At 42.4% G+C, this 57,671-nt stretch carries 52 protein-coding genes and 3 pseudogenes (1 of these 55 running past the window's edge); 33 read left to right on the top strand and 22 right to left on the bottom strand.

The window, feature by feature from the left end; translation table 11 throughout:
• On the top strand, nt 1-513 hold the end of the coding sequence (locus V7K38_RS19080) for a PstS family phosphate ABC transporter substrate-binding protein (protein ID WP_334859962.1). It extends 564 nt beyond the left edge of the window; 513 of the gene's 1,077 nt are visible here — the last part of the coding sequence; the start codon falls outside the window, past its left edge; the stop codon is at nt 511-513.
• Between the two features lie 79 nt (nt 514-592).
• On the opposite strand, the pseudogene V7K38_RS19075 reads toward V7K38_RS19080, so the two are convergent.
• The 5 genes and pseudogenes from V7K38_RS19075 to V7K38_RS19055 all read right to left on the bottom strand — a co-directional run.
• Nucleotides 593-697 (bottom strand): annotated as a pseudogene (locus V7K38_RS19075) (element excision factor XisI family protein); the annotation flags it as partial.
• A 231-nt stretch (nt 698-928) separates the two neighbouring features.
• Nucleotides 929-1,018: pseudogene (locus V7K38_RS19070) on the bottom strand (element excision factor XisH family protein); the annotation flags it as partial.
• Nucleotides 1,019-1,067: 49 nt separating this feature from the next.
• The gene (locus V7K38_RS19065; protein ID WP_334859961.1) at nt 1,068-2,864 is read right to left on the bottom strand and encodes a tetratricopeptide repeat protein; all 1,797 of its coding nucleotides are present in this window, start codon (nt 2,862-2,864) and stop codon (nt 1,068-1,070) included.
• The gene (locus V7K38_RS19060) at nt 2,854-4,146 is read right to left on the bottom strand and encodes an ATP-binding protein (protein WP_334859960.1); all 1,293 of its coding nucleotides are present in this window, start codon (nt 4,144-4,146) and stop codon (nt 2,854-2,856) included. The genes V7K38_RS19065 and V7K38_RS19060 overlap by 11 nt, the downstream gene beginning before the upstream one ends.
• 852 nt (nt 4,147-4,998) lie before the next feature.
• Nucleotides 4,999-5,211 (bottom strand): hypothetical protein, encoded by a 213-nt coding sequence (locus V7K38_RS19055; RefSeq protein ID WP_334859959.1) that lies wholly within the window; start codon nt 5,209-5,211, stop codon nt 4,999-5,001.
• A 177-nt stretch (nt 5,212-5,388) separates the two neighbouring features.
• Between V7K38_RS19055 and V7K38_RS19050 the strand changes: the two genes are divergently transcribed.
• Nucleotides 5,389-5,754: a hypothetical protein gene (locus tag V7K38_RS19050; RefSeq protein ID WP_334859958.1), complete on the top strand. Its 366-nt coding sequence runs from the start codon at nt 5,389-5,391 to the stop codon at nt 5,752-5,754.
• A 377-nt stretch (nt 5,755-6,131) separates the two neighbouring features.
• On the opposite strand, the gene V7K38_RS19045 is transcribed toward V7K38_RS19050, so the two are convergent.
• Complete coding sequence (locus V7K38_RS19045) at nt 6,132-6,959, bottom strand: carbohydrate ABC transporter permease (RefSeq protein WP_334859957.1); 828 nt, start codon at nt 6,957-6,959, stop codon at nt 6,132-6,134.
• A 180-nt stretch (nt 6,960-7,139) separates the two neighbouring features.
• On the opposite strand from V7K38_RS19045, the gene V7K38_RS19040 reads away from it, so the two are divergent.
• From V7K38_RS19040 to folE, 5 genes are all read left to right on the top strand, one after another.
• A complete protein-coding gene (locus V7K38_RS19040; RefSeq protein ID WP_334859956.1) occupies nt 7,140-7,838 on the top strand; it encodes an aldehyde oxygenase (deformylating) in 699 nt (232 codons plus the stop codon).
• Between the two features lie 117 nt (nt 7,839-7,955).
• Nucleotides 7,956-8,975 (top strand): long-chain acyl-[acyl-carrier-protein] reductase, encoded by a 1,020-nt coding sequence (locus V7K38_RS19035; protein ID WP_334859955.1) that lies wholly within the window; start codon nt 7,956-7,958, stop codon nt 8,973-8,975.
• A gap of 114 nt (nt 8,976-9,089) precedes the next feature.
• Nucleotides 9,090-10,070: an acetyl-CoA carboxylase carboxyltransferase subunit alpha gene (locus V7K38_RS19030; protein ID WP_322643926.1), complete on the top strand. Its 981-nt coding sequence runs from the start codon at nt 9,090-9,092 to the stop codon at nt 10,068-10,070.
• A gap of 591 nt (nt 10,071-10,661) precedes the next feature.
• Entirely contained in the window at nt 10,662-11,387 is a 726-nt protein-coding gene (locus V7K38_RS19025) for an SDR family oxidoreductase (protein WP_334859954.1), read from the top strand.
• 78 nt (nt 11,388-11,465) lie between these two features.
• Nucleotides 11,466-12,173 (top strand): GTP cyclohydrolase I FolE, encoded by a 708-nt coding sequence (gene folE / locus V7K38_RS19020; RefSeq protein WP_334859953.1) that lies wholly within the window; start codon nt 11,466-11,468, stop codon nt 12,171-12,173.
• A gap of 126 nt (nt 12,174-12,299) precedes the next feature.
• Here folE and V7K38_RS19015 read toward each other — a convergent pair.
• Nucleotides 12,300-12,926 (bottom strand): annotated as a pseudogene (locus V7K38_RS19015) (phosphoribosylanthranilate isomerase); the annotation flags it as partial.
• Nucleotides 12,927-13,038: 112 nt separating this feature from the next.
• On the opposite strand from V7K38_RS19015, the gene psaK reads away from it, so the two are divergent.
• The 3 genes from psaK to V7K38_RS19000 all read left to right on the top strand — a co-directional run bounded on the left by psaK (nt 13,039) and on the right by V7K38_RS19000 (nt 15,282).
• Nucleotides 13,039-13,293 (top strand): photosystem I reaction center subunit PsaK, encoded by a 255-nt coding sequence (gene psaK, locus V7K38_RS19010; protein WP_334859952.1) that lies wholly within the window; start codon nt 13,039-13,041, stop codon nt 13,291-13,293.
• Nucleotides 13,294-13,541: 248 nt separating this feature from the next.
• On the top strand, nt 13,542-14,738 hold the full coding sequence (locus V7K38_RS19005; protein ID WP_334859951.1) for a site-2 protease family protein: 1,197 nt from the start codon (nt 13,542-13,544) through the stop codon (nt 14,736-14,738).
• 325 nt (nt 14,739-15,063) lie between these two features.
• A complete protein-coding gene (locus V7K38_RS19000) occupies nt 15,064-15,282 on the top strand; it encodes a WD40 repeat domain-containing protein (RefSeq protein ID WP_334859950.1) in 219 nt (72 codons plus the stop codon).
• A gap of 133 nt (nt 15,283-15,415) precedes the next feature.
• On the opposite strand, the gene V7K38_RS18995 is transcribed toward V7K38_RS19000, so the two are convergent.
• A complete protein-coding gene (locus V7K38_RS18995; RefSeq protein ID WP_334859949.1) occupies nt 15,416-15,646 on the bottom strand; it encodes a hypothetical protein in 231 nt (76 codons plus the stop codon).
• 136 nt (nt 15,647-15,782) lie between these two features.
• Between V7K38_RS18995 and der the strand changes: the two genes are divergently transcribed.
• From der to V7K38_RS18980, 3 genes are all read left to right on the top strand, one after another.
• Nucleotides 15,783-17,153, top strand: coding sequence for a ribosome biogenesis GTPase Der (der, locus tag V7K38_RS18990; RefSeq protein WP_334859948.1), 1,371 nt, complete (start codon nt 15,783-15,785; stop codon nt 17,151-17,153).
• Between the two features lie 87 nt (nt 17,154-17,240).
• Nucleotides 17,241-18,161 carry an energy-coupling factor transporter transmembrane component T family protein gene (locus V7K38_RS18985; RefSeq protein ID WP_334859947.1) on the top strand — a complete coding sequence of 307 codons (921 nt, stop codon included), beginning with the start codon at nt 17,241-17,243 and terminating at the stop codon, nt 18,159-18,161.
• A 104-nt stretch (nt 18,162-18,265) separates the two neighbouring features.
• Nucleotides 18,266-19,771 (top strand): anthranilate synthase component I, encoded by a 1,506-nt coding sequence (locus tag V7K38_RS18980; protein WP_334859946.1) that lies wholly within the window; start codon nt 18,266-18,268, stop codon nt 19,769-19,771.
• Between the two features lie 52 nt (nt 19,772-19,823).
• Here the strand turns inward: V7K38_RS18980 and V7K38_RS18975 are convergent, their stop codons facing one another.
• Both V7K38_RS18975 and V7K38_RS18970 read right to left on the bottom strand, forming a co-directional pair.
• Nucleotides 19,824-20,189, bottom strand: a complete 366-nt coding sequence (locus V7K38_RS18975) for a four helix bundle protein (RefSeq protein WP_334859945.1) — start codon at nt 20,187-20,189, stop codon at nt 19,824-19,826.
• A gap of 157 nt (nt 20,190-20,346) precedes the next feature.
• Complete coding sequence (locus V7K38_RS18970) at nt 20,347-20,493, bottom strand: hypothetical protein (protein ID WP_334859944.1); 147 nt, start codon at nt 20,491-20,493, stop codon at nt 20,347-20,349.
• 166 nt (nt 20,494-20,659) lie between these two features.
• Here V7K38_RS18970 and pipX point away from each other — a divergent pair, with 166 nt between their 5' ends.
• The 5 genes from pipX (at nt 20,660) to V7K38_RS18945 (ending at nt 26,315) form a co-directional block, all read left to right on the top strand.
• A complete protein-coding gene (gene pipX, locus V7K38_RS18965; RefSeq protein WP_094332438.1) occupies nt 20,660-20,938 on the top strand; it encodes a transcriptional coactivator PipX in 279 nt (92 codons plus the stop codon).
• Nucleotides 20,935-21,603, top strand: a complete 669-nt coding sequence (locus V7K38_RS18960; protein ID WP_334859943.1) for a YggS family pyridoxal phosphate-dependent enzyme — start codon at nt 20,935-20,937, stop codon at nt 21,601-21,603. The genes pipX and V7K38_RS18960 overlap by 4 nt, the downstream gene beginning before the upstream one ends.
• Before the next feature lie 365 nt (nt 21,604-21,968).
• The gene (locus V7K38_RS18955) at nt 21,969-22,574 is read left to right on the top strand and encodes a cell division protein SepF (RefSeq protein ID WP_334859942.1); all 606 of its coding nucleotides are present in this window, start codon (nt 21,969-21,971) and stop codon (nt 22,572-22,574) included.
• 112 nt (nt 22,575-22,686) lie between these two features.
• Complete coding sequence (gene proC, locus V7K38_RS18950) at nt 22,687-23,505, top strand: pyrroline-5-carboxylate reductase (RefSeq protein ID WP_334859941.1); 819 nt, start codon at nt 22,687-22,689, stop codon at nt 23,503-23,505.
• 131 nt (nt 23,506-23,636) lie between these two features.
• Nucleotides 23,637-26,315, top strand: coding sequence for a DEAD/DEAH box helicase (locus V7K38_RS18945; RefSeq protein ID WP_334859940.1), 2,679 nt, complete (start codon nt 23,637-23,639; stop codon nt 26,313-26,315).
• A 247-nt stretch (nt 26,316-26,562) separates the two neighbouring features.
• Here the strand turns inward: V7K38_RS18945 and V7K38_RS18940 are convergent, their stop codons facing one another.
• Nucleotides 26,563-26,946: a hypothetical protein gene (locus V7K38_RS18940; protein ID WP_334859938.1), complete on the bottom strand. Its 384-nt coding sequence runs from the start codon at nt 26,944-26,946 to the stop codon at nt 26,563-26,565.
• An 833-nt stretch (nt 26,947-27,779) separates the two neighbouring features.
• Between V7K38_RS18940 and V7K38_RS18935 the strand changes: the two genes are divergently transcribed.
• The 3 genes from V7K38_RS18935 to V7K38_RS18925 all read left to right on the top strand — a co-directional run bounded on the left by V7K38_RS18935 (nt 27,780) and on the right by V7K38_RS18925 (nt 32,033).
• Nucleotides 27,780-29,765, top strand: coding sequence for a heavy metal translocating P-type ATPase (locus tag V7K38_RS18935; RefSeq protein ID WP_334859937.1), 1,986 nt, complete (start codon nt 27,780-27,782; stop codon nt 29,763-29,765).
• A gap of 111 nt (nt 29,766-29,876) precedes the next feature.
• The gene (locus tag V7K38_RS18930; RefSeq protein WP_334859936.1) at nt 29,877-30,581 is read left to right on the top strand and encodes a hypothetical protein; all 705 of its coding nucleotides are present in this window, start codon (nt 29,877-29,879) and stop codon (nt 30,579-30,581) included.
• Between the two features lie 573 nt (nt 30,582-31,154).
• Nucleotides 31,155-32,033 carry an N-acetylmuramoyl-L-alanine amidase gene (locus V7K38_RS18925; protein ID WP_334859935.1) on the top strand — a complete coding sequence of 293 codons (879 nt, stop codon included), beginning with the start codon at nt 31,155-31,157 and terminating at the stop codon, nt 32,031-32,033.
• Nucleotides 32,034-32,148: 115 nt separating this feature from the next.
• Here the strand turns inward: V7K38_RS18925 and ribBA are convergent, their stop codons facing one another.
• Nucleotides 32,149-33,822: a bifunctional 3,4-dihydroxy-2-butanone-4-phosphate synthase/GTP cyclohydrolase II gene (gene ribBA / locus V7K38_RS18920; protein WP_334859934.1), complete on the bottom strand. Its 1,674-nt coding sequence runs from the start codon at nt 33,820-33,822 to the stop codon at nt 32,149-32,151.
• A 458-nt stretch (nt 33,823-34,280) separates the two neighbouring features.
• Between ribBA and argC the strand changes: the two genes are divergently transcribed.
• On the top strand, nt 34,281-35,339 hold the full coding sequence (gene argC / locus V7K38_RS18915) for an N-acetyl-gamma-glutamyl-phosphate reductase (protein ID WP_334859933.1): 1,059 nt from the start codon (nt 34,281-34,283) through the stop codon (nt 35,337-35,339).
• Nucleotides 35,340-35,435: 96 nt separating this feature from the next.
• Here argC and eno read toward each other — a convergent pair whose 3' ends face one another.
• Entirely contained in the window at nt 35,436-36,725 is a 1,290-nt protein-coding gene (gene eno, locus V7K38_RS18910) for a phosphopyruvate hydratase (protein WP_094333599.1), read from the bottom strand.
• A 257-nt stretch (nt 36,726-36,982) separates the two neighbouring features.
• Here eno and gloA point away from each other — a divergent pair, with 257 nt between their 5' ends.
• From gloA to V7K38_RS18895, 3 genes are all read left to right on the top strand, one after another.
• Complete coding sequence (gene gloA, locus V7K38_RS18905) at nt 36,983-37,375, top strand: lactoylglutathione lyase (RefSeq protein ID WP_334859932.1); 393 nt, start codon at nt 36,983-36,985, stop codon at nt 37,373-37,375.
• Between the two features lie 682 nt (nt 37,376-38,057).
• Nucleotides 38,058-40,700, top strand: a complete 2,643-nt coding sequence (gene clpB / locus V7K38_RS18900) for an ATP-dependent chaperone ClpB (protein WP_334859931.1) — start codon at nt 38,058-38,060, stop codon at nt 40,698-40,700.
• A gap of 77 nt (nt 40,701-40,777) precedes the next feature.
• The gene (locus tag V7K38_RS18895; RefSeq protein ID WP_334859930.1) at nt 40,778-40,975 is read left to right on the top strand and encodes a hypothetical protein; all 198 of its coding nucleotides are present in this window, start codon (nt 40,778-40,780) and stop codon (nt 40,973-40,975) included.
• 43 nt (nt 40,976-41,018) lie between these two features.
• On the opposite strand, the gene V7K38_RS18890 is transcribed toward V7K38_RS18895, so the two are convergent.
• The 3 genes from V7K38_RS18890 to V7K38_RS18880 form a co-directional block, all read right to left on the bottom strand.
• Entirely contained in the window at nt 41,019-41,321 is a 303-nt protein-coding gene (locus V7K38_RS18890; RefSeq protein ID WP_334859929.1) for a hypothetical protein, read from the bottom strand.
• 140 nt (nt 41,322-41,461) lie between these two features.
• On the bottom strand, nt 41,462-42,922 hold the full coding sequence (locus V7K38_RS18885; protein WP_334859928.1) for a tetratricopeptide repeat protein: 1,461 nt from the start codon (nt 42,920-42,922) through the stop codon (nt 41,462-41,464).
• Nucleotides 42,919-44,244: an ATP-binding protein gene (locus V7K38_RS18880; protein ID WP_334859927.1), complete on the bottom strand. Its 1,326-nt coding sequence runs from the start codon at nt 44,242-44,244 to the stop codon at nt 42,919-42,921. Before V7K38_RS18880 ends, V7K38_RS18885 begins: the two co-directional genes overlap by 4 nt.
• A 483-nt stretch (nt 44,245-44,727) precedes the next feature.
• On the opposite strand from V7K38_RS18880, the gene V7K38_RS18875 reads away from it, so the two are divergent.
• The 4 genes from V7K38_RS18875 to rpmB all read left to right on the top strand — a co-directional run bounded on the left by V7K38_RS18875 (nt 44,728) and on the right by rpmB (nt 48,019).
• Nucleotides 44,728-45,003, top strand: coding sequence for a hypothetical protein (locus V7K38_RS18875; protein WP_334859926.1), 276 nt, complete (start codon nt 44,728-44,730; stop codon nt 45,001-45,003).
• 192 nt (nt 45,004-45,195) lie between these two features.
• Nucleotides 45,196-45,366 carry a hypothetical protein gene (locus V7K38_RS18870; RefSeq protein WP_334859925.1) on the top strand — a complete coding sequence of 57 codons (171 nt, stop codon included), beginning with the start codon at nt 45,196-45,198 and terminating at the stop codon, nt 45,364-45,366.
• Nucleotides 45,367-45,620: 254 nt separating this feature from the next.
• Entirely contained in the window at nt 45,621-47,612 is a 1,992-nt protein-coding gene (htpG, locus tag V7K38_RS18865; protein ID WP_334859924.1) for a molecular chaperone HtpG, read from the top strand.
• Between the two features lie 170 nt (nt 47,613-47,782).
• Nucleotides 47,783-48,019 (top strand): 50S ribosomal protein L28, encoded by a 237-nt coding sequence (rpmB, locus tag V7K38_RS18860; RefSeq protein WP_334859922.1) that lies wholly within the window; start codon nt 47,783-47,785, stop codon nt 48,017-48,019.
• A gap of 229 nt (nt 48,020-48,248) precedes the next feature.
• On the opposite strand, the gene V7K38_RS18855 is transcribed toward rpmB, so the two are convergent.
• From V7K38_RS18855 to V7K38_RS18845, 3 genes are all read right to left on the bottom strand, one after another.
• Nucleotides 48,249-48,899 (bottom strand): Uma2 family endonuclease, encoded by a 651-nt coding sequence (locus V7K38_RS18855; protein WP_334859996.1) that lies wholly within the window; start codon nt 48,897-48,899, stop codon nt 48,249-48,251.
• Nucleotides 48,900-49,157: 258 nt separating this feature from the next.
• Nucleotides 49,158-50,675, bottom strand: coding sequence for a M16 family metallopeptidase (locus V7K38_RS18850; protein WP_334859921.1), 1,518 nt, complete (start codon nt 50,673-50,675; stop codon nt 49,158-49,160).
• A 46-nt stretch (nt 50,676-50,721) separates the two neighbouring features.
• A complete protein-coding gene (locus tag V7K38_RS18845; protein WP_334859920.1) occupies nt 50,722-52,320 on the bottom strand; it encodes a M16 family metallopeptidase in 1,599 nt (532 codons plus the stop codon).
• Nucleotides 52,321-52,469: 149 nt separating this feature from the next.
• Here V7K38_RS18845 and V7K38_RS18840 point away from each other — a divergent pair, with 149 nt between their 5' ends.
• Nucleotides 52,470-53,084, top strand: coding sequence for a TetR/AcrR family transcriptional regulator (locus V7K38_RS18840; protein ID WP_334859918.1), 615 nt, complete (start codon nt 52,470-52,472; stop codon nt 53,082-53,084).
• 55 nt (nt 53,085-53,139) lie between these two features.
• On the opposite strand, the gene V7K38_RS18835 is transcribed toward V7K38_RS18840, so the two are convergent.
• Together V7K38_RS18835 and V7K38_RS18830 are read right to left on the bottom strand one after the other, a co-directional pair.
• Nucleotides 53,140-53,577 carry a DUF4332 domain-containing protein gene (locus V7K38_RS18835; protein WP_334859917.1) on the bottom strand — a complete coding sequence of 146 codons (438 nt, stop codon included), beginning with the start codon at nt 53,575-53,577 and terminating at the stop codon, nt 53,140-53,142.
• 417 nt (nt 53,578-53,994) lie between these two features.
• Nucleotides 53,995-54,195 carry a hypothetical protein gene (locus tag V7K38_RS18830; protein WP_334859916.1) on the bottom strand — a complete coding sequence of 67 codons (201 nt, stop codon included), beginning with the start codon at nt 54,193-54,195 and terminating at the stop codon, nt 53,995-53,997.
• A gap of 75 nt (nt 54,196-54,270) precedes the next feature.
• Here V7K38_RS18830 and V7K38_RS18825 point away from each other — a divergent pair, with 75 nt between their 5' ends.
• Nucleotides 54,271-54,735 (top strand): DUF29 domain-containing protein, encoded by a 465-nt coding sequence (locus V7K38_RS18825; protein ID WP_334859915.1) that lies wholly within the window; start codon nt 54,271-54,273, stop codon nt 54,733-54,735.
• Nucleotides 54,736-54,742: 7 nt separating this feature from the next.
• Here V7K38_RS18825 and V7K38_RS18820 read toward each other — a convergent pair whose 3' ends face one another.
• Entirely contained in the window at nt 54,743-55,543 is an 801-nt protein-coding gene (locus V7K38_RS18820) for a PhzF family phenazine biosynthesis protein (protein WP_334859914.1), read from the bottom strand.
• A gap of 354 nt (nt 55,544-55,897) precedes the next feature.
• On the opposite strand from V7K38_RS18820, the gene V7K38_RS18815 reads away from it, so the two are divergent.
• Together V7K38_RS18815 and V7K38_RS18810 are read left to right on the top strand one after the other, a co-directional pair.
• Nucleotides 55,898-56,137 (top strand): hypothetical protein, encoded by a 240-nt coding sequence (locus V7K38_RS18815; protein ID WP_334859913.1) that lies wholly within the window; start codon nt 55,898-55,900, stop codon nt 56,135-56,137.
• Between the two features lie 34 nt (nt 56,138-56,171).
• The gene (locus V7K38_RS18810; protein WP_334859912.1) at nt 56,172-57,554 is read left to right on the top strand and encodes an aminopeptidase P family protein; all 1,383 of its coding nucleotides are present in this window, start codon (nt 56,172-56,174) and stop codon (nt 57,552-57,554) included.
• Nucleotides 57,555-57,671 lie beyond the last annotated feature (117 nt).

Here is a 57,671-nt window from a genome sequence, read left to right as displayed (position 1 = left end):
TCGGGGCGAGTTACTAACTGGAATCAAGTAGGTGGCCCAAACCTACCCATCACACCTTTGTCTCAAAGACCAGAGGACGCAGATACAGTAATATTATCTAGTAACAACGACTTGAAAGGACAATTACTTGGCTCTAATGTGCAATATGTCTACTCTACAACAGAGGCAGTACGCCAACTCAGTAAAATACCTGGTGCTATATATTATGCTTCTGCCCGTTCAGTAGTGCCTCAATGTAGTGTGAAGGCTTTGCCATTGCGTGGAACTTCTGGTCAGCTAATTCCCCCCTACCGTAAACCGATGGTATCGCCTGAGCAATGTCCACGTCAGCGCAACCAGCTAAATACTCAAGCTATCAAAGATAGCAGCTATCCAATAATTGCTAATTTGTTTGTGATTATTAAGCAGAATAAAGGTAGGGAACAGCAGATTGGAGATGCGTACACCCAACTTTTATTAACTGACCAGGGACAAAGGGCAATTGAGCAAGCTGGTTTCGTCAGCGTTCGCTAGTAGATTTGGATAACAATTAACCCCCTTCCCATAGATAGATCCCCGACTTCTTTAAGAAGTCGGGGATCTAATCGCACCATCACTCGACAGCATAAGAAGTAAATTGCCGTTTAAAAGGAGAATGAAACCCAATCACAATATTAGAAGGTGGTACACCTAACTCAACCAATCGTTCAGCAACAGACTCGTTTAATTGCTTCACTAAGAGGTTGTTTGAAAAGTCCTCTTGTCGGTATCAAAAAGTTCTAGATCCCCCTAAATCCCCCTTAAGAAGGGGGACTTTGATTCCGTTTCCCCCCTTTTTAAGGGGAGCCACTGCGGTCTTGGGGTCTCCCCAAGTAGAGCAAGTGGCGTGGGTTAGGGGGGATCGCTAAGTGCCTAAAATCACAGCGAAATACTTGTTCATTCAACCTCTAATACGAATTGTAAAAGGATCGTGAGTAATTATCCACCCATCTTTAATTAATGCTTTTTTTACCTGTTGATGAAAAACATCTTTAGCCATGTTGCTATATTTAGATTAGGCCAAATTAACCTGAAATGATCTTGTTGCTCTATGTAATGCGTTCCCCGAAGGGGTTGTCGGAGACATCGCACTCTCCATTATTCTCGATTGCTGCGGCAAGTTTTTCGAGATTTTGGCGAATAGTTACACTACGCAGATGATTCACACCCCAGACTCGCTCACAAATATCTAAAGCTTGCAAATATAGCGGTTCCGCCTCACCATAACGTCCAGTTTCACGATAAATTTCTGCCAAATTATTGAGACTTTCAGCAACATTAGGATGATTTTTTCCCAATAGGTGCTTATCAAGTTCTAAGGCTTTTATACATAAGGTTTCCGCCTCATTATAGCGTCCCTGCTCCCTATACATATAACCAAGAGCATAGATAGTATCTGCTAAAAGTGGATGCGCCTTTTGCAATAGACGCTGCTTGAGTTCTAATGATTGTAAAAATACTGTTTCAGCTTGATCGTAGCGTCCTTGAGCGCGGTATATCAATCCCAAATTGTGCAAATCTGTAGCAACATCAGGATTCTCTTCTCCCAAAAATCGCTTATCTAATTCTATTGCTTGTAGCGACAAAGGTTCAGCTTCACTGTAACGTCTTTGATGATAATAAAGTAGCGCTAAATTATTCAGTATAAGAGCGAAAGAAAGATGATTTTCGCCAACTAAACGTTTTTCAAGTTCTAATGATTGCAGATAGAGGGGTTCTGCTTCCTCATAACGTCCTTGTTCATCATATAGTAATGCTAAATTGTTTAGGCTAACAGCGACATCTGCATGGTTTTCTCCCCACAGGCGTTTCCTCAATTCTAAAGCTTGTTGATATAAAATTTCCGCTTTACTATATTGCCCAGTAGATTTGTAGAGTCCCGCCAAGTTATTCAGGCTAGTAGCAAAAGAAGGATGGTTGTCTCCCAAAAGACGTTTTCTCAGTTCTAAAGCTTGTTTATATAAGGGTTCGGCTTCGCTGTAGTGTCCTGTCGCACGATATATTCCGGCTAAATTGTTAAGGCTATTAGCTAAGTCTATCTGCAAACCTAATTCATTTTGTAGCTCACTCGCCTGTCGCCAATATTTAATTGCTAATTCCTGTTCTTCTTGATAATTTTGAGATTCACCCCGATCTAATCTGCTACGGTAAATATCGCCCAATCTTGAGTATAAAGTAGCCAACATGGGGTCTTTAGTCCCCCGTTCCTGTTCTATTTTCTCAATCAGTCTTTGTAAATCTTGAATGGGCAAGAAAAAGGGGTTATTTTCATTAGTATCTGTGCTGGCTAATTCTGTGTCTCGAAAAACAAAGCGTATAGATTCTAATTCTTTACCAGGAATAGCATTTGTCTTTTGAGATTCAAATCGAAATACACCATTACGCCAACTCCAAAAATCAGGAGCTTTTTTAATCAAGTTGACTAAAATTTGGTTAGTTACCCAAAGCACAATCGCAAAGGGAAACTCGCGCAATCCTTCCCTTGTCCACTGTAAGTAACCAAAAAATTTCTCCTGTTCTGATTGCTCTTTTCCCAATCTGAGAAAATAAAGTTGTTCAGCACCCGTGACAGTAATCACCGCACGCTTTTGCTGACGGCGATATTCTTCTTGTTGCACCAGTTGGTTAAGAGCAGCTTTCAGGCTCGGTTCCTGACGTGCTAAAGTCACTCGATATGGATGGAAAGCGGATTGTAGTTCAACTTCATATTGGGCAATAATCTCATCACGAAAGCTAGCATCATCACAAACTGCAATCAGTAGATTTAATCCCCGTTTTTGAGCTTCAATAGAAACAATTAAATCGTCATACGCATCTTGATTTTCTAATGATTCTTCATTGAACATTAATAGCTCCCTGTCTTCTCAAACTTTCGATAATAATTGGATGAACATCGTACCAAGTTTCATCAGTGCGATATTCTAGAACGTATAGCCCGTGTAGCAAATCCAAAAACTCTGCTTGTTTGGGGTCATTGGGCATAAATTGTTCATAAACACTCTGCAAAATATCTATATCAACTTTTCCTAAACGTATAGAAAAATCATTGCGAATTTTATTGATTGCTTGCAGGAGAATTTTATCGTCAATGATAACTTCGGCTGAGGGATTTTGCCGGATCATCCGTAGACAAATGCGGCAACATTCTTTAGAAATCCGAATTAACTCTCGCAACACGCCACCACTGTAAATCACGATTTTATCAGCAGTTTCAGCCGCGATTAATTCACTAGGAATCCGCTTTTGTAAAACTTCACCGAGAATCTTTGTTGCTTCTGGGCGAGGTTTGGCATTAGGAAACCGATTTTTACCTTTATTAAATATTTTTAAGACAGGCATTGCCACAACTTGATCGTTAGTTTCAGTGGCAATTATTGTACTGATAAATGTTTCCCGCAGTACTGCGATTGGGATAGTGTAAATAATTTGAAAGTTAGGTTGACAGAGAGCTTTAATATTATCTCGATAAATTTCGTTGACTCTGCCTAAGTCAAGTTTATCTAAATCATCAATAATTACTAAAACGTTTTGTTTAGTTGCAGCTTGAATTAGAGCAGCAATTTCATTAATTCTGGCAACTAAATCTGATAACTTGCGTTCAAATTCTTGTTTGATTTCATCCCGAACGCTGGCATCAGCTTTTAATTTAGAGCTAATCAATTTTAAGAGGTCAAAACCTATACTAGCTTCTGCTTGCAAATTTGATTCTTCAGTGCGAGTGCGAGTAGCAAACCACTTATAAAGAGCTTCTTTAGTAGAGTGTGGGATATCAACTTTGCGGGCTTCTGCCTCGGTCATCAAATTAACTGCGATCGCAAACAATATATTAATATGATTAACAGCCGACATTTCAATTTTGTCAGCAATAGAAAAGAGAACTACAAAATATTTATCTTGGATTTGTCGGCTAAATTCAGCCAATAAAGTAGACTTACCACATCCCCGATGTCCTGTAAAGACAATTTTGCCATCTCCGTTAGGACTATCTTCCACTAATTGGTTCAGGTCTGCAATCAAATCATCACCATATTCGACTCTAAATCTTTCCATTTCGTTCCGTTCCATCAACGGAAACAGTTCGAGATTACTGTAGGCTTCTTGAAAGGAGTTTAATAAATCCTGAGACATCGGATAGTGCCGTAAACGTGCTAACTATTCATATAATGGCTCATGATTTATGTAGCAAAAGTTCAAGCAATGTCTAGGATCGAGTATGCCTACATAACTTCTAAAATTACGTTAATAAATAACTACTAGGTGAGTGGTATGTTATGTCTTAAAAAGAGATCCCCTAATACCAAAATTTCAACCTATCAATGAGTAATAGAGGTCAATAATCAATCAGACTGAATGATAGATTATACATTCGATAATTTAAACTGAATGATAGATTATACAGATAAAATACTGGAAGCTACTTAACACATAAATAAAATAAAATTTTCAGTTATAAAAATAAATTTTTAGTGTGCTTCGTCTCATCCCCCTCTAGCCGATGCGATGGTAGCTGTTATTACTATTGGTTTACTAGGCAGTGCCTCACTTTTATAAATATACCTAGTATCGCAAGGCGGAAATCAAAAGTTAACACTGAGCAAAGTCGTTCGCGTAGCGTCTCCGATAGGAAAAGTATCAAAAGTCAAAAAGCTTAGAAAACAGGCTTTTGAACGATTTGAAATAGTTGCTTTATTTATGCCATGCTCTTTTACCCTCCCCTTGGAAAGGCTACGGTGTACACACATCTCTGTACAAACCCAAAATCGTTGGAGATCCCCCTAAATCCCCCGATAAATTGGGGGACTTTAAGAGACTTTTGCCCCCCTTTTTAAGGGGGGTTGGGGGGATCAAAAGCCTATGAGGCCACTCTCAAAGACTTGTGTGTACACCGTAGCCTTGCAAAGGGGAGGGAACTAGATTTCTTGTTTCCCTCCTTGGAAAGGGGGGATTAAGGCGGGTAATTCGACTTGAGCTAATTAAGCGTTATGGAATTATTTGAACGATTTTCATCAAACCAGCTTTTGCGATTTCAAAACTAGCTTTTGTGATTTCAAAACCAGCTTTTGCGACTTCAAAACTAGCTTTTGTGATTTCAAAACCAGCTTTTGTGACTTTAAAACCTGCTTCTGCGACTTCAAAACTAGCTTTTGTGATTTCAAAACTAGCTTTTGCGACTTCAAAACCTGCTTTTCTCAACAAATTTCAGCAAATATACCCGCATCTATCTAGTTGGCTAATGCCATCCAATGCTTTTATAATTCTGTAACTTCACTGTGGCTAGTGCATCGGCTTATTGCGTATCTTAATGATATATAAATAACTCAGTGTATAAGTTCGGGGTTATTTATAAATTAATCCAAATAGGAAAACTATATGCAACGGAAACGAAACTCCATCTCACTAACCAAAGCTGAACGACGGATTGAAGGAATGCAGACAATTAACTCTAAGTTAGACTTTACTAATGGGTTTTCAATTGCTACTTACAACACTAAAGTAATTGAGTTACGAGAAAAGCTAGCCGCTTATAATCAAGCACAAACAATAGTAGATAAGACACACAATGCGTTAATAGAATACGAACGTGAGTTAAATACTTATTCTGAGCAAATGCTGTTAAATGTTGCATCTCGCTATGGCAAAAATAGTGATGAGTATGAGATGGCTGGTGGAACGCGCAGATCAAACCGTAAAAAAGCACGTCCAGTAGTAAACCAAACAGTGACATCTGTGAAGTGATTATTTCGACTCGCTGTTTCTTTAGATATGGTGCGTTGACCTTTGTGACAACGCACTACTCTTTTACATTCTACCGCTTAACTTCTGAAGCGTCTCCAGAGACTTTTGACATCCAAAAATCGAATGCTGAGTGCGATCGCAAATGGTCTAGAAGATTGTTGCCGAATTGTAGGTTGGGTTGAACGAAGTGAAACCCAACATCAGCCTTCGGTATTGTGATCGGTAATGTTGGGTTTCGCAAAGCCTCAACCCAACCTACGAATAATTCTTAACCTAGCAATATTGCACCAAGTCCAATAGAGATGATTTTGGATTATTGGTAAGAATTGTTACTATATTGCTGTTGAATTTCCTTACCTCGCGCTCCGCTTCTTTTGTTAATTCTTAATCCCTGTAGTAGCAATACCCTGAATAAACTGGCGCTGACCAATCAGAAATAATACCATCACTGGAACTGTTGCTATTGTCACCGCCGCCATCATCAAAGGCCAATTATTCGTAAACTGTTCTTGAAATTCAGCCAAAGCCAGTTGCACCGTTCTTAATTCGGGACGGGTTGTGAACACCAAAGGTTTAAACAAATCATTCCATTCGCCGATGAAGGTGAATAAAAACAGCGTCACCAAGGCTGGACGGGCTAAAGGTAACATCACCCGCCACAATATTTGCAGTCTGTTCGCCCCATCGAGGGCTGCGGCTTCCTCTAACTCCACGGGAATTGTCTGGAAATATTGACGTAGTAAGAAAATTCCAAACCCGTTGACAGCAGTGGGTAAAATAAGCGCCCAGTATGTATTTATCAGGTGTCCCCATTTCAAAACCAAAAAGATGGGAATCACCAATAACTGAAAGGGAATCACCAAAGTTGCTAAAACAACCAATAGCAGGGCTTGGCGGCCTCGAAACTTCAATCGCGCTAAGGCGTAACCAGCCAAAGCAGAAGTCACAATCTGAAACGCCGTCACAGCGATCGCTACCAGGGTAGAATTAGCAAACGCCAGTAAAAATTTACCCTGTTGCCATGCAATCCGGTAATTAATTAAAGACCAGTTATTTTTGGAAACATTTTCTGGGGTTGCTCCCGTCAGTATAAAAGAGGTGAGAAAAACAATAAACAGAGGTAGTAAAACTATAAATGCCCCTACCAGTAAGATTACTAGGCTCAAAAAATCGCCAGATTTCAGATTCCACTTTGGTTCGGACATAAATTTATTATCTACAAAGCATTTATTTTGCTACTACTAGAGCATCGCCCCCAGCAAAAGTTAATCTATAAACATAGTTACTTGTTAAGTTAAATTAAACCACAGAGATTGCTACCCTCAGTTCATAGGGTAAATTCAATTTTGGTGTCAAATAATCAAATTTACAGGAGTAAACATACCATGCAGCAGCTAACAGACCAATTTAAAGAATTAGATTTCAAAAGCGAAACATACAAAGATGCTTATAGCCGGATTAATGCGATCGTGATTGAAGGGGAACAAGAAGCTCATGAGAATTACATCACACTAGGCGGACTGCTGCCAGAATCTCATGATGAATTGATTCGCCTATCCAAGATGGAAAGTCGCCATAAGAAAGGATTTGAGGCTTGTGGGCGCAATTTGCAAGTAACCCCAGATTTGCAATTTGCTAAGGAATTTTTCTCCGGGCTACACCAAAATTTCCAAACAGCCGCAGCAGAAGGAAAAGTGGTTACATGCCTGTTGATTCAGTCTTTAATTATTGAATGTTTTGCGATCGCAGCATATAACATTTACATCCCCGTCGCCGACGATTTCGCCCGTAAAATCACCGAAGGAGTAGTCAAAGAAGAATATAGCCACCTCAACTTCGGAGAAGTTTGGTTGAAAGAACACTTTACAGAATCCAAAGCTGAACTTGAACTTGCAAACCGCCAAAACCTCCCCATCGTCTGGAGAATGCTCAACCAAGTAGAGGGTGATGCCCACACAATGGCAATGGAAAAAGATGCTTTGGTAGAAGACTTTATGATTCAGTATGGTGAAGCACTGAGTAATATTGGTTTCACGACACGTGATATTATGCGCCTGTCAGCCTACGGACTCATCGGTGCTTAAAAAAGTCAGGAGTGAGGAATGATTAGTGAGAAATTATGAATCGTACTCCTAACTCCTAACTTTTAACTCTACAAAATTTCCCCGCCCTCAAGACAGCATAAGCCTAATAATCACTACATGTTTGGTCTAATTGGACATCTGACTAGTTTAGAACACGCTCAAGCGGTAGCTCAAGAATTGGGATACCCAGAATATGCCGATCAAGGGCTAGACTTCTGGTGCAGCGCCCCGCCGCAAATTGTCGATAGCATTATTGTCACCAGTGTAACTGGGCAACAAATTGAAGGACGGTATGTAGAATCTTGCTTTTTGCCGGAAATGTTAGCTAGTCGCCGCATCAAAGCCGCAACGCGAAAAATCCTCAACGCTATGGCTCATGCACAGAAGCACGGCATTAACATCACAGCTTTAGGCGGATTTTCTTCGATTATTTTTGAAAACTTTAAGTTAGAGCAGTTTAGCCAAGTCCGCAATATCAAACTAGAGTTTGAACGCTTCACCACAGGAAACACTCATACTGCTTACATTATTTGTAAGCAGGTAGAAGAAGCCTCGAAACAACTGGGAATTAATCTATCAAACGCAACTGTTGCTATCTGTGGAGCAACTGGGGATATTGGTAGTGCAGTTACACGCTGGCTAGATGCGAGAACAGATGTCAAAGAACTTCTGCTAATCGCCCGCGATCAAGAACGTCTCAAAGAGTTACAAGGCGAACTAGGACGCGGGAAAATCATGGGTTTGACAGAAGCACTGCCATTAGCTGATGTTGTAGTTTGGGTTGCTAGTATGCCCAGAGGCGTGGAAATTGACCCCACCACTTTGAAACAACCCTGTTTGTTGATTGATGGTGGCTATCCTAAAAACTTAGCGACGAAAATTCAGTATCCCGGTGTACACGTGTTAAATGGTGGAATTGTAGAGCATTCCCTGGATATTGACTGGAAAATTATGAAAATAGTCAATATGGACGTGCCAGCCCGCCAGTTGTTTGCTTGTTTTGCCGAATCAATGCTGCTGGAATTTGAGAAGTTATACACGAACTTTTCGTGGGGACGGAATCAGATTACCGTAGATAAAATGGAGCAGATTGGCCGGGTGTCAGTAAAACATGGATTTAGACCACTCTTGGTTTAGTCATTGGTCATTCGTTATTTGCAAATGATAAAGGACAAATGACAACTGACAAAGGACAAAAGACAAATGACTAATGACAAAAAAATAGATAACTCGTAACTTATAAACCCTACGATGGCAACTACCGAGCGTAAACCGCTACTGTTAGATTTTGAAAAGCCCTTAGCAGAACTCGCAACTCGAATCGATCAAATTCGGCAACTTGCAGAAGAAAATGGTGTCGATGTTTCTGGTCAAATTCGGCAACTAGAAGCACGTGCCATGCAACTGCGTGAGGAAATTTTCACGAGTCTATCCCCGTCCCAGCGATTACAAGTCGCTCGTCATCCGCGTCGCCCCAGTACTCTCGATTACATTCAGGCTATTAGTGATGAATGGATGGAATTGCATGGCGATCGCTGTGGTGGTGACGATCCGGCTTTAGTTGGTGGTGTTGGTCGTCTAAGTGGGCAACCTGTGGTGATGTTAGGTCATCAAAAAGGCCGAGATACCAAAGACAATATTGCCCGTAACTTTGGAATGCCTTACCCTGGCGGCTACCGCAAAGCGATGCGGTTGATGGAACACGCCAACAAGTTTAGTATGCCGATACTAACTTTTATCGACACACCAGGAGCTTGGTCTGGGGTAGAAGCAGAACACCAAGGTCAAGGAGAAGCGATCGCTTACAACTTGCGGGAAATGTTTTGTCTAGATGTGCCAATTATCTGCACAGTTATCGGTGAAGGTGGTTCTGGTGGCGCACTCGGTATTGGTGTAGGCGATCGCCTACTCATGTTTGAACACTCCGTTTATACCGTCGCCACTCCCGAAGCCTGCGCCGCCATTCTCTGGAAAGATGCTGGTAAGGCTCCCCAAGCCGCCGTTGCTCTGAAAATTATTTCTCACGACCTGAAAAAGTTGGGAATTATTGACCAAATACTCCCTGAACCAACTGGTGGCGCTCATTCCGACCCTTTACAAGCCGCTACCACTCTCAAACAAGTGCTGCTAGAAAATTTAGACGAACTCAATCGTTTAACCGCTCCAGAACGCCGCCAACTGCGTTATGAAAAATTCCGCAAAATTGGTGTCTTTACAGAAGTTGCCCACTAAAACCATTGCACAATGATGGATTAGTCAAGGAGCAATGCTATAATTGCCTATGTGCTTAAAGATTTTTAACAATCTAGCCATAGGCATTTGCATGTTTGGTAAATCTACTCAACTCGATTGAGTGGGTTTTGTTTTTTTCATGGCAGGCTACTGCCCTAAACTAAACACCAAACTGTATTTGTAAGAGTAAAAATTAAACTGCCTGTTAACGCTGAGTAAGACCATAATCGGGTTTAGTCCCGAACAACCTTGTGGTGTATAACTGACGTGGCATTGGCGGTTGAAATGGGAAACTCTAAAGACGAATAAGACCGTCCCTGAGTTCAATGATGTTGGAAGCTCCAAGGTCAACGAAGCAGGTTGGAGTACTTCACATAATTTAATTTGAGTGAGCGGCGTGGTTTTCCAGGCGACGATTTGTTGTCTTCACTGGTAAAATTCAGAATATGCCACTATTGCATGGCAATATAGCATTTACTTAATGGAAATCATCAGATTTTTAGATTCCTTTAATATATCCAAACCAACAAGTGTAAATAATTGGATGGAAATAGATTTTGGGAACTGCCAAAAAATTGGGAGACACCATCCATGAGTGTTGAGCAAAAACGACGCGCCCTAATTACTGGGGCAAGTAGTGGAATTGGGAAAGCAACAGCTTTAGCATTTGCGAAAGCCGGAATAGATGTCGCTTTAGTCAGCCGTTCTTTGAATAAGTTGGAAGCGGTAAGAGAAGCTGTACACCATACTGGGGTACAAGCTAAAGCTTACGCTGTAGATTTAGCGCGGCTCTCTGAAGTAAAAGAAAAGATCCAAGCGATCGCCCTTGACTTTGGTGATATAGACATTCTGGTAAACAGTGCGGGTCTTGCCTACACAGGCACTTTGAGCGAAACTCCCTTAGAGGGCTGGCAGCAGGTAATTGACTTGAATCTTACCAGCGTATTTCAGTGCATTGTGGGGATTTTACCTTCAATGCGCGATCGCGGCACAGGGACAATTATTAATGTCACCTCAATAGCCGCCAAGCAACCCTTTCCCGGTTGGGGAGCATACAGCGTCAGCAAAGCTGGTTTGATAGCCCTCTCTCAGACTCTGGCACAAGAAGAACGCGCCCACGGCATTCGTGTCACAGCTATTTGTCCTGGTGCAGTCAATACCGAACTTTGGGACACAGAGACAGTCCATGTCAACTTAGACCGTTCCAAAATGTTAACCCCGGAAATTGTTGCTCAGTCAATTCTCTATACAGTTCTGTTACCACAACAGGCAGTTATTGACGAATTGACCCTCATGCCCAGCGCCGGCGCACTCTAAATTAGTCCTTAGTCCTTTGTCTTTTGCAAATGACTAATGACTAATGACTAATGACAAAACTATAACCACGACTGAATCATGACTATTGCTAGTTCCAACGGTTCCAATTCCTCTCAATCGCCTCTGATTCCCGATTTGGCAGAAGCCATAACTCCCAGACCCGATCGCAATACTCATAATGGGCGACCAGCAGATGTGTTCCCGCCAACAGAGGAACAGATGGAGGAAATGAAGGACGCGGTACGGGCAATAATATTGGGCGTTGGCGAAGATCCCGAACGCGAAGGACTCCTCAAAACACCTAAACGAGTGGCCGAAGCAATGCGGTTTCTTACCAGTGGCTATAACCAATCCCTTGAAGACCTCGTTAACGATGCCATCTTTGATGAAGGACATAGCGAGATGGTACTAGTTAGAGATATTAATTTCTTTAGTCTGTGCGAACACCACATGCTGCCATTTATGGGTAGAGCGCACGTTGCTTACATCCCCAACCAAAAAGTTGTCGGACTGAGTAAACTAGCCCGCATTGTTGAGATGTATTCTCGTCGCTTGCAAGTGCAGGAAAGGTTAACCCGCCAAATTGCCGAAGCAATTCAGACCATTCTGGAACCTCAAGGCGTAGCCGTTGTAATGGAAGCTAGCCACATGTGTATGGTGATGCGGGGTGTGCAGAAACCTGGTTCTTGGACTGTTACTAGTGCAATGGTTGGTGTATTTCAAGAGGATCACAAAACCCGCGAAGAATTTTTTAACTTGATTCGCCACCAACCAGCGTTATTTTAAAAAGTTGGGAATTGGGAATTGGGCATTGGGCATTGGGCATTGGAATTGATTATTTCCCCCTGCTCCCTTGCTTCTTACCCATTCCCCATTCCCCATTCCCCATTCCCCATTCCCCATTCCCCATTCCCTATTCCCTAATTTCTGAAACAACTTGGTTACTTTATCTAAATCCTTATCTCCAGGTGCGTGTTCCACACCACTAGATAAATCAACGCCACTAGGATTAACCTGACTTAAAGCTTCAACGATATTATCTGCTGTTAATCCCCCAGCTAAAAACCAAGGGCAATCGGGGTTAAATTGCTCTAGCATTTTCCAATCTAAGGTTTTGCCTGTACCACCAAGTTGTTCGGGATGGTAGGCATCAAGTAGTAAAGTATCTACGTATTTTGTGTAGTTAGTCGTCGTGTCCAGATGCTCAAGACTACGAATCCTAAGTGCTTTAATAATTTCGACATTGGGTAACTTTTGACGTAATTGGTAGCAAAAATCGGGTGATTCATCTCCGTGTAACTGTACACCTGTTAACCCAGAATCAACAACTATCTGACTGATTTCAGAAATACTAGCGTTGGCAAAAACACCAATCGTATCAATATTTACCGCCAGTTCTGCCACGGCTGCCCGAATTTGAGATGTAGTCACATAACGAGGTGAGTTTGGCACACAAATAAATCCTAGTGCCGTTGCGCCCAAGGAGGCGATCGCTATAGACTGCTGTGGTTGAGTAATGCCGCAAATTTTAACGCGCATAAAAAATTAACAAATCTAATAATAATTATCGAAAAAGTCTAGATTATCCGAAAAACTTTTGTGCCTTGGTAATTTTATAATTTTGTAGGTCTAGATTTTAGGAGACAAAAGCTTGATTTCATCTATTTTACTAGCAGCAGCTGCAAATGTTCCCGCAACACCTGCGTGGAATCCTACAGTAGGCATCATCATCAGCATCAGTAGCTTAGTAATGGTTTTACTAAGTACTAGGATCGAAAAACCCCTAGTTGGCCCCAAGTTCCCCATCCTGCCGATTAGTATTCCAACATTCGTTGGAGCGATGGCTTTTGGTCATATTGTTGGCATTGGCATCGTTTTAGGACTGACTAACATCGGTCGTCTATAACTTTGCATTTATCGCGGCGTTACCTGTAACGCCGCGATAAATACAAATTTAGATAAACAATTCCTAATTCCCAATTCTCAATTCCCAATTTCAGAGTTTTGCTCACAGACATTAATTGTTTATCCTAGAAATAAGAGCATTTCATAACTCAGCAGTATCGAATTAATGCTCAGAAATATACGTATAAGTATATACGCAAATATTGCAGTATAGAAACTACTGGCAATATCTAGTTTTAGGACAATGTAATGCAAACAAATTGGAAAATTGGTTCTTTATTTGGAATTCCTCTATTTTTAGACCCGTTATGGTTTGTGATTTTAGGGTTGACAACCCTAAACTTTGGGGTAGCTTACCAAGAATGGGGAACTGTTATAGCTTGGAGTGCTGGCATAGTTATGGCACTGCTGCTATTTAGTTCGGTATTGTTACATGAATTAGGTCACAGCTTGGTAGCCCGATCGCAAGGCATTAAGGTTAATTCAATTACTCTGTTTCTATTTGGCGGGATTGCTGCTATTGAAGAAGAATCTAAAACTCCTTTCAAAGCCTTTCAAGTAGCGATCGCAGGGCCATTGGTGAGCATCATACTATTTTTCCTGCTCCGCCTAGGAGTTACCGTAATTCCCGATACCAGTCCCCTCAGTGTTATGGTCGGAGATTTGGCGAGAATTAACTTGGTGGTGGGGCTATTTAACATGATTCCTGGCTTGCCTCTAGATGGAGGACAAGTATTAAAAGCAGCACTGTGGCAAGTAACAGGTAATCGTTTCCAAGCCGTACATTGGGCAGCAAAAGCTGGGCAAATTTTGGGTTATGGTGCGATCGCTTTAGGATTTGTTGTAGATTTCTTGACAAGAGAATTAGTACTTGGTTTGTGGATTGCGATGTTAGGTTGGTTTGCTGTCCGCAACGCCAGCAGTTATGACAACGTGACCACATTGCAAGAAAGCCTACTCAAAATAGTGGCTGCTGATGCCATGACTCGTGACTTTCGGGTTATCGATGCTGACCAGACACTGCGCTCCTTTGCCGATTTATACTTGTTGGAAACCAAACCCTCACAGGTCTATTTTGCTGCTTCTGATGGACGTTACCGGGGTCTAGTTTCCATTGACGATTTTCGTCTAACCCAAAGAAGTGAATGGGAAACCCAAACCTTACACAGCCTTGTGCATCCCCTGACAGAAATACCCACTGTTACGGAAGCAACAACCATAGCTGAGGTAATTAACAAGCTGGAAAATGAGCAGTTACCTCGAATTACCGTCCTTTCTCCGGCTGGTGCTGTAGCTGGTTTAATTGACCGGGGTGATATTGTGCGAACATTAGCACAAAAGTTAAATTTGCGGCTCACAGACACTGAAATTAAGCGGGTAAAAGAAGAAGGTAGTTATCCGCCTGGGTTGCAACTGGGAGCAATAGCGAAGTCGATTGCAAATTAACTGTCATACGCTTGTCATAGTTTTGCAATAGATTCGTCAAAAACTTGTGTGATATTGAATTTGGTATTTGGTTACAAAATGCTTTTTTTGGGTAAAAGGTAGGGTTTCCTACCTTTTTTATTTTTTAAACTTGAGTTTGACTTAAGAAAATGTCCCAAAACATTAGACATAAAGCTCTGAATAGGTTTGCTCTGCTTGCAGCCCAGAATCGAAGCGATCGCCAATTATCTAACTTCCCAGACTTTAATAGTACCCTTGCTACCAATACTGACAAGTGTTGTTCGATCAGAACTAAAGCCCAAAAAACTGATTTTTTCTTGACTGTGTGCATGTGCGTTCAGAATTATCACGAAAGCTTTGGGACACTACCACAGGAAAATATCTGAAAACCCTGTATGGACACATGAGCATCGTCATAGCCCTGGCTTTTAGTCCTGATGGACAATTTCTGGCCAGTGCTAGCGACGATCGCACTGTTAAACTCTGGGATCTGACAACAGCAGAATGTGTGCAAACTCTAGAAGAACATGACAAGTCTGTGTGAAGTGTCGCGTTTCATCCCACAGGAAAAACCCTAGCAACAGATGGTGAAGATCGTACAATCAAGTTATTGATGCAGCACTACAATACATGTTTTAACCTCCAAAATCAAAATGCATGATTTTTTGGGTATTCCTCTATTCAACTTGTTGCCTAAGCGATGGTGTTAGAATCATTAGTCCTCTAACAATTTCTTCAGGAGTAGCCGTACCATTGATTACCTTTGGTACAATTGCCATAACTTCCAGAGCCAGGTTTGTTGGAATTCCCTTTGCTTCTAACCGCTTCAATTCCAAAATATCAATACCTTTTGCCAATCCATCCAAATACTCTTCTACAGTCACTCCTAAGTTTTCAATCTCCAACATAAGTATAATTTCCTGTTTTTTTGTTCGATTCTTAGCTAGAGAAGCCTACCAGGTTGGAAAATTATTAAAACTTCCAGTTTAAAGTGAGTAAAATGTAAGTACATGATATACTACGTCTCTCACTCACCCTGGTTTTATGGCACTGCCAATTGTTGCAATTATCGGACGCCCAAATGTGGGCAAATCCACCCTGGTTAATCGACTCGCCGGGGAACAAACGGCGATTGTCCATGATGAACCGGGAGTGACACGCGATCGCACTTATCTACCAGCTTTCTGGAATGGCCGCGAATTTTTAGTCGTAGACACTGGTGGTTTAGTTTTTAATGATGATACCGAATTTTTACCACTAATTCGCCAGCAGGCAATGACAGCCCTTGCAGAAGCCTGTGCTGCTATTTTTGTCGTGGATGGTCAAACAGGCCCCACATCGGCAGACCAAGAAATCGCCGAATGGATGCGCCAACAACCTTTACCTGTGCTACTAGCTGTAAATAAATGTGAATCACCAGACCAAGGCTTAATGCAAGCTGCCGAATTTTGGGAATTGGGATTGGGCGAACCTTACCCCATCTCCGCAATTCATGGAAGTGGCACAGGAGAGTTACTCGATGAGTTAGTTAATCACATCCCTGCTATTGAGGACATCCCCGAAACTAATGAAATCAAAGTCGCAATTGTCGGCCGCCCGAATGTAGGCAAATCTAGCTTACTCAATTCTTTTGTCGGCGAAGAAAGGGCAATTGTTAGCCCAATTTCCGGCACAACCCGCGACGCTATTGATACCGTTATTGAACGAGACGGACAAACCTACCGCTTAATTGATACCGCCGGAATTCGCAAAAAGAAACATATAGAATACGGCACGGAATTCTTTAGTATTAACCGTGCTTTTAAAGCGATTCGTCGCGCTGATGTGGTTTTATTAGTAATAGATGCTGTAGATGGAGTCACTGAGCAAGACCAAAAATTAGCTGGGCGGATTATCGAAGAAGGTCGAGCTTGCATCATCGTCGTTAATAAGTGGGATGCTGTCGAAAAAGACTCCTACACGATCTACGACTACGAAAAAACTCTGCAATCACGGTTACATTTTACCGAATGGGCAGAAACAATTTTCGTAAGTGCCTTGTCAGGACAACGGGTAGAAAAAATTCTCGAATTGGTGAAAACGGCGGCTGAATCACACAAACGTCGTGTCAGCACATCAGTTATTAACGAAGTCTTAACAGACGCTGTTAGTTGGCATTCACCGCCAGCATCCCGTGGTGGTCGTCAGGGTAAAATTTATTATGGTACACAAGTAAGTAGCCAACCACCAACGATCGCACTATTCGTCAATGATTCCAAACGCTTCAACGACAACTACCGCCGCTACGTTGAACGGCAATTCCGGCAACAGCTAGGATTTAAAGGTACGCCCATTATTTTACTATGGCGCAGCAAAAAAGTCCGTGATGCCGAAATTGGTAACGTTAATAGAGCAACTCGCGTCAAAATGAGTTAGGAGATGCGATGAATCGCTTCTTTACAGGAGTTATGAGTTAAAGTCAAAACTCCTAACTCTCACTCCTAACTCCTAACTCTATCTAAAATGGATTTATTGCGATCGCTGCCACTTGGACTTTATTTAGAACAACCCCAAACTTGGCTGCATAAAATCGATCCGCGAGTCAAGTTCGCCTGGTTGATGAGCTTTTTAACAAGTTATGTTTTAGCTAACAACTTTTGGCGGGTGCTGCTGGTGATACTATTGATTGTTGCCACCTTGATTGCCCGGATTCCCCGGCGAGTATGGCAGCAACAAATGGGCTGGCTATTAATGCTATCGTTTTTTGTCTTAGCGATCGGAGCCATCAGCCCTGATGGAATGGGTGTAGATTATCAGCCACGTCTACCAGCGAATGAACAAATATTAACCCAGAAAGCAAACTCCAATAATATTGTTCCAGAGCAGGTAAGCGATCGCAAAAAATACAGCTATGTGCTATTTCATAAAGGCCCAGTAAAAGTAACTCGTCGCTCCTTAGATTTAGCAGTACGACTGAGTACACTAATATTTACTGTGATTTACAGCACCAACCTCTATCTGCTGACAACCGCACCAGAAGAAATCACATCTGGCATAGAAAGCCTCATGCAACCCCTGCGACGCTTCAAGTTACCTGTCACAGAAATTGCTTTAACTTTAACCTTATCCTTGCGCTTTATTCCTTTAGTTTTAGAAGAAGTGCAAAACTTATTTCGCTCCGTGATGACGAGAGCAATTAACTGGAAAAAGCTGGGATTAAAAGGAGGGTTCAAAGTGTGGATGACAGTCGCAGAAAGACTTTTAGAGAATCTGCTCTTACGAGCCGATCAAATGGCCAATGCAATGATGGTTCGGGGTTTTACCAGTCCCAATGAGCATAAAGTGCAGTGGCACGACTTACGATTCAAAGGGCGTGACTGGCTTGCTATTGCCACTTTAATTGTATTCTGGGGAATACGCATAGCTATAGGAACTGAAGTTTAATTTTGCACTAAGAAAATGGTATAGAGGTAATTGTCAGTAGTTGTAGTTATTTGTACTCACTGCTGAAAACTGTTAACTAACTATTGACAACGCTTAGAAACAGTATGATCAAGGCTTGGTATTGGCGATCGCTACCCTTAGAAAAACGCACAGGTTCGGAAGTTTTTGCTGCTCTTTTTTGCCCCACCTCTGCATCGGGAATTGCAACCCTACTAGAAAGTCCCTACCCAACGCCAATCGATCATCCCCAACTCAGCCGATATTCTATCTGTGCAGGCGCTCCTCGTCTAGTTGATGGCATCCCCCAGATGTGGACACCAGAAGTAGGAGAGGTTTTTCCCTTCCTAGAAAAGTTGTTACAGCAAGAAGTAGAGAGAGGTAAGGGGGATAAGGTAGTATTTTCGTCCCCTGCTTCCCCATCTCCTTCATCTCTACCTCTCCATCTCCCCTTTACAGGTGGTTGGTTAGGTTGGCTAGGCTACGATGTTGCATGGGAAATTGAACAGTTACCCCATCAAAAAATTGATCCCTTACCATTTCCTATAGCTTTTTGGTATGAGCCAGATTGTTTTGCCGTTTTGGATCACGCGCAACAAATTCTTTGGCTAGCCGCCAGTGATGCAAGTGGACTCGATCAGTTAGAGAAAAAATTGGAAAAAAGACAAAGCGATGAAGGAGATGGGGAGATAGCGAAAATAACCAATGCCCAATGCCCCATGCCCAATGCCCCATCTCCTCCTGTCTTTTTGACATTGCAGGCAGATTATGAAACAGCTGTAAACCAGGCGAAAAAATATATTCAAGCTGGAGATATCTTTCAAGCAAATCTTTCATTGCGATTTCAAGCATCTACATCGGCTTCTGGTTGGGAAATTTACCAAGCCTTACACAAAATCAATCCTTCCCCTTTTGCCAGTTATTGGCAAACGCCTTGGGGAGAAGTAATGAGTTGTTCGCCGGAACGATTGGTAATGGTGCAAAATCGGCAAGCTGAAACTAGACCGATCGCTGGAACGCGATCGCGCGGTGTCACACTAGAACAAGATATGCAACTGGCACAAGATTTACTCAGCAACACCAAAGAACGTGCAGAACATATCATGCTAGTGGATTTGGAACGCAATGATTTAGGGCGAGTTTGTGAATGGGGAACGGTTACTGTTGATGAATTACTGACCATTGAGCGATATAGTCATGTGATGCATCTTGTCAGCAACATCAAAGGTACTTTAAAAGGCGATCGCACAGCCATTGATTTGATTCGTGCCACGTTCCCAGGTGGTACAATCACAGGTTGTCCTAAAGTTCGTTGTATGGAAATTATTGAAGAACTAGAACCCATGCGGCGCAGCTTATTCTACGGTTCCTGTGGCTATTTAGATTGGCGTGGTCATTTAGATTTAAATATCTTAATCCGCACTCTGCTACTAGCTCCCGCGTCTGGTGAAGCACCAGAAGAACCCCCTGCTGGGTACTCACCACTTAACACCGTCTGGGGACAAGTTGGCGCGGGAATTGTCGCAGACAGCGATCCTGAGAAAGAATGGTATGAATCTCTGCACAAAGCCCAAGCACAATTGGCAGCCCTAAAAATGCTGAATAATCAATAGGGAATGGGGCATGGGGCATGGGGCATGGGGCATGGGGAAGAGAATGAAGTTCCTATTCCCTATTGCCTATGGATTTTAGATAAGCATTAAGTTTGGGTAGGAGTTCATCAAGAATTGGTTTAAATCTACTTACTTGTTCATTTGGCAATAATTGTCTGGCGTAGGCTAACCTCAACCAACTGATAGTTTCATACAAAGACCCTCTTGCAATCTTGACAAAACGTCGATTGTCTTGGTCGTTGTACCTACCTCTACCTTCTGCGATGTTCGCAAAAACGCTATCGGCAGACCGAACAATTTGCTTGCCCAGTGTATCTTTAGTGAAATTGTCCCATACTTTAACAATATGCCAAATTTCATTAGCCAGCTTTTCAGCAAGTTGATAAACTTCTAAATTCTCAAAATCAGGTCTTCTCACAAAAGTCTATTGATCGTTTATTGATCAATAGTTCCCAATGCCCAATTCCCAATTCCCAATACCAATTTTGTGCCATTTAGCCACAGTTGTGGCAGTATGGAAAGAAGTTGGAAAGTTCGCTGTTGCCGTTGGGAACTTCAAAGGGTGTTTTCCCTTGCTACGCCGAACTTTTAACAAGAGGATCGGGACTGTCTACTACCTTGTCCCTACACATTGGTAAATTGAAGTCACCAAAGCAGATGTTGATGTCTATCAACCAGCCTCTACTCTCTAAATCTACACTTTCCGGCTTCTGTTGTACCATTTCGCTTCACTACCACTAGCTTCATCTGCCAATTAGAAACTAGATCGAGGTCTTCGTAACCGCAGTTTTGCATTTTAAGCAAATATTCTGACGAATGTTGGTATTATCGTCTGAATGTTTGGAATTCACTGCGAAAAGATATATATACTCCCACCTTGACTCTTAAATGAATCCAGAATACGCAGAAACTTACATAAACCATCCAACTTGGGGTTTGCTTTACAAAATCTGTATGGTTGACGAAAACCAGGATTTGTTCACCACACTTTATGCCCAGCGCCTGTTTTTTTTGGTCGCAAATGACGTTAAAGGTGTTAAATTCCAGCCCATAGGACGGACTGAGGCGAGAATGATGTTGGAAAATCGCTTACGTACCCTGCGGCGCAGTGGACATTCTCAGGAGTACGATCAGCTTCAGAGTGTTTTCCAACGCACCTTCCAATGAGTAGTTCAATTTCTGAACGTATTGTTTCCATTCGTTCCTCCCTGCCTACTTCAGTCAAATTGATTGCTGTGAGCAAACAAGTTCCTGCCGAGGCCATTCGGTCTGCATACTCCGCAGGAATTCGTGATTTTGCGGAGAGTCGTATCCAAGAAGCTGCCAGCAAACAAGCCGAGTTGCAAGACTTACCGGATATTACCTGGCACTTTATTGGACATTTACAAAGCAATAAAGCCAAAAAAGCCCTCGAACACTTCCCTTGGATTCACTCCGTGGATAATTTGAAGCTGGCACAGCGCTTAGATCAATTAGCCCAACAGCTAGGAGTGAGTCCCCAAGTTTGCCTGCAAGTGAAAATTCTCCCCGATGCCAACAAGTCTGGTTGGAGTGTGTCAGAACTTTTGGCTGATTTACCCACACTAGATCAATACAAAAGTTTACAAATTCAAGGTTTGATGACAATTCCGCCTTCAGGATTAAATGATTCGGAAATTTTGAATGTGTTTAATCTCAATCGTGAGCTAGCAAAGAAAATCCAGGAGCAAAACTGCTCACAAATTAAAATGCAGCAACTATCTATGGGTATGTCAGGCGACTACGAACTAGCAGTGCAAGCAGGCGCAACAATGGTACGATTAGGAACAATATTGTTTGGCGATCGCTCTTAGCCTTTGAACGTGAGCCTTGCAAGACAGTATTAATAGAGATCGGGATTTGATGACAAGAATTTTGTAACAGACTGGTGCAATTAGAAACAAAGGATATAGTATTGACAAGAGCAATCGCCAAGGGAAAATGGGGTAAAAAGAACTTTCCTTCGGACAAACCTTAGGATATAATCTTGACTCATTATTATGTTTAGGCGATGCACAGACCTTTCCAATAAGTGTCAGTTCATCGCCAAAACCCGTAGTATGGGCTACAAATAGCAATACACTTGCTGAAGTATCCACCGATGTAGCGATCGCTCCTAGCTCAATAAATACCTAAGCCAAGTCAAACAGGCTATTCGCACCAGGAGAGTACACAGACAATGAACAACATCTTTTCCAAACTCAGAGACTTTGTGGGTCTAAATGAGCAAGTGGAATACGAATATTACGAAGAAGAACCAGAAACAGATAATAATAATTACCAAAATCTGTATCAGCAAGAAAATCCTCAACCCCCAGCGCCACAAGAGAGCGCAACCGCTCAAAATCGACGCTGGCGGGAACCAGTGCCTACAATGGGAGATGATATCGCAGCAGGTTCAAAGCCAATGGGGAATGTGATTGGTATGCCAGGAGCAATTAACGGAATTTCGGAAGTTTTAGTCCTCGAACCACGCACTTTTGAAGAAATGCCCCAGGCAATTCAAGCGTTGCGAGAACGGAAGTCAGTTGTATTAAATCTGACAATCATGGATCCAGATCAAGCTCAACGAGCAGTAGATTTTGTTGCAGGTGGTACTTACGCACTAGATGGACATCAAGAGCGTATTGGTGAGAGCATCTTCTTGTTTACACCAAGCTGTGTCCAAGTTAGTACCCAAGGTGGCGTTCTTCATGAAGTACCCCAACCGCCAGCACGCCCCGCTCGTCCTACAGGTTCTCCTAATCAAACCTGGGGCAACGAAACTAACCGGATGGCACAATAAAGTTAAATTAGTTGTTAGTCATTTGTCCTTTGTCATTTGTTCTTTGTGCTTTGTCTAAAACTAATGATCAATAACTCATGACTAATGACTAATGACCAATGACAAATAATTAATGACTATAAAATTTGGGTTAATTGGTGGTGGGGTAATGGGAGAAGCGCTCTTATCCCGCCTTATTGCGCGTCGAATTTATCAATCATCAGAAGTTATAGTTAGCGAACCGCTACCTTCTCGCCTAGATTTTTTGAAACAGCAATACGATGTTGCTGTGACAACAGATAATAGTGAGGTTTTCGCCCAAGCCAAAGAAGTAGTGTTTTTGGCAGTGAAACCGCAGGTATTCAGTGCGATCGCTCAAGAATTAGCAGATATTGATATTATTAATAGAAAACAATCACCCCTGATTATTTCCATCTTAGCGGGTGTGCCTTTAAGTCAGCTAGAAGCTGCATTTGTGCAATTGCCAGTTATCAGAGCAATGCCGAACACCCCAGCCACTGTGGGAGCAGGAATTACCGCCATTTGTTCAGGTGCATATACCAATGCCAAGCATCATCAAATAGCACAGCAAGTTTTTTCAGCTGTGGGCGAAGTTGTGGAAGTCTCAGAAGGGCTGATGGATGCAGTCACAGGGCTATCTGGTAGTGGGCCAGCTTACGTTGCACTGTTAGTAGAATCACTTGCTGATGGTGGAGTATCCGCAGGTTTACCTAGAGCAATTGCTAATCAATTAGCATTGCAAACCGTACTAGGAACAGCGAAACTGTTGTATGAAACAAAAATGCATCCAGCAGAACTCAAAGATAGCGTTACCAGTCCCGGTGGTACAACCATTGCAGGAATTGCCAAACTAGAACAGGCAGGATTTCGTTCAGCTTTAATTGAAGCAGTGAAAGCTGCCACAGAGCGATCGCAAGAACTGGGAAAATAATCAAGAAAGAGTCATTAGTCATTAGTCCTTTGTGAAAAAATAATAACCAATGACCAATGACAAATGACAAATTACGAAGTTGACAAAAGACTCGTTAGTATAGTAAACAATCTGGTTGCAAATGTGATTGAGTGAATTATCCTGCGCCGTCTCCAGAACTTGACTTAGGGGCTATATTTCCCTTTGATCTGGATCAGTTTCAAAAAGATGCGATCGCGTCCCTAAACGCCGGACGCTCCGTAGTCGTGTGTGCGCCTACAGGTTCGGGCAAAACATTAGTTGGGGAATACGCCATTTATCGCGCCCTGGCGAGAGGAAAACGTGTATTTTACACAACTCCCCTAAAGGCGCTGTCGAATCAAAAATTACGTGACTTTCGAGAAAAATTCGGGTTTGATCAAGTCGGACTGTTGACTGGAGATGCTTCCATTCACAGGGATGCACCGATTTTGGTGATGACCACAGAAATTTTCCGAAATATGCTCTATGGCACACCTATCGGGCAAGTCGGCATCTCATTAGTAGACGTGGAAGCGGTGATCCTTGATGAGTGCCACTACATGAACGATCGCCAGCGCGGTACAGTTTGGGAAGAATCCATCATCTATTGTCCCCGTGAAGTGCAACTGGCAGCCCTCTCAGCAACGGTTGCCAACAGCGATCAACTCACCGATTGGCTAAATCGCGTTCACGGCCCAACTGACCTGATTTACTCCGATTTTCGCCCAGTTCCCTTAGAATTTCACTTTTGCAATCCCAAAGGGTTATTTCCCCTGCTGAATGATAGCAAAACTAAAATTAACCCCCGCCTTATTCAGAAGAAGAAGGCCAGAGGGGGAGAAAGGGAAAAAGGGAGAAATGGTAGACCGGAAGCTCCTGGGATAATTTATACCTTGAGCCAGCTAGAGCAACGGGATATGCTACCAGCGATTTACTTTATCTTCAGCCGTCGAGGATGTGATAAAGCAGTGGCAGAAGTGGGTGATTTATGGCTGGTAAATAATGAAGAATCCCAGATTTTGCGGCAACAAATTGATGACTTTTTAGCCCGCAATCCCGAAGCCGGACGTTCTGGACAAATTGCACCCCTATACCGGGGAATTGCTGCCCACCACGCCGGGATTCTGCCTGCATGGAAAGCACTGGTAGAAGAACTATTTCAGCAAGGGCTGATTAAAGTAGTATTCGCCACTGAGACGCTGGCCGCGGGAATTAATATGCCCGCCCGGACAACGGTAATTTCTACCCTTTCCAAGCGGACTGACACCGGACACCGCCTGTTGAATGCTTCCGAATTCTTGCAAATGGCGGGACGGGCAGGCCGCCGGGGGATGGATAAACAAGGTCATGTGGTGACAGTCCAAACACCCTTTGAAGGAGCCAAAGAAGCGGCGTATTTGGGAACATCCAAGCCAGACCCCCTTGTAAGCCAGTTTACGCCCAGTTATGGCATGGTACTCAACTTGCTGCAAACCCACACCCTAGACCAAACCAGGGAACTGATAGAACGCAGTTTTGGGCAGTACATGGCCACCTTGCATCTAAGGCCAGAATACGATGAGATTGCCGAACTGGAAAAACAATTAGCTCAACTACACGAGCAAATCGCCGCAGTTGATGAAAATGAACTGGCTATTTATGAAAAATTGCGGCAACGTCTGAAAGTCGAACGCCAGATATTGAAAACCCTGCAAGAGCAAGCACAGGAAGATAGAAAAGAAGAATTAGGGATGATGTTAGACTTTGCAGTGTCAGGAACTCTGTTGAGTCTCAAAGGTAAAAACATCACAGTGTCTTCACCAATAACCGCAGTGTTAGTAGGAAAATCGCCTGGTTCTGGTCAAGCTCCCTACTTGGTATGCTTGGGGCATGATAATCGCTGGTATGTGGCAACCACAGGGGATGTAGTCGATTTATATGCCGAATTGCCGCGCATTGAGGTGTCACCCGATTTACTACCACCGCCAGAGATGCCCTTGAAACCCGGACAGTCACGCCGTGGTAACGAAGAAAGCTTTGCGATCGCAGTGCGTATTCCCAATCCGATAGAATCTTTGCATCTGGCACCAGAAGTAGCAGAACAACTCAGCCGCACTGCTGCCGTCCAAGAGCAATTAGAAGCTCATCCCCTACATCAATCAGGCAATGCTGCCACCCTTTTCAAGCGTCGCGCCAAATATGTCGAACTAGAAGCCGAACTTGAACAGCTGCAAGGGCAAGTAGAGCAACATTCACAACGTCATTGGGAAGAATTTCTCAACTTAATCTTAATTCTGCAACACTTTGGCGCTTTAGATAACTTAGTACCCACAGTGTTAGGGCGAATTGCTGCTGCCATTCGGGGTGAGAATGAATTGTGGTTGGGTTTAGTGTTCGCTAGTGGTGAATTGGACAATTTAGATCCCCACCATTTAGCCGCCGCCGCCGCCGGTTTGGTGATGGAAACACCCCGTCCAGATAGCAAGGTTAACTTTGAGCTTAGTAATGAAGTAGGAGAAGCCTTAGCAAAATTGCGGGGAATTCGTCGGCAAATGTTCCAACTACAACGGCGGTATAACGTAGCGCTGCCTATATGGTTGGAATTTGAGTTAATTGCCATAGTCGAACAATGGGCGCTAGGAATGGAGTGGACAGAACTCTGCGAAAACACCACCTTAGATGAAGGGGATGTGGTGAGAATTCTCCGCCGGACGTTGGATTTATTATCACAAATACCCCACGTTCCCCATTTGCCAGACTCTTTCCAGCGTAATGCACATCGGGCGATGCAGTTGATTGATAGATTCCCTGTAAATGAGGTGGTTGAATAAACAGGGTACTCTTACGCACAGAGAGTATTGATAATTCCTGTGCGTCTTTTTCTCTCACGACTTACACAAAAATAGACATTGTAGGGGCAATTCATGAGTTGCACCTACAAACTGTCCCAAGAATCAATTTAAATTTAATAGTAGTGGTACTTAGTTGAAAATGCTTTTTTGGTTACGTATATGTTCTATACGTGATTAATCATGTGTCTTTAACAGAAGTTATAGTCCCTGATAACCGTTTTCAATCTTAGTACACCAAGTTTCCAGTACCCTGCAACTGACGCAAAGAATTTATACATAGTGGGCAGTCGCATTTAAATAACTTAATTGCAGCATCGCTTTCTGCTTCAGTAAAGTTCAACATGGCAACATTCTGATCTGATACTGATGTGACAATGGTCGAGGAACGTGCAGATGAAGTATAGGGTATCTTTCTCTCTGAATCTCGAATGCACACAAAATCTGTTCCACCATGTGGGTTAGTGATACAGGTACGACCGTCTTGTGTGTGCATCAATCGCTGTGTAATACTACCACTAGCATGTGCAGGATGAAATGCCACCAGTGTAGACATCATCGACACAAAGATTGAGGAAGTGGAAAGCAAATTCAGAAGAATCTTCTTGTTCATAGATTTCCTTGAGAAAATTGTCTACTAGTTTAGGGTATTCGATTCACTTTCAAACTTCAAGTGAATTTTCCCTAAGAATAGCTAGCTAGCTTGACACTTATTACTCAAGAAAGTTCCATACCTAACCAGTTTGAGCATAAATTATTTGCTACAGCAGAATTCAGCAGTCAAACTAGGCTTAAAGTCTGGCTTTAATATCTAAATTGTGTATTTCAGCAAATTTAAATCTGCTGTCAGCAAGTGGCTGTAAATAATTAAAGGTTAGTGTTAAGGGCTGGAGCAACTTAACAATAAGCAATTTAACTAATTTTATATTACGTAATCTAGTTTGATTTATTATTGCCTACTTATACCAATTCTGTATGAATATGCGCCAAACTATATAAAGAACGAACCGCAAAGGGCGCATTCGCGTAGCGTCTCGTCAGAGAAGAATGCAAATAAAGAAGGCAAGAGAATTTGGCGCAACCTCACAAAGAAATGGTATTACTTGTATTTATAAGATAGTGAATGTTTGCTTGATGTAAGTATAAGAGCTTAATTAAATTAAGCTCGTATTCAACACCTATAGCCCGTTAAAATCTGATGCACACAGATAAATCGCTCATAATGAGCAAAATTCGTGCCTTAAATTTTTCTATCGATTGAGAATAATTATCGCTATCTTTACAAGATTTAAGCTCTAATTTAAATCAGAAGATAGCATAAATATTTAATAACAAATCTGATATAGATTCTCATTCTTAAATGCTCGACTTGTAAAAAGTTCTTTTTTTTATTACATTTATAAAAAGGCTCAGATATCAAGTAATTTACTAGCCTAAACACAAAATATGAAGCCAAAACTACATTCAGAATCTTCAGTTTGTTGCAACGATGAACACGACCATCACGAGAATCATAACCACAATCATAATCATGATAATCATAACCATGACCATGACCACAATCACGATGGAGAATTCAATCTGAAAAATGAAATATTACCTCTGGTAGCGATTTTAAGTTTATATGCACCTGGTGTAATTTTTGAAAATCAATTACATAATACGTTCTACTCGATAGGTGAATATCTACTTTTCATCCCTGCCTATTTTTTAAGTGGATGGAGTGTTTTAAAAACTGCTGGGCGTAATATACTCAAAGGTAGAGTATTTGATGAAACATTTTTGATGACAGTAGCGACACTAGGAGCGATCGCAATTCATAAATTGCCCGAAGCTGTCGGAGTCATGCTATTTTATAAAATTGGCGAATTATTCCAGGATATTGCCGTTAGTCGTTCTCGTAATTCTATTAAAGCTTTATTAGAAGTGCGCCCAGATTATGCAAATATCCAAATTGAGGGAGAACTAAAAAAAGTCCCACCAGAGACAGTAAATATTGGAGATATCATCGTCGTCAAACCGGGAGAAAAAATTCCCTTAGATGGTGAGATTATAGATGGAAATTCACAAGTTGATACATCTGCGTTAACTGGAGAATCTGTACCGCGAACGGTGAGGCTGGGTGAGACAGTTTTGGCTGGAATGATCAATAAAATGGGTGTTCTTACCATTAGAGTCAAAAAACTATTTGATGATTCTTCCATTGCCAAAATTTTAGACTTGGTGCAAAATGCCAAAAGTAAAAAAGCCGAAACAGAAAAATTTATTACTAAATTTGCCCGATATTACACGCCAATAGTAGTTTTTACATCTCTAGCAGTTGCAATATTACCGCCTTTATTCATTTCTGGTGCAACTTCCTCAGAATGGGTTTATCGCGCTCTAATTTTGCTAGTTATCTCCTGTCCCTGTGGACTAGTTATCAGTATTCCGTTAGGTTACTTTGGAGGTGTAGGAGGTGCAGCTAAACGTGGTATTTTAGTTAAAGGGTCTACTTTTTTAGATACTCTAAACGAAGTTAATACAGTTGTGTTTGATAAAACTGGAACCTTAACTCAAGGCGTATTTAAAGTAGCAAAAATAGTACCACAAAATGGCTACGATGAATCAGAATTGTTGCAATTAGCTGCCAAAGTAGAATCGCACTCAAATCATCCCATCGCTCAATCTATCCTTAAGGCTTATGGTGGAAAGATTGATGATTCTGAGGTGAGAGATTATGAAGAGATTGCAGGTTATGGAATTAGAGCCAAGGTTGATAATCTGGTAGTAATAGCAGGTAGCGATCGCTTACTCCACAGAGAGAATATTGCTCATGATAATTGCCAGTTAGAGGGAACAGTGATTCATCTAGCAGTGGATGATATTTACGCTGGGTATATTATCATTGCTGATGAACTCAAAGAAGATGCAAGAGGCGCTATTCAAGCACTCAAGCGAATGGGTGTAGAGAGAACAGTAATGTTGACAGGAGATAATCAAGCGATCGCATCCCGGATTGCTGAACAGCTAGGCATAGATGCTTACGAAGCCGAGTTATTACCTGAAGAAAAAGTCAATGCCATTGAGAAGTTACTTAGCACCGCCGGCAAGCATGGTAAAGTTGCTTTTGTGGGGGATGGCATTAATGATGCGCCAGTGATTGCTAGAGCAGATGTTGGTATGGCAATGGGCGGCTTAGGCTCAGATGCAGCGATCGAAACTGCCGATATTGTGATCATGACAGATGCCCCGTCAAAAGTAGCAGAAGCAATCCAAATTGCCAGAAAAACCCGCAAAATTGTTTGGCAAAATATTGGTTTTGCATTAGCAATTAAAGGTGTATTTATTGTATTGGGTATTTTGGGCATAGCGACAATGTGGGAAGCTGTATTTGCTGATGTCGGAGTAGCATTGCTGGCAATTTTAAATGCAACTAGAGCGATGAAATAAAATTTTTGGGAAATCGGGAATCTGTAATTGGGAAATTGTAGAAGTTAAAACTGAAAAGCAATAATTGAATATATTGAACACTCCCAAATCGGATTCTCGCTGAGGTACACTGTGAACCCATCTATTAAAGGAATCGTTACGGCTGCGTTAGCTTTACTACTAAATTATTCAGCAAATCCAGCCTTTGCACTTCCTCAGAAAATAAATAATCCAATTACTGTTGCTAAATCGCAACCCTTAAAAGACACCTTAATCGTTCCTGGGGAAAGAGTTGGGCCGATAACACGCACAACCACCAAGCAAGATTTAGTCAAGCTGTTTGGTGCATCTAATCTCGTTGATAAAACCATTTCTGGCCCTGAAGGAATGGGTAATTTTGCAGCTACGCAGGTAAATCTAAATCAGGGGCGATGTCTAACGACAAGCTGCTCCGCATCTACGCTGCTAGTAGTTTGGAGTGATAATACTCGTACTAAACCTCTAGATGTGCGTAACCTGGGTTCAGCTTGGAAAACCCGCGAAGGTATCGGTGTTGGAACTTCCTTAAGCGAGTTACGCAAGAAGTTAGGTAACTTTAAACTCTATGGATTAGCATGGGACTATGGCGGTACTATTTTGTTGGATAGTAGCAAATTATCCCGCTATCAGGGTAAAGTCATCTTGCGAGTAGATGCTGCTCTTAATGCTTCCGAAAAGTTCGCCAATGATTATCAAGCAGTTTCTGGGGATAGTACTTTTTCTTCTAGCAATCCTCACTGGAAACCTCTGGGAATCAGGCTAGCAGAAATAATCGTCGTTCTTAACCCATCGGACTGATTTTGAAAAATTTCGGTGGATATATAGCAAAGTGCTGTACGCAAATAGCGGGGCGTTTAGCCCGTGTTGAGTACAAACCCAGTTGCTTCAAGGCTTTGAAAAATCAACACTGTCCTAACCTATGTGACTATGGCTATAGTAATGGAAGTGAGCAATAATCCACAATTAAGTTTGCCGCCTGAAATTGTTGAGCAGGGAACGTAATTAACACTCTCCGGCGTGAACGCACGGAGATTCTTTAATCTAAGACATGACTTGCTCAATCAGGCTTTCGCCACGCCGCTCTACGTAGGCAATTTTGACGTATCTTTAAGCCAGGTTAGAAACTAAAGGATAATATTTTTCTAAGCTGCTAGTAGTTGCTGAAGGGGGTGTAGAAAAAACATCCTTATTAAATAGTTCGTAACAGCAGTATTACAGGGATTATAAAGGTATATTTGACTAGAATTAAAGTATTATAGCGATTATTATTTGGATACCATAAGCGGTAGGGATGTACAAAAGTGCGCATCTAGGAAGGATATGTCAGTTTAGCTATAAGTTAATATCTACCGTTTTACGGGTATTAGAAAAATGAGGTTTCAAGACTGGGCGACTAGGGTGCTACTAATCTCGCTGATGTTCATGGCTCTAATTGTAGTGCTGCTAATTGGACGAGCGACAAAATTACATAATAATCCGACAACATCCCGTATATCCAATCCACAGGTTACAGCCTGGAGTCAATATCCCCAGGCGCAATTCCAATCAGCGAAAGAACCAGAGAAGAAATCTCAACGTGTTCTCAAGTCCCTAGTCAAGACTAACCAGCCTGTAGCAAGATATGTAACTACTCAAGTTTTTGCACAGTATAAACCAAATTATCAAGTTGCTTCGGTTGACCCAAGTAACTATGGAGAACGGTACACCCAAGATGTTAACGGCTTGTCTCTCAACAATCAACCGATTATCGTTCTCCATGAAACTGGTTATTCTGCTTCCAGCGCCATTAATTTCTTTCAAGTAGCCCATAAAGATGAAAGTGTGCAAGCAAGTTACCACGCTTTAGTGAAGCTAGATGGGGTGGTGGTTTATCTAGTACCACCAGACAAGCGGGCTTTTGGTGCGGCTAACTCAGTATTTGATGGTTCTGAAGGAGTGGAAACTGTGCAGACTAATCCGAATTTGCCCGCGTCTGTGAATAATTTTGCTTATCATGTTTCTTTGGAAACACCACCAGATAGTTATGACAGTAGCAGCCAACAAACCCATAGCGGCTATACGGAAGCTCAATATCATTCTCTAGCTTGGTTAATTGCTCAAAGTCAAGTCCCAGATTATCGGATTACTACCCATCATCTCGTAGACCGTTCTGGTAAAAAAGTTGACCCAATAAATTTTGATGGTAAGAAATTTTTGAGCTTACTTAATAAGTATCGTCAGGTCAGACCTATTTATAGAGTGAGTAAATAATTTAATTTTGACAAACCTCTCCCTGCCTTGAACTAAAGTTCAAGTCTGTCCCTCTCCGAGTCGGAGAGGGAAAGGTTTTGCGTAGTAAAACCAGGGAGAGGTCTTTTTAATCAAGCTATTTGCTAAAGCTATAAATTTGCTGCTTTTCTAGGCGATCGCTAATTGATGAAGGCAATGTACCATGCGAGAATGTCTGTCGATCTAGTTGCACCTGTAAGTTACTCAAGGGATCGCAACCAGAAGAAATCAGAAATTCTAGTTTTTGGATGTATGGCAAGGTTGCGAGGTTATCCAAAATTTGGAAGATAGCGTGGATGTAAGGATGACCACTTTGTTGATACCAATCAGGGCTAGCAACTTTTGCTTGATCGAAACCCAAGTGTACTGTTAAAGATGGCTCGTCAAATATAGCGATCGCTAACGGACGCGCTTCTTCCTGCAACAATAGATCGTTACTTCTCGCTAAATGTCGCAGTTTCTCTAAACGTTCATAACGTTCCGTCACAGCTTCCGGGTCATCTTGCCAATGGATTGCTACTGTCACCAGATAAGTTTGTAACAGCATGTGACCCAGCTTTTTGGCTTTTGTCGCCAGGTAATAAGAATTGTAGTCATTTGCCTCAATTAACAATGGCACGCGATCGACTACTTCCAATCCATAACCTTTAACTCCAGCAATTTTACGGGGGTTATTAGTAATCAAACGAATCTTTTTGATGCCCAAATCCATCAGCATTTGTGCGCCCATTCCGTAGTCTCGCAAGTCAGCCGGAAATCCCAAACGCTCATTTGCTTCTACTGTATCTAGCCCCATATCCTGCAATGAATAGGCTTTCAGCTTGTTAATCAAGCCGATTCCTCTTCCTTCTTGACGCAGGTATACAACTACACCTTGACCAGCCGCCTCAATCATTTTCAGTGCGGCTTGTAACTGCATCCGACAGTCGCAGCGCAAAGATCCCAAAGCATCACCAGTTAAGCATTCTGAGTGCATCCGCACCATTACTGGCTCATCTTTGAAGTTAGCTGGATCTCCCTTGACAATTGCAACGTGTTCTGTATTGTCTAAGGTATGGCGGTAGGCGTAAATTTCAAACTGGCCGAATTGACTAGGCAGTTTGGTAATCACCTCACGATACACGAGGCGATCGTGTTTTAAGCGATAGCTGATTAAATCCGCAATACTAATTATTTTTAAATTGTGACGTTTGGCATATTCAACTAACTGCTGCAACCGCGCCATTGAACCATCAGGGTTTTGAATTTCACAAATTACCCCGGCTGGATATAGCCCTGCTAATCGAGATAAGTCTACAGCCGCTTCTGTATGTCCTGCGCGTTTGAGTACGCCTCCACCTTTCGCCCGAATGGGGAAAATATGACCAGGACGACGTAAATCGGTAGGTTTTGTAGCTGGATTGAGAGTAACCTGGATAGTGCGGGCGCGGTCTTCGGCTGAGATGCCAGTGCTGACACCCAATTCTGGCCCAGCATCAATGCTAACAGTGAAGGCAGTTTGGTTAGTATCTGTAATGTTGCTTACCATCAAAGGTAAGTCTAGCTCGTCTAAGCGATCGCCTGTCATTGCCAAACAAATCAGCCCTCTAGCTTCCACCGCCATGAAATTAATCGTGTCGGGTGTGGCAAATTGGGCAGCACAAATCAAGTCGCCTTCATTTTCTCTATTTTCATCATCTACCACTACAATTACACGACCAGCTTTTAGGTCTGCTAAAGCGGCATCAATCGAATCAAATTTAAAAGCTTGGGTAGTATTAGGCTGTGACACAGATAGATTTCCAGCTACCAACGTAAATTTTTTTTACAATTTCTTATTTTAGATTGTAGCTTCTTTATAAGGCACAGAAGTAGACTAGCAATGATTTGATAACGTGGCAAAAATTTCTGCCATTAAAATCAGGGTTCGGTAATAGATTACAGCGACAGTCACAGGAGACAAATAGAATATAGTGCTTCTGGGTTGAGTTTAATTAAGACCTAACCCCCAGCCCCAACCCTTGTAGCGTTGGGGAGTAAGATTTTAAGTCTGTCTCCTGTTATGAAAAAGGTCAGAGTATATTTCATACAAATGGGATGCGCTATATTTTATAATTTCCCCGCGACCTCTTCCTTTCCGTCGGAAAAAAGTAGAGGGGTTTTAAGTGTTTTGTACGCTGTGAGTCTAGTCGCTGATATTGTTGATAGCTGAGAACGAATTAATCATTCATGGGATAAGGATTTGAGATCATGGGCAAATTAAGACGCGTACCCGTTGGGATTGTTGGCGCGTCGGGCTATGGCGGAGTACAGTTAGTACGGCTACTGATGGATCATCCAGAAGTAGAACTGGTTTATTTAGGCGGTGAGAGTAGTATCGGGAAACCCTTCGGGGATTTGTACCCGCATCTGGCTCATGCAACTAATCTACCAATAGAAGCGGTAGAACCAGAAATAATTGCTCATCGCTGTGAAGTAGTTTTTCTGTCTTTACCAAATGGTCTGGCTTGCCAAATCGCTCCCAAACTTTTGGAAAAAGAATGTAAAGTACTAGATTTAAGTGCAGACTATCGGTTCCGTGATTTGACAACTTATACAAATTGGTATGGCACTGAAAGAAGCGATCGCACCATTGCAGCTACAGCAGTTTATGGATTACCAGAACTTTACCGCGATCGCATTGCCGAAGCTCAACTCATTGGCTGTCCTGGTTCCTATCCTACTGCTAGTCTCCTTGCACTTTCGCCACTCTTAAAGCAAGGCTTAATTTTACCAGAAACAGCTATTATCGATGCTAAAGCTGGCACATCTAGCGGTGGACGGCAACCTCAAACCAACTTATTGTTAGCTGAAGCAGATAATTCCATTGCAGCTTTCAATATCGGCCGTCACCGCCACACCCCAGAAATTGAGCAGATTTGCAGTGACTTAGCCGGTCACGAACTCATGATTCAATTTACACCGCACCTTGTACCAATGGTACGCGGGATTTTGGCAACGGTATATGCCACACTGAGCGATCCCGGTCTAGTGCGAGAAGACTTAACCACAATTTTCTCAGCCTTCTACCGCAACTCTCCTTGGGTAAAAGTCTGCGGTAGCGGCATTTACCCCCAAACCAAGTGGGCTACTGGCAGCAATATTTGTTACATCGGTGTAGAAGTTGACCCGCGCACAGGTCGAGTGATTGTCATGTCAGCAATTGACAATCTAATCAAAGGGCAGGCGGGTCAAGCGATTCAATGTCTAAACCTAATGATGGGCTGGGATGAAACCTTGGGGTTGCCCAAGTTGGGGTTTTATCCTTAATTGGGAATTGAGAATTGGGAATTGGGTATTCTCCTTGTCCCCAATCCCCAATCCCCAGTCCCCAGTCCCCAGTCCCCAGTCCCCAATCCCCAGTCTTTACTTCGGCCCTAAACCGATAGCACCAGCATAAACGGCGCGATCGCCTAATTCATCTTCAATTCGCAGCAAGCGATTGTATTTTGCTACCCGTTCGCTGCGACAGAGGGAACCTGTTTTGATTTGACCGGCACGGGTTGCTACAGCTAAATCAGCGATCGTTGTGTCTTCTGTTTCACCAGAACGATGGCTAATTACTGAACGAATACTGTTGCGAGTTGCCAAATCAATCGTTTCCAAGGTTTCGGTGAGAGAACCAATTTGATTGAGTTTAATCAAAATCGCATTAGCAGCTTTTTCCTGGATGCCTCTTTGTAAACGAGTAACGTTGGTCACAAATAAGTCATCCCCTACCAATTGCACCCGCGAACCTAATTTCTGGGTGAGCAATTGCCAACTTTGCCAATCTTCTTCGTGCAAACCATCCTCAATTGACACAATTGGATATTGGTCAACAAGTTGTCCTAAATAATCAATAAACTCAGCCGGAGCGTGAGGTTTACCATCGTAAACATACTGACCATTCTTGTAAAATTCGCTAGCTGCCACATCTAAAGCCAAAGCTACTTCTTCCCCTGGCTTATAACCAGCTTTCTTAATGGCAGCAACCAGCAATTCTAAAGCCACCTGATTAGATTCTAGGTTAGGGGCAAAACCGCCTTCATCGCCCACACCAGTAAGCAAACCCTTCTCATCTAATACTTGGCTGAGGGTAGCAAACACTTCTGCACCCCAACGCAACGCTTCCCGAAAGGAAGTTGCGCCAATTGGGACAATCATAAACTCTTGGAAATCCACGTTGTTTGATGCGTGTGCGCCACCGTTAATCACGTTCATCAACGGCACTGGGAGCAAATTCGCTAAAGGGCCACCCAAATAGCGATAGAGGGGAATATCTAGAGATTCAGCACCTGCTTTAGCAGCTGCTAAGGAAACCCCCAAAATCGCATTCGCCCCCAAACTGGATTTGTTCGGAGAACCATCTATGGCGATCATTGTCCGGTCTAGCAGTTCTTGGTTGAGGGCATCCAAGCCTAATAATTTTGGTGCAAGTGCTTCTTTGACGTTTTGTACTGCCTTGAGTACGCCTTTGCCCCCATAACGGCTTTTATCGCCATCACGCAGTTCGTGAGCCTCAAAACTGCCCGTAGAAGCACCACTGGGAACCTGCGCTAGTCCGACAACACCATTGGCTAAATGCACTTCAGCTTCAATTGTCGGTCTACCGCGTGAATCAAGAATTTCACGGGCTGCGATCGCTTCAATTGCAGTATCTAGAAATTTACTCATCTGTTCTTTATCCTTTATTCGAGTGTGTTAGGCATCCAGTCCAGTTGCCTAACCCAATCGCTAGCTTATGCTGTTAAGAGACTTTATTGGCTGAGATTAAAGAAGATTTCCATTGTATGGATAGAGATCAACGCCAAAAACGGGTAAAGGAATGTTTATTTAATTTTTTCCCTGATGGCATTTCTATCTTCAGACTTTCAGCTAGGTAAAATGTTGGCAGAGAATAACACTAAATCAATTACAGAGAAAAGGTCAATATGCGATTACTACATACAATGCTGCGGGTGGGCAACCTTGAAGAATCCTTAAAGTTCTACTGTGAACTTCTGGGAATGAAATTACTCCGCCGAAAAGATTATCCAGGGGGAGAATTTACCCTAGCTTTTGTGGGCTACGGTGATGAAAGCGACAACGCGCTGATCGAGCTAACCTACAACTGGGGCGTGGAAAAGTACGAATTGGGTAATGCTTACGGTCACATTGCCCTTGGGGTTGATGATATTTACGCTACGTGTGAGCAAATCCGCAATCAAGGCGGTAAAGTTGTGCGTGAAGCTGGGCCGATGAAACATGGTTCGACAGTAATTGCTTTTGTGGAAGATCCAGACGGGTATAAAATTGAACTTATCCAATTAGGATCTCAAGGGTAAGCAGCCAAACAAGAATCACTTGAGCAACTTGTGAGTCAGTAATTCTTATAAGGGATTTCCAAAAAAATAAATTATCACTAAGGTGGAATTTCACTTATCTTAAGCTGGATTTAGATCCCCGACTTCTTGAAGAAGTTGGGGATCTCGGCAGCAAATTTTGCTTAAGAGCGAGACTTTTAGGTTTTTACCTCACCTTTTTAGGCGGGTTAGGGAATCTGCTCTGCGTAAATCCTATTAGTATCACCAACACTAAAAGCGACACCGAATAGCCCGTCGTAGACATCGCTCCAATACTACCATCTAGCAAAGTCCACTCAGAATAGTATTTTCGTTTTAAATTAGGAAATAGGTAATGGATCAAACGGCGTTGCTGATTAGATGTATGAATCTTGGTGTAGAGGCGCGAAAGCGTGTAGCGTTTGCGATAGCGTCTCGTAGAGAAGCCCAGTGTAATTTCGCGTCTCTACAAAGGTTTTGAAATCACGTAAAATCATTTTCATACCTGAATTCAGCAACGGCGATTAAATTATCACCAATTACCAATCCTAAATTGCCACCGAAGATACACGCGGATATAGGCTGAGAATGTTTGGATAATTATCTGGGTCTAATGAGTAGGGTTACAACCACTCCCCACTTCCCACTCTCTAAACTAAAAAATTCAAGTTCCAAAATTTTAAAGATGCAACCTACAGATCCAAATAAATTTACTGATAAAGCCTGGGAAGCAATTGTTAAATCTCAGGATATTGTTCGTGCTTATCAACAACAGCAACTAGATGTTGAACATTTAATTATTGCCCTGTTAGAAGAACCTACAAGTTTAGCAATACGTATCCTAGCTCGATCTGAGGTAGATCCAATCCGCTTCCAACAGCAGCTAGAAGCCTTCACCCAACGTCAACCCAAAGTTGGTAAAAGCGATCAGCTTTATCTTAGCCGCAGTTTAGATGTTTTACTAGACCGAGCCGAGGAAGCTAGAGTCAGGATGAAAGATTCCTACATTTCTGTAGAACACATACTTTTAGGGTTTGCTGAAGACGATCGCATTGGCCGAAAGATCCTCAAAAGCTTTAGTGCGGATGCAGCTAAACTAGAAGCTACTATCAAAGCCGTTCGCGGTAGCCAAAAGGTGACAGATCAAACGCCAGAATCCCGCTATGAAGCCTTACAAAAATTTGGCAGAGATTTGACAGAACAGGCAAAAGCTGGAAAACTCGACCCGGTAATTGGGCGGGATGACGAAATTCGGCGGGTAATTCAAGTATTGTCTCGTCGGAGCAAAAATAACCCGGTATTGATTGGTGAACCTGGCGTAGGTAAAACTGCGATCGCAGAAGCTTTAGCACAACGGATGGTAAACGGTGACGTTCCCGAATCTCTGAAAAACCGCCAACTCATCTCTTTAGACATCGGTAGTTTAATTGCTGGGGCAAAATTGCGAGGAGAATTTGAAGAACGTCTGAAAGCTGTCCTCAAGGAAGTTATGGACTCTAACGGCCAAATTGTCCTATTTATTGACGAACTACATACCGTAGTTGGTACTGGTTCCAGCCAACAAGGGGCAATGGACGCGGGAAATTTACTCAAACCAATGCTGGCGCGGGGAGAACTGCGTTGTATTGGTGCAACTACCCTCGATGAATTCCGCAAACACATTGAGAAAGATGCTGCCCTAGAACGCCGCTTTCAGCAAGTATTTGTCGATCAGCCAAGTGTGGAAAATACTATTTCCATTCTGCGGGGATTGAAAGAACGTTATGAAGTGCATCATAATGTCAAAATTTCTGATTCGGCTTTGGTAGCAGCAGCAACCCTGTCAGCGCGTTATATTAGCGATCGCTTCTTACCAGATAAAGCCATTGATTTGGTGGATGAAGCCGCAGCACAGTTGAAAATGGAGATTACCTCCAAACCAGCAGAATTGGAAACCATCGATCGCCGCCTCATGCAGCTAGAAATGGAAAAGCTGTCATTAGCTGGCGAAGAAAAGGGTACTGCCCAAACTAAAGAACGTTTGCAGCGAATTGAGCAAGAAATCGCCAATTTGACCGAAAAACAGCAAATATTTAACGAGCAATGGCAAGGTGAAAAGCAGATATTAGAGGGAATAAGCGCCTTAAAGAAAGAAGAAGATGCGCTGCGAGTCCAAATTGAACAAGCGGAACGCGCTTATGACTTAAATAAAGCTGCCCAATTGAAGTATGGCAAATTGGAAGGAGTACAGCACGAACGCGAAGCCAAAGAAGCCAGCCTTTTAGAAATTCAAAATCAAGGTTCGACGTTGCTGCGAGAACAAGTTACCGAAGCTGATATTGCCGAAATCGTCGCCAAGTGGACAGGAATTCCTGTCAATCGCTTATTGGAATCGGAACGGCAAAAATTGCTGCAACTAGAAAGTCATTTGCATCAACGAGTAATTGGGCAAGAAGAGGCTGTAGAAGCGGTAGCAGCCGCGATTCGCCGCGCCCGTGCGGGGATGAAAGATCCCTCGCGTCCCATTGGTTCATTTTTGTTCATGGGCCCCACTGGTGTCGGTAAAACCGAACTCGCCGCTGCTTTAGCTCACTTTCTCTTTGATTCTGATAATGCCATCATCCGGCTTGACATGTCGGAATATATGGAAAAAAATTCTGTTATGCGAATAATTGGTTCTCCTCCAGGCTACGTAGACTCTGAAAGAGGAGGACAACTCACTGAGGCTGTTCGCCGCAGACCTTACTCAGTAATTTTACTAGACGAAGTTGAAAAAGCTCACCCAGATGTGTTTAACATATTTCTGCAAATGTTGGATGATGGTCGCATTACTGACGGACTAGGGCGTACAGCTGATTTTCGCAACACTGTGATCGTTATGACCAGTAACATTGGTAGCGAATATATCTTAGATGTATCTGGTGATGATTCCAAGTATGAAACCATGCGGGTTAGGGTAATGGAAGCGTTGCGATCGCATTTCCGCCCAGAATTTCTCAACCGCCTTGATGATATTATTCTCTTCCATGCCCTCAGTCGCACGGAACTGCGGCATATCATCCGTATTCAACTCAAGCGAGTAGAAAGTCTCCTGCGCGAGCAAAAAATCTTCTTTGAGATATCCCAATCAGCCTGCGATCACCTTGTCGAATCAGGCTATGATCCAGTTTATGGTGCGCGTCCACTCAAACGGGCAATTCAGCGAGAAGTAGAAAACCCCCTCGCCACAAAGTTATTGGAGAACACTTTTATCTCTGGGGACACGATTATCATTGACAAAAATGAAAATGGTCTGTCTTTTAGTAAAAAAGTGTTGGTGAAGGTGTCAGTACCACAGATTGCTACATAGTCGCAGAAGGCAATTAGAATTCGTGGCTACACAGATAAAACCCACATCCGTGGGTTTATTTTTTTATTCTCTACCAGATGCTGTGCCAATACGGTTCGGTTAAGCCAAGAGATGCGATAAATCGCCATCAAGACGAAGGATTGATTATTGTAGAGACGGCGATTTATCGCGTCTTTGTGATTTATAATTTTCATCAAAAAACCCTAACCGAACCGTATTGGATGCTGTGCGATCGCAGAAGTCGTAAAGTGAGAAAGCGATCGCTGTTAATTTAAGCAGCTTAAAACTGAGGCTTAATATACAAATTTCATGCTTCTTTTAAGTACTTTGTTTCTGATTTACATAGTCGTCATAAAGTCCTTCATCTTCTAATGTATAGCCATTCAAAAAGCTATCATGGTTACGGATACTTTGAATTTCTTCTACATAAATTATGTTTTCATTCTTAGTTTCCCAATCTTCACCATCCAAAACTGAGAATTCTGTTACTTCTGGGTCATTCAAAAAATCTGCGGCTGGGTCGGCGATAAAAGGTTCTAATATTTTGTGACGTTCTGCCAAAGATAGGTTAGTAATTTCTTGGAGAGGTAGCTGTTTTTGCTCTTGGGGGTTTTGTGACATTTTATTTGTGTTTCTGAAGATTGGTTAACTTTATATTTAGTAATTTATCAGCATCGCTTTGAATTTCAGTTAGTACTTTCACTGTAAGTCTGAAAGCGATCGGTACATTAATCGCTACATTAGTTTAGTTTTTATAGGAGTTATTTAATTAAAGCTTGAAACCGCTCATCTTCCCAGATACTATCAAAATCCGAGTCAGTTTTTGCCATCTCTCGATATTTATCAGCACTCAGCTTGATTGCTTGTTGTAAATTTTCCACTAACTGCTCAATATTACCCTGGAGTGCATAACTGCAAGCTTTGTTGTACCAAGCTTCGTGGAAATCAGGTTTAAAGTTCAGTGCTTGGTCGTAGGATGCGATCGCTTCTTCATTGCGGACTAAATTGCCTAGCGCAACGCCGCGACCGTACCAAGCTTCGTGGTACTCTGGTTTAAATTTGAGTGCTTGGTCGTAGGATGCGATCGCTTCTTCATTCCGTCCTAAATTGCCTAGCGCATTGCCGCGATTGTACCAAGCTTCGTGTAAATCTGGTTTAAAATTCAGTGCTTGGTCGTAGGATGCGATCGCTTCTTCATTCCGTCCTAAATTGCCTAGCGTAATACCCCGATTGTTCCAAGCTTGGTGTAAATCTGGTTTAAATTTGAGTGCTTGGTCGTAGGATGCGATCGCTTCTTTATTGCGGACTAAATTGCCTAGCGCAAAACCTCGACCGTACCAAACTTGGTGGTCATCTGGTTTAAAATTGAGTGCTTGGTCGTAGGATGCGATCGCTTCTTCATTGCGGACTAATTTGCCTAGCGCACTGCCGCGATTGTACCAAGCTTCGTGGTCATCTGGTTTAAAATTGAGTGCTTGGTCGTAGGATGCGATCGCTGCTTCGTATTCATTAGCAGCATATAATAAATTTCCCAGTTTAAGTAGTAAACGTGGCTTCTGATTCTCTGGCTGATGTTTTTCGGTCAGTAAATCTTGAAGTTCTATAACTGTTTCAATTTTTTCTTCAGGAGTGAGTTTCAAATATTCTTCATAGTCTCCTTCCAATAAAAGACGATTTGATTCTTGTTCTACTACCTCTGGCGTTGTAGGTAATTCAAACACGCCAGAACGCCAATCAAAAAAATCTGGAGCGCGATGAATAAAATAGTTTATTGAAAATGAACGTAAAAGAAAAATAAAGCTAATTTTAAAATCATCTCTAAAGCGTTCTCGCTGTTGGTTTAAGTGATTTAGAATATGCGGAACACTGGTTAAATTGCTAAATTGTCCTTCTGTAATTTCCCCAAAACTTCTTTTTTCATACTTATATAAAGAATATTCCAGACCTTTAATCAATAAAATATCAACTTGCTTGTCTTTAACAAACTCTGCTACTGGCTGATATAAATTATCAATCGACTCAACCAACCGCAAAACTGCAATCTTCTTCTGCGGAATCTCCTGGGGAAGTTTGACAATGAACTTGTCTGCTTCCACAGGTGTACATTGGACAAAAAATAAACCAAATCCTGATTTACGCTTCAATGCGCGAAGCAAGTCTTGATAAACTTCTTCTGGTTCTGAGGGTAAATCATCATCCCAATCACTTAAATTTGGGTTCATGAAAGTTTCTCTACAGCTTCTTTAAATTCTGGAATTCCTTGAATCAATGGATGAATATCATACCAACGCTGCATTTCTCCATCATCATCCAAATAGCGGTATTCTAAAAGACAGCGATTATACATTAAGCTCCGATACAAGTCATCATTAATAATGCGCTTAGAACAAGACACTTCCGCTAACAAACACCATTGATGATTTTCCACAGCGCGGCGATAAGTATCTCTGGCTTGAGTAATTGCTCGTCGCACCGCCTTTTCTGAAACAGGTAACTCTTCAGTGCGTCCAATGGCATCTTGAGTTAACAATAGCAAATTCCTCACATGACCTCCACTCATCAAACAAAGTTTGTCTAAGGTTTGGGGACTGTCGAAAATTTCTGTTTCTAGTGATAGTTCGGGTGCAATTTGCCGGACTCGCTTCTTAATTACTTCCTTAACTTTATTGAGTCCTGGCTGATAAACGTCTCCCTTAATAGTTTTTACCATAATCATCGGTAAAATTTGGGGGTCGCCGTAGATATCTCTGAGGTCTGTTGCCCTTGTAGAATAGACCATTGAAATGGGGACAGTGTAAATCAAATGGCAATCTAAAGCTTGGAGTTGTTCGCTACGGTCTAAAAAGACTTCTTCATAGTTGGTGCGATCTCCGTCTTTAACTAACACCATCCGGTCTAAGTTATCGACAATCATCGCCAGTTTATTGTAGCCATTAGGTAAGTGCTGTTTTGCATCCACCAGGAACTCATTTAACACCTGAATCAAAGTGACGGTGTAAGGATCAATTTTTTGGCGAATCTTCTGGCGTAATTCAGGAACAGCCCTTAAATTTGCGGTCAACTTGGCGAATTGAGATAGCTGTGCTTCTACTCCCAGACTCTCAAATTCTATGGGAGTCTGCGCTAAATCTTTTAAATCTTCCCAACGATCTTTTAACCAGTCGAGTATAGGACGAGGACTAGCAATTTCTTTTAAATCTTTGAGCAAACGGCGGGTACAGGCGAGGAGAATATCTGTATATTGGGCATCTTCAGAATCGATATCCTCTTCATCAGCCGCAAAATACACAACATAAAATTCCCGATTTTCTAAATATTTCTTTAACCTAAGTAATTCTGTAGACTTCCCCGCGCCCCGATGACCAGAATACAATTGACAAGTATTTGTATCTGCTAATCGCATCCGATTTCCCAATTCTTGCTCAATATCCGCATCTCCCCGCACATCTTGACAATCTACATATTTGGGATCGCCTGCGGGTAAGGGTTCAAATGGGTTAAAGGCATTGTAGAGTTTTGCGAGTAAGTCAGTACTATTAACCATAGGTAAAAAATATTGCAATGTTGCTCATAATAATGGAGATTATAGAAAATTGAGGTGCTTGGCAAAAGAAGAAATCACAGGACTTACGCATTCACAACCCGAAGCTTCGATCTCCCCTAAATCCCGCCCTTAAAAAGCTACGCTGTACACACAGAATTACCCCCCTTAATCCCTCCTTATAAAGGGGGGAAACAGGAAATGAAATCTAGTTCCCTCCCCTTTATAAGGGGAGGGTTAGGGTGGGGTAAGATTTACGCCTAAATCCAAGTGAGTAGATTATTTCACACTTGTGTGTACACGTAGCCTTAAAAAGGTTGGGGAATATCTTACACGTAACTTCTAAATAATTTAAATGTAAAATATAACACTAGTATGTTGCTAGTAATCGGGTCGAGGTGCTGTTACTTTAACTAATTTTCCGGGAATCCTGTAGTTGTATACCCACCAAATTAGTCAGTCCATCAGATTAGGTAGGCAGTATTTATGCAACTCATCACTTCGTTAGATATTAGAAATTCGGAATATTTATCAAAAAATCGGCTCATCAGTTATCACCACCAGCTGCGTCTAATTTTTTCGCTGGGTACTCAGGTAAAAAATGTTCTGGAAATTGGGATTTTTAATTCTCTGTTAACAGACATCTTGAAGAACAATGGATACAATGTCACTACTGCTGATGTCGATCCCAACCTCAAGCCAGAAATAATTTTGGATTTGACTACAGATTTTACATTACCGAAAGATAAATTTGATGCGTAGTTTACCGCCGTAGGCATCGCTCTCTTTGAAGTGCTGGAACACTTTCCTTACGTCCAGTCAGAAGAAGCACTGAAAAAACTTGCCGAAGCAACAAATAAATTTTTGGTGATTTCGATTCCTTATTGCACTCAATAGTTGTCATTTCAGATCAAAACCTCTTTCTCAGGTAGACCAAGGCATTTATTATTCAATGTGCCAAAATTCTGGAGTACAACGCCAGTATGTGACGAGCATTACTGGGAAATGGGTTTAAAAGGATATCCCAAAGAGCGGATTTTAAACTCTGTTGCTAATGCTGGACTAACTGTGAAGCAAGAATTTATCGATCCTACTTATCCGTATCACTGTTTTTTGGTGTTATAAAAAACTAACAATACTTAAATGGCAGTCTCAAGTAGGCTAATTAACCTGCGTTCAAAATCGGGAGTAGGGAAATCCGAATCAGAAAATGGGGGCAAACAATCCTCAAAAAAGGTGCGATTGCCTTAGCTATGCTTTTAAAATCCTAATTGGTATCATGCCCTTGTGTGTTCTCCGGGTTTATCCTGGAAAGCGGAGGGATAGATTGTATTAGCCGCTATCATCATTTCAGATACTAACATCGAAAATTACCAATTATGCTAGAACAAGGCACTATCAGTATTCATACTGATAATATTTTCCCGATCATAAAGAAGTCGCTCTACTCAGATCACCAAATCTTCTTGCGGGAACTGGTATCCAATGCTGTAGACGCTATCCAAAAGCTGAAAATGGTATCCCGCGCCGGAGACTACGCTGGAGAAATCGGCGAACCGGAAATTGAAATTGCCATTGACAAAGATAACAAAACCCTATCCATCTCCGATAACGGTATCGGAATGACCGCAGATGAAGTTAAGAAATATATCAATCAGGTTGCCTTCTCCAGTGCTGAAGAATTTATTCATAAATATGAAGGCAAATCAGATCAAGCCATAATTGGCCACTTCGGTCTTGGTTTCTACTCTTCCTTCATGGTGGCGCAAAAGGTAGAAATTGATACTCTATCCTACCAAGAAGGGGCGCAGGCTGTTCACTGGAGTTGCGATGGTTCCCCAGCTTTCACCCTAGAAGATTCGTCCAGAACAACTCGCGGCACTACTATTACTCTCAGCCTCCAAGGAGAAGAGGAGGAATTTCTAGAGGATGCACGAATTAAGAATCTTGTCAAGACTTACTGCGACTTTTTACCAGTACCGATAAAACTAGACGGTGAAGTATTAAATAAGCAAAAAGCACCGTGGCGAGACTCTCCAAGTAATCTGAGTCAAGAAGATTATTTAGAGTTTTACCGCTATCTGTATCCTTTTCAGGAAGAACCTCTGTTGTGGGTACATTTAAATACTGACTATCCCTTTATCATCAACGGGATTCTGTATTTCCCTAAAATGAGGCCGGATGTAGATGTTACTAAAGGGCAAATCAAGCTATTTTGCAATCAAGTTTTTGTCAGTGACAACTGCGAAGAAATTATCCCGCAATTTCTGATGCCGATGCGGGGTGTGATTGATAGTAGCGATATTCCGCTCAACGTATCGCGCAGTGCCTTGCAAGGCGATCGCACCGTGAAGCGAATTGGTGACTACATTGCCAAAAAAGTAGGCGATCGCCTCAAAGAACTTTTCCGCGACAACCGCGAACAATATATTAGTGCTTGGAAGGATCTCGGAACCTTTGTAAAATTCGGCGTTCTCAACGACGATAAATTCAAAAAACAAATCGAAGATATCATCGTTTTCCGCACCACCGCCAAGCTGACAGAAAAAGCTGCTGCTGTTGAAACTCCAGTGGTTGAAGTCCAGTCTTCAGACGGGGATGCTTGGCAAGATGTTACTCCTTCACCCAGTGCTGAGAACTCAACACCTACCGCTCCTTACACCACACTGAAAGAGTATTTAGAACGCAACAAAGAACGTAACGAAAACCGAGTTTTCTACAGCACCGATGAAACAACTCAAGCTACATACATAGAACTGCACAAAAATCAAGGCTTGGAAGTCCTATTTATGGACTCTTTCATCGACACCCACTTTATTAACTTCCTAGAGCGGGAATATCAGGATGTCAAGTTTACGCGGGTAGACTCAGATTTAGATAATACTCTGCTGGAACAAGATAAAGATAAGGAAATTGTCGATCCGAAGACAAACAAAACCCGCAGTGAGACGATTAAAGAGTTATTTGAGAAATCTCTCAACAAACCCAAACTCAACATTCGTACCGAAGCATTGAAATCAGACGATCCTCAAGGTACACCACCTGCGATCGTGCTTTTACCAGAGATTCTTCGCCGCCTGCGAGAAATGAACGCCATGATGCAGCAGGGAACAGCAGAGTTTCCCGAAGATCACATTTTGCTGGTGAATACAGCTCATCCGCTAATTCAAAATCTGACAAATCTGAACCAAGGTAGTATTATTCAAGGTGACGGTCAATCGTCTACCGATCAGTTAGTCAACTTGATTTGCCAACACGTCTACGATTTAGCGCTGATGTCTCAGAAAGGATTTGACGCTGAGGGAATGAAATCTTTCGTCGAGCGATCGAATGAGGTACTTACTAAGCTGACGGAACAAGCTAGTAAATAGTGGGCATTAGGCATTGGGGAAGAAAGTTGTTATAACAATTCCCCCTTGTCTCCCTCATCTCCGTTGTCCCCCTGCCCCCTGCCTCTTCTCCCCACTCCCTTTTCCACTTCTGTTGTCTAAGACATAGAATGGAAAGGCTGTATTAAAATAACAATCTGGAGATACTTGCTATGTCTCGTCGCTGTGAACTAACTGGTAAGAAGGCAAATAACGCCTTTGCTGTTTCCCACTCCCACCGCCGTACAAAACGCCTTCAGCACGTCAATCTGCAAACCAAGCGTGTTTGGTGGGCAGGCGGAAATCGCTGGGTAAAATTAAAGCTTTCTACTAAAGCAATTAAAACCCTAGAAATTAAAGGGTTAGACGCAATGGCAAAAGAAGCTGGCATTAACCTCAATCATTACTAAGTAGTCTGGATTTGATAACCTGAGACTATGTACGGGAGACAGGATAAGCGGTTTTGGCCGCTGTTCATCCTGGTTCCCTACCAAAATAAGACTGAAATTAGGCGGCTCAGTACCCAAAATTAATTACGAATTACGAATTATTTTATCGTAAATAAAAGGGTTTAAGACCCCTACCTCTACAGGTAGCCCCAGTTTCAGTCGGGGTTTAAATCCCAGTCTGAAATTGTCTTTAATTTTTAATTGTTAATTGCGTTTGTATCCAAAGACGAAAAGCTTTGAGCGTTGAATTCCTGCCTGCTATTGTACTTTGCTTGAGATATTGGGGAATCGCCTCAACTAGCTTAAATTGAGGAAAATTTAGGCTTTGCTGAGACTCTATATAATGCCCATCTTGCAAAACATTAATTTGGAGCTTTCCTTTGGTAAAACGCCAAAGCTCAGGTACTTTTAAAGCTTCATAAATATTAGGATGAGTGCGAGAAGTAATATCAATTTCTAGAGCTAAATCTGGAGGAGGATCTACTTCTAAATCTAGTCGCCTCTTACCACGAATCTTGGATTCATTTTTTATATAGAAACACCGGTCAGGTTCTATACCTTGAGCCATTGCTTGGTTTTTGAAAGTGGTAGAACCAAGACATCTAAACTCAATATCTAATTCTTCCAGAAGGGCTTTGACTAAATCGCCAATAATTTCTTTGTCATATTCATGTTCTGGCAGTGGGGACATAATCTCTAGTATTCCCCTGTCATAAGCAATTCGTGCTGCACGGTGTTCCCCTAAATCTTCTAGAATTGTTTCCAATTCCTGCCAGGTTACATCCCGAAGTAACACTCTTTGTCCTGGTGGAACATGGATGCGCTTTAATTCCAACAACATCATCTCCACTCCCAGTAGCTTATACCTAAATTTAGCTTACTCTAGTTGATTAATACACTGCGACAATTTTTGCTGCGACATTACTATAGTTTAAAGAAAAAACCTCTGGTGATTCCAGAGGTTTTGGTTCCTGATTTAGTTTCTACTGGTTACTACAATTTGTCTTCAGTCGTTTCCCGATAAAGAAGCAAATTATCTGATTTGAGTAGAGACACGATTTATTGCATCTCTATTTATCGTTGCGATCGCAATTTATAATTAATTCTTCGCCTGTGGTTGCGAACCAGGAATCGTTACATCGATTGGTGTCACCTTTGCTGCTAGCTGCGTCAATGGCGGTTGAATGGCGGCTTGATTGCCCACCACTAGAGTCACGATCTTTTCTGGCTTGAGGTATTCTCGTGCTACCCGTTGTACATCAGCTGCTGTGGTGGCGGCGACAGCTTTTTGATAGCGAAAGAGAAAATCAGCCGGATAGCCGTAATATTCGTATCGCATCAACCTTGATAAGGTTTGGCTGGGATCTTGAAAGTTGAATACAAAGGAGTTGAGTGTAGATTCTTTAGCAAAAGCTAGTTCTTTTGCAGTCACTCTTTGAGTTTGGGTACGCTTGATTTGGGCTTGTAAGGCTTTGACAAACTGCACTGTAGCATCCGATCGCGTTTGTCCGCCAGCGATAAACATACCAGGATAATCGTAGCGGGGACTCCACTGGCCATATACAGAGTATGCTAAACCTTGGCGCGATCGCACTTCATTAAATAAGCGTCCACCAAATCCATTTAACACCCCATTCAATACATCCAGCGCTGCATAATCGGGACTGTCAAACCGTCCACCTAAATGGCCGAGAAGCACGCTACTTTGAGTTAGTTGTGGTTGATTGACAAAAAACACTCCACCTGTATTAGCTGCCGAAACCGATGGTAATTTGGGTTTTGCAATCCCTGGGTTGCGGTTCCAATCGCCAAACTTAGCTTGAATAAGCGATCGCATTTTCTTAGAGTCAAAATCGCCCACAATCCCCAAAATTATATTATTGGGGTGGAAATATTGCTGATAAAACTTCAGCAAATCCTCACGCTGAACCCGATCTACCGTTGCATACTCTATAGTGCGAGAGTATGGACTATCTTTCCCATAGAGCAATTTTTTAAATTCTCGACTGGCAATGCCATTTGGATCGTCATTGCGACGGGCAATGCCACCTTTAGCTTGTGTCTTAGCCAAGTCTAGCTTTTCTTGAGCAAATGCTGGCGATCGCAGCACCTCGGCAAACAGCCCAAACACTGTTTCTAAATCTTCACTCAATGCATCAAAGCTAGCACTACCAGAACCTTCACCAATACTAGCTTCTACAGATGCCGCTCGTTGTTCCAATATCTCGTTGAGTTCATCAGCCGAATGTTGCTTAGTTCCCCCAGTTCGCATTACCCCGCCTGTAAAACCAGCTAAACCAACTTTTTCCATTGGTTCCAAGCGATTCCCTGTCCGCACAAACGCCGTACCATTCACCAACGGCAATTCGTGATCCTCCATTAAATAGACAACCAAGCCATTTTGGAGAACAAACCGCTCATATTTCGGTATCTTAATCTCAGGTAGCGCTGGTAGCTGTAACTCAGTATAGTGCTTTGCCTCAGCCGTAGCCGCCAGAGAAAAATTACAAGTTAAAAGCAAACACGCAAAAACAGCAACCAAAGCATAAATTAACCCCTTCCCATTCTTGATTTTCAACGCTATAGACCTTTTACCCTTCACCTTATACCTCTGCATATCTTTTCTTCCTTTGCGCCCTTGGCGACTTGGCGGTTCGTTTCTCTTATCCTTCCTTCGACAACAACTTCCCAATCGTGCGATTTCCCGGCGTAAAAGTCTCCTTCGCCACTCGCGCAATATCAGCCGTCGTCACCGCCGAAATATCATCCAACTGCTTAAACAAATTCCGCCAAGAGCCAGTTTTCACCTCATATTCCAACAATTGTTGAGCCATCCCCATATTGGAATCGAGGGTACGCAACAAACCCGCCCGTGCTTGAGTTTTCACCCGTTCCAAATCAACAGCTGCTACAGGCTCAGTTTTTAATTTGTCAATCTCTTGGCGCAAAGCCACCGCCACTTCATCAACTGTATGACTAGGAGCCGTGAGAGCATAGAAAAAGATCAAGTTTGGGTACTTATCTCCAGGAAATCCACTGTAACCTTGAGCGCTTAGTGCCAAACGCTGCTTTTCTACCAAAGACTTATACAACCGAGACGTGCGTCCATCACTTAATAAACTGCCAATGATTTCATAGACTGCATTATCTGGATGAGTAATTGCCGGACGATGATAACCTTCTAAATACCAAGGTTGAGAAGGTAGTTGTAAACTAACTTCCCGTGTTTGTTTTTGTGGCGGTTCCACCGGGATTTGTTCAACAGCTTTGGTTTTTGCTTGATAGCGGCCAAAATAAGTTTGCGCTAGTTTTTTCACCTGAGTCGGGTTAACATCTCCGACAATTGCGATCGCTAAATTACTTGGTACATAGTGAGTATCAAAGAAATTCTGGACATCATCTGGTGTCAGATTGCGGATATCTTGGTCATAACCAATTACTGGACGCTTGTAAGGATGGACTTTATAAGCAGTATCGACAAATTTTTCCACCATTTGTCCAATGGGTGAATTCTCCACCCGCATCCGTCGTTCTTCTAAAATTACATCTTTCTCTTTATAAAACTCACGACGAATTACCGGATCGAGAAATCGTTCCGACTCCAACGACATCCAAAGTTCCAGCTTGTTGGCAGGAAAGCTGTAAAAATAACGAGTAGCTTCGGTTGAAGTATTAGCATTTAAACCTACGCCTCCCGCTTGTTCGACAATTTGTCCTAATTCGTTTTGTTTGACAAGCTTACCTGCTTGTGATTCTACTTGCTTAAACTCAGCTTCTAACCGCGCAACTTCATCTTTTTTACCATCGGCTTTCGCTGTTTTAATTTGAGTATCTAACTGCTGCAATTTATCTAATAGAGGTTTTTCTGCTTTGTAATCTTGTGTACCGATGCGTGTTGTACCTTTAAACGCCAAATGTTCTAGAAAGTGAGCTACACCGGTTTTACCATCTTGCTCATCTACACCACCGACATCCGCATAAGTAAGAAAAGAAACCACAGGCGCTTGATGTCGTTCCAAGACAAGGAATTTTAGACCATTATCGAGACGAAACTCGGTTAATTGTTTAATGACTCGATCCAGATAAGGTTGGATCGAACTTTGAACTGGTGGAGTTTGAGTTTTGGCTTCTTGAGGAGGTGCTGTTTGAGTTTGAGCCAGAGCAATTTCTGGTAATAATCCCCACCAGAAAACGATCAAAGCCAACAAAGTGACAAACAACCGCCGTAATAAATCCAAAATTGACTGACTGATCTGGTTCATAAGCAAAAATTAGGATAAAGTTACACTACCTGAGAAACAGGATACTTAGCAAAACGACGTTAATCTTGTATTAAGCCTGTTGAGCTTTTTTACTTGACGTTAGACAATAATGCTACAAATCGTGTTCCGCAAATTTAACCATAAATGTTATGCGAGTTTTTAATTCTTCCCCACCCTCAGAAGCTCAGACGCGCACCCGAATTTTACAAGCAGCACAACGATTGTTCGCCTCTCAGGGATTTGATGGTACTACCACCCGTGATTTAGCGCAGGCGGCAGGTGTAGCTGAAGGCACGTTATTTCGTCATTTTTCTAATAAAAAAGCAATTTTAGTCGAAGTAGCCACGAGTGGCTGGGTAGAAATTTTAACCGATTTGCTGACAGAATTAAGTGAAATGGGCAGCTATAAAGCCGTAGCTCAAGTGATGCGTCGCCGAATGTGGAACTTTCAAAAAAATGCTGATTTAATGCGTGTTTGTTTTATGGAGGTGCAGTTTCACCCCGATTTGCGCGATCGCATTCAATTAGAAGTCATTACCAAAATGACCGATGTCGGCGAAGCATTCTTTCAAACCGCGATGGATAAAGGTATTTATCGCAAAGCCGACGCAAAGCTAGTTGCGAAAGTTTTCTTAGGAATGTTTGCGATCGCAGGTTTTTCTAACAACACCATCATCGAACCTGACGCTTCCCCCCAACAAATGCAGGAAATGGCTGAAGGACTCGCTGATATCTTTCTTAATGGTGTCTTGGTTAAGGATTAGGGACTGGGTACTAGGTACTGGGTACTGGGTAGTTTCCCCAATCCCCAATCCCCAATCACCTAATTGCTTGCGCTTGCTGACTCCATTGTTGTACTAGCTTGATCGCTGGACACAAATCTCGTCGCTGCATTGTTGCTACTTGCAAGCGCATGATTTGTTGGTGCAATCTGTGAGTGGGTGTCTCTGCTAACTGGGTTACAGAACCGATACCTGCGTGAAGCAATAAACCACAATATTGTATGCCTACGCTAGGAATACGCGCTAAGTCAGCTAAAGCCATCCATTTATTTACATACTGAAGATGAATCTGTAATTTATTTGCTAACGCCAGTCGTGCCTCTAGAGTCTTGCCTTGTTTAACTAGCGCTACTGTGGTATTAATCCCACAATTTTGCAGTTGTGATTGTTCGTCATGGCTCAGTCCAGGTAATTGCTCGATTGGCCAGTCACTAAATGCAAGCAGATTTCGATTATTTGTATTTTTAGCAGACATTTTAAAACTGAATATAGGCTTGTTCACTCACGTATACAGCAATCCTAAATCATTCGTGAACAACAAGATACTCTACTTTTTAGCGAAGTCGGGTATCTGAACCTTTGAATTTTGATGTTTTCTTCCTGCTAAGTAAGTGTGTCAAATTAAATATAAAACCTCACTCTGCCTCCGGCTTCCCTCTCCTTACTAAGGCTACGGTGTACACACATCTTTGTACAAACCCCAAATCGTTGGAGATCCCCCTAAATCCCCCTTAAGAAGGGGGACTTTAAGAGACTTTTGCCCCCCTTTTTAAGGGGGGTTGGGGGGATCAAAAGCCTATGAGGCCACTCTCAAAGACTTGTGTGTACACCGTAGCCTTACTAAGGAGAGGGATTGAGGGTGAGGTTTGATCTTATATTTAATTACGCCTACCTACTTATCCTGCGGGAATGCTTCACATCTAAATGCAATGTACTGCAATGCGATTGTTTCGACTAACAATGTCATTGCATCGACTAACAATGCTATTGCATCAACTAACAATGCCATTGTCTCGACTAACAATGCTATTGCATCAACTAACAATGCCATTGCATCGACTAACAATGTCATTGCATCGACTAACAATGCCATTCTCTCGACTAACATTAAGATAAATGAGCGTAATACTTAAAATCTAGCTCGTTCACAAGAGATTGCAGGAAGCTCATGACACCGATTCCGAAAAGTGCAGCCCAGTTGTATGAAATAGACTTTGTAGCATGGACAGAAAAGACTGTACAACTTATTCGTGCTGGACAATTTGAACAAGTAGACTGGGATGTTGTGATTGAGGAAATTGAGAACTTGGGACGCTCTGAACGGCGGGAATTGAAAAGCCGCTTGGAAGTGTTATTACAACATTTGCTCAAGTGGGAATATCAGTCTAGTTTGCAGAGTGGCTTTTGGCGAAATACCATTAATGAGCAACGTAACCGAATTACAGATTTGTTAGTAGAGAGTCCCAGCCTCAAGCCGTATCCAGAAGAAGTTTTAGCCCAATGTTACGATCGCGGATTGAAAGCTGCTAGTAATGAAACTGAATTACCAATAAATAGGTTTCCAGTGGAATGTTCTTATGCCATTGCCCAAGTTCTCGATGCTGAGTTTTTACCGGATGCGATTGATTTGTAATCTAGGTTTATGCGGTAATTAACTCACCTCGCATCACAGTTACCGCTTGTCCGCCGAGAAAAACGCGATCGCCTCCGTCATAGCGAACTTTTACGACTCCACCGCGCCGGGATGCTTGATAAGCCAATAACTCATCTTTGTGTAAGCGATCGCGCCAGAAGGGAGCAAGACAGCAATGAGCCGCCCCAGTTACAGGATCTTCATCAATCCCTAAACCTGGTGCAAAAAAGCGAGAGACGAAATCATATTCAGAATCAAAGTCGGTAAGACTAGTGACAATAACTTCAGAAATAGGCAACGTTTTCAAAATTTGAAAATTTGGCTGTATTTGCCGTACCAAATCTTCAGATTCCAATTCCACTACATAGCCAAAATAATTTAAGAAAACAGATTTGTAAGGTACACCCAAAGCTTCTTTGAGTTCTCGCGGGGCGACTGTTTCTTTTGAGTGATTCACAGGAAAATCTAACTCAATCCACTCACCTTGCAACTTAGCAATCAGCACTCCGCTTTTAGTATAAAAACGCGCAACTTCATCAGGTGATAAATGCTCCTCTGACCAAAGTACATGAGCGCTAGCTAAAGTTGCATGACCACAAAGCGGTACTTCCACCGTCGGCGTAAACCAACGCAGATTAAAGCCATCATCCTGTCTAACTAGAAAAGCCGTCTCAGATAAATTCATCTCCTGTGCCACGTTTTGCATCCAGCGTTCATTTTGGCGAGTAGGCAAAACACAGACAGCAGCCGGATTTCCTGCGAAAAGTCTATTGGTAAAAGCATCAACCTGAGTAATAATTTGTCCCATTAGAGTCACCTTGAAAATTAGACAGCAATATACTTATAGCGGTTCTCAGTTGCATAGAATACAGACCTAACCCCCAGCCCCTTCCCTACAAGGTAAGGGGAGCAAGATTCAAAGCCTCTCTCCTAAAAGGAGAGAGGTTTGGAGAGAGGTCAAAGTGTATTGCATCCGAACGAGAAGCGCTATATCAAGAGTGTGTTAGAAATTTATGCCACTAGTTACCATTATTTTTAGCGCCCTTAGAAACCTCGTCTACACGAGGCTTTACCTACTTGCGTAGATTTCAAACACCTTATGATAACTGCCCCGCCATATACAGTACCTGATAAATTAGGAATATAATCTCCAAAAACTAGGATGATGATAAAAATCTTCAGAAGCATCTTTGCTACTGTAAACTTAGCGCTAATTTCTGGAGGATTAGTTAGTTGTGTTGTTGAGGTACCGCAACCATCTACTCCAACTGAACAACCAAAACCAGTCATCCAATCTACGCAACAGCCTAACCAGGTAAAGCAGAAAGACAAAGATCGTGATGACAAAGATGGCGATCGCAAAGATGATAAAAAAGATGACGATAAAGACGATAACGACTAAATAAAAACAAAACTATACCCTTGAGTTTCTATTTATGTTTATCCAACAAACTTCTACTTCCCTCGTCGATACTTTACGCCTGCGACGGCAACAACTAGCTAACCTTATTAATTTTCCCGTAATTCTTTGGTCAGGTAGCAACAGTCCCCGCAACTTTCTGGCAAATACTTTTCCGTTTCGCGCTAACAGTCATTTCCTCTATTTTGCCGGACTACCATTATCAAATGCGGCAATTCGTTTAGAAGCCGGCAGGCTAGAACTATTTATCGACGATCCATCACCCAGCAGCGCCCTTTGGCATGGAGAAACACCAACACGCAATGAAATAGCGCAGAAGATTGGGGCAGATGTGGCTAGACCAATGGCAGAATTAGAGTCTTGGCTAGAAGATGCCGTCACACTTGCCGTACAAGATGCAGCAACATGGACGCAACAATCGCAGCTATTAAATAGATGGGTTTTACCCCAAAGTCCTCCCCAAGGAATTGATTTAGATTTAGCTAAAGCGATCGCTTCTATCCGCCTTATTCATGATGAAGCTGCATTAACTGAGTTGCGAAAAGCTGCTGCTGTAACTGTTCAAGCACACAAAGCTGGGATGGCAGCAACACCTCATGCCAAGCGAGAAGCAGAAGTTCGCGCAGCGATGGAAGGGGTAATTATTGCCCATAACATGACAACTTCTTACAACAGTATTGTCACCGTTCACGGCGAAGTTTTGCATAACGAACACTATCACCACCCTCTACAACCAGGTGACTTACTGCTTGCCGATGTTGGCGCTGAAACTGAGATGGGTTGGGCAGGTGATGTAACTCGCACGTGGCCAGTTTCCGGGAAGTTTTCATCTACCCAAAGAGATATTTATAATGTGGTACTGGCGGCTCATGATGCTTGCATTGCCAAAATACAGCCTGGTGTAGAGTATGAAGATATTCATCTACTAGCTGCCACGGTTATAGCTGAAGGTTTAGTAGAGTTAGGTATTTTACAAGGAAATCCCCAAGATTTAGTAGAAATAGATGCCCACGCGCTGTTTTTCCCTCATGGTATCGGTCATCTACTGGGTTTAGATGTCCATGATATGGAAGACTTGGGGGATATAGCTGGGTATGAAGAGGGGCGGCAAAGGAGCGATCGCTTTGGCTTAGGCTACCTGCGTTTAAATCGTCCCCTGCGTCCAGGAATGCTAGTTACAATTGAACCTGGTTTTTATCAAGTACCAGCAATTTTAAATGATGCGAATATCCGCTCAAAATATCAAAATGTAGTTAATTGGCAGCGTTTATCTGACTTTACCGATGTGCGCGGCATCCGCATCGAAGATGACGTTTTAGTTACAACAGAAGGCAGCGAAGTTTTAACAGCAGCATTACCAAATGATGTCGATACCATAGAAAATTTAGTTAATGGCTGAAAGTTTTAGCTAAAGTTTTGCGTAAGTCCTCACCGTTCGCGTAATCGAGGATGGATTTGATGAAATTAAGGATGTGTGAACAAGGGGAGGAAGAAAAACAGGCGATCGCTACGACTT

It is taken from the genome of Nostoc sp. (assembly GCF_036917465.1).
Classification (GTDB): domain Bacteria; phylum Cyanobacteriota; class Cyanobacteriia; order Cyanobacteriales; family Nostocaceae; genus Nostoc.
This window is presented reverse-complemented; position numbering and strand designations above follow the sequence as displayed.

What these genes read in the sequence shown, in the direction of transcription:
- proC (WP_334859941.1), top strand. Translation starts at nt 22,687, where the DNA reads ATGACTATAAAATTTGGGTTAATTGGTGGTGGGGTAATGGGAGAAGCG.
- rpmB (WP_334859922.1), top strand. Translation starts at nt 47,783, where the DNA reads ATGTCTCGTCGCTGTGAACTAACTGGTAAGAAGGCAAATAACGCCTTT.
- V7K38_RS18935 (WP_334859937.1), top strand. Translation starts at nt 27,780, where the DNA reads ATGAAGCCAAAACTACATTCAGAATCTTCAGTTTGTTGCAACGATGAA.
- V7K38_RS18890 (WP_334859929.1), bottom strand. Translation starts at nt 41,321, where the DNA reads ATGTCACAAAACCCCCAAGAGCAAAAACAGCTACCTCTCCAAGAAATT.
- V7K38_RS18845 (WP_334859920.1), bottom strand. Translation starts at nt 52,320, where the DNA reads ATGAACCAGATCAGTCAGTCAATTTTGGATTTATTACGGCGGTTGTTT.
- V7K38_RS18980 (WP_334859946.1), top strand. Translation starts at nt 18,266, where the DNA reads ATGATCAAGGCTTGGTATTGGCGATCGCTACCCTTAGAAAAACGCACA.
- V7K38_RS18815 (WP_334859913.1), top strand. Translation starts at nt 55,898, where the DNA reads ATGATGATAAAAATCTTCAGAAGCATCTTTGCTACTGTAAACTTAGCG.
- V7K38_RS18820 (WP_334859914.1), bottom strand. Translation starts at nt 55,543, where the DNA reads ATGGGACAAATTATTACTCAGGTTGATGCTTTTACCAATAGACTTTTC.
- V7K38_RS18940 (WP_334859938.1), bottom strand. Translation starts at nt 26,946, where the DNA reads ATGAACAAGAAGATTCTTCTGAATTTGCTTTCCACTTCCTCAATCTTT.
- V7K38_RS19065 (WP_334859961.1), bottom strand. Translation starts at nt 2,864, where the DNA reads ATGTTCAATGAAGAATCATTAGAAAATCAAGATGCGTATGACGATTTA.
- eno (WP_094333599.1), bottom strand. Translation starts at nt 36,725, where the DNA reads ATGAGTAAATTTCTAGATACTGCAATTGAAGCGATCGCAGCCCGTGAA.
- der (WP_334859948.1), top strand. Translation starts at nt 15,783, where the DNA reads ATGGCACTGCCAATTGTTGCAATTATCGGACGCCCAAATGTGGGCAAA.
- V7K38_RS18850 (WP_334859921.1), bottom strand. Translation starts at nt 50,675, where the DNA reads ATGCAGAGGTATAAGGTGAAGGGTAAAAGGTCTATAGCGTTGAAAATC.
- argC (WP_334859933.1), top strand. Translation starts at nt 34,281, where the DNA reads ATGGGCAAATTAAGACGCGTACCCGTTGGGATTGTTGGCGCGTCGGGC.
- V7K38_RS19035 (WP_334859955.1), top strand. Translation starts at nt 7,956, where the DNA reads ATGTTTGGTCTAATTGGACATCTGACTAGTTTAGAACACGCTCAAGCG.
- V7K38_RS19040 (WP_334859956.1), top strand. Translation starts at nt 7,140, where the DNA reads ATGCAGCAGCTAACAGACCAATTTAAAGAATTAGATTTCAAAAGCGAA.
- V7K38_RS19030 (WP_322643926.1), top strand. Translation starts at nt 9,090, where the DNA reads ATGGCAACTACCGAGCGTAAACCGCTACTGTTAGATTTTGAAAAGCCC.
- V7K38_RS18840 (WP_334859918.1), top strand. Translation starts at nt 52,470, where the DNA reads ATGCGAGTTTTTAATTCTTCCCCACCCTCAGAAGCTCAGACGCGCACC.
- V7K38_RS18875 (WP_334859926.1), top strand. Translation starts at nt 44,728, where the DNA reads ATGCAACTCATCACTTCGTTAGATATTAGAAATTCGGAATATTTATCA.
- V7K38_RS19025 (WP_334859954.1), top strand. Translation starts at nt 10,662, where the DNA reads ATGAGTGTTGAGCAAAAACGACGCGCCCTAATTACTGGGGCAAGTAGT.
- V7K38_RS18925 (WP_334859935.1), top strand. Translation starts at nt 31,155, where the DNA reads ATGAGGTTTCAAGACTGGGCGACTAGGGTGCTACTAATCTCGCTGATG.
- V7K38_RS18895 (WP_334859930.1), top strand. Translation starts at nt 40,778, where the DNA reads ATGCTGTGCCAATACGGTTCGGTTAAGCCAAGAGATGCGATAAATCGC.
- V7K38_RS18880 (WP_334859927.1), bottom strand. Translation starts at nt 44,244, where the DNA reads ATGGTTAATAGTACTGACTTACTCGCAAAACTCTACAATGCCTTTAAC.
- V7K38_RS18970 (WP_334859944.1), bottom strand. Translation starts at nt 20,493, where the DNA reads ATGGTACAACAGAAGCCGGAAAGTGTAGATTTAGAGAGTAGAGGCTGG.
- V7K38_RS18855 (WP_334859996.1), bottom strand. Translation starts at nt 48,899, where the DNA reads ATGTTGTTGGAATTAAAGCGCATCCATGTTCCACCAGGACAAAGAGTG.
- V7K38_RS18885 (WP_334859928.1), bottom strand. Translation starts at nt 42,922, where the DNA reads ATGAACCCAAATTTAAGTGATTGGGATGATGATTTACCCTCAGAACCA.
- V7K38_RS19005 (WP_334859951.1), top strand. Translation starts at nt 13,542, where the DNA reads ATGCAAACAAATTGGAAAATTGGTTCTTTATTTGGAATTCCTCTATTT.
- gloA (WP_334859932.1), top strand. Translation starts at nt 36,983, where the DNA reads ATGCGATTACTACATACAATGCTGCGGGTGGGCAACCTTGAAGAATCC.
- V7K38_RS18810 (WP_334859912.1), top strand. Translation starts at nt 56,172, where the DNA reads ATGTTTATCCAACAAACTTCTACTTCCCTCGTCGATACTTTACGCCTG.
- pipX (WP_094332438.1), top strand. Translation starts at nt 20,660, where the DNA reads ATGAATCCAGAATACGCAGAAACTTACATAAACCATCCAACTTGGGGT.
- htpG (WP_334859924.1), top strand. Translation starts at nt 45,621, where the DNA reads ATGCTAGAACAAGGCACTATCAGTATTCATACTGATAATATTTTCCCG.
- V7K38_RS18960 (WP_334859943.1), top strand. Translation starts at nt 20,935, where the DNA reads ATGAGTAGTTCAATTTCTGAACGTATTGTTTCCATTCGTTCCTCCCTG.
- V7K38_RS18955 (WP_334859942.1), top strand. Translation starts at nt 21,969, where the DNA reads ATGAACAACATCTTTTCCAAACTCAGAGACTTTGTGGGTCTAAATGAG.
- V7K38_RS19045 (WP_334859957.1), bottom strand. Translation starts at nt 6,959, where the DNA reads ATGTCCGAACCAAAGTGGAATCTGAAATCTGGCGATTTTTTGAGCCTA.
- V7K38_RS19060 (WP_334859960.1), bottom strand. Translation starts at nt 4,146, where the DNA reads ATGTCTCAGGATTTATTAAACTCCTTTCAAGAAGCCTACAGTAATCTC.
- V7K38_RS18825 (WP_334859915.1), top strand. Translation starts at nt 54,271, where the DNA reads ATGACACCGATTCCGAAAAGTGCAGCCCAGTTGTATGAAATAGACTTT.
- V7K38_RS18835 (WP_334859917.1), bottom strand. Translation starts at nt 53,577, where the DNA reads ATGTCTGCTAAAAATACAAATAATCGAAATCTGCTTGCATTTAGTGAC.
- folE (WP_334859953.1), top strand. Translation starts at nt 11,466, where the DNA reads ATGACTATTGCTAGTTCCAACGGTTCCAATTCCTCTCAATCGCCTCTG.
- V7K38_RS19050 (WP_334859958.1), top strand. Translation starts at nt 5,389, where the DNA reads ATGCAACGGAAACGAAACTCCATCTCACTAACCAAAGCTGAACGACGG.
- V7K38_RS18985 (WP_334859947.1), top strand. Translation starts at nt 17,241, where the DNA reads ATGGATTTATTGCGATCGCTGCCACTTGGACTTTATTTAGAACAACCC.
- clpB (WP_334859931.1), top strand. Translation starts at nt 38,058, where the DNA reads ATGCAACCTACAGATCCAAATAAATTTACTGATAAAGCCTGGGAAGCA.
- V7K38_RS18995 (WP_334859949.1), bottom strand. Translation starts at nt 15,646, where the DNA reads ATGTTGGAGATTGAAAACTTAGGAGTGACTGTAGAAGAGTATTTGGAT.
- V7K38_RS18830 (WP_334859916.1), bottom strand. Translation starts at nt 54,195, where the DNA reads ATGGCATTGTTAGTCGATGCAATGACATTGTTAGTCGATGCAATGGCA.